This window comes from Mesorhizobium tianshanense (genome assembly GCF_007830515.1).
Classification (GTDB): Bacteria; Pseudomonadota; Alphaproteobacteria; order Rhizobiales; family Rhizobiaceae; genus Mesorhizobium; species Mesorhizobium tianshanense.
This window is the reverse complement of record NZ_VLKT01000049.1, coordinates 1-54,128: the sequence shown is the minus strand read 5'-3', so window position 1 is coordinate 54,128 and position 54,128 is coordinate 1. Positions and strand designations below refer to the sequence as shown.

Sequence of the window (54,128 nt, the reverse complement as noted above, 5' to 3'; positions counted from 1 at the left end):
TGTGCCCGAAATATGCACCATACCATCGCTGACCGTAAGAGTTAACGCGTCGCCTTTGACGCCTGCCTCCTCTCGCAGCCGTGTAAGAATGCTGCGCCGGATCGCATCGTCACCTGCTGCCGTATCGTCGTCGAACTTTGCCGCAACGACGACGCGCAAAAGATCGGTACGGCTGACGACGCCGACCAGGCGCTGTCCCCTCAAGACCGGTATGCGCTTGATGCCGTGCTCCTGCATCAGCACGGCAATTCGCTCGATCGGAGTTTCCTCGTCGGCTACGACGACGTCGGAAGTCATCAAATCCGCCACATTCCAGCCGTGGCCCTTCACATAGCCACGCGCCTCACCAGGCGACAACGCTGGGGCACCGAGTTCCGACCTGCGCAGGAAGTCACCTTCGCTCACAATTCCAACCACGCGGCCGCCGTCGTCGACGACCGGCATGCCGCTGATGCGATGGTCCAGCATGATCCGTGCCGCGTGTCTTACGCTGTGGTCAGGCGACACCGTAACAACCTTTGCAGTCATTACATCCTTCGCTTTCATCTGCCTTCATCCCATAAGCTCAGTTCAAGTGAGCAGGCGCCCGGACGCCAATTGATGATATCGTAGCGCAGACGCGCCCGGTCCCTTTGAGGCAAATCAATAACGGCTCCGAACCAGCCGACCCGGGGCGACTTGATCGCCCGCTCCCAGTACTTGTCTGTCGTGGTTCCGGCACGAGTGATGGCCTTCAGACTCCTGGTTTTGATTTGCGTCAATGTGGCTCTCATCTACAGGGAAGACTGTGGCGCAGAGATACGAGGGTTGAGCTGGCCAAGACGCATTTTCCCAGCCCAGATCCTTCGTGGATCTATCCTGGAGCCGGCGCGACAAATGCTCGAATATGCGATCTCCAAAGGTCATGGCGGACCCCGTCTTTAGCGCCAGAGCGCTGACCAAAACTTACACCTCGGGTGAGACGCAGGTGCTTGCCCTGCGCGCGCTAGACCTGAAAATATTCGCTGGAGAAATGGTTGTTCTGCTCGGCCCGTCGGGCAGCGGCAAGTCGACGCTGCTCAACATCATGGGCGGACTCGACCATGCCACGAGCGGTCAGCTGTTCTTCAGGGATCAGGAGCTGACCAACCTCGACGATCGGGGGTTGACCGCCTATCGACGACAGCATGTCGGCTTCGTGTTCCAGTTCTACAATCTGATCCCCAGCCTGACCGCCTATGAAAACGTTACACTGGTTACGGAGATCTCCGATCACCCGATGCGCCCGGACGAGGCGCTGGCGCTGGTTGGACTTGAGCCGAGGATGCACCACTTCCCGGCTCAGCTCTCCGGCGGCGAGCAGCAGCGCGTGGCCATTGCCCGCGCCATCGCCAAGCGTCCCGATGTGTTGCTCTGCGACGAGCCGACCGGCGCTCTCGATTCCAAGACAGGCATTCGGGTGATCGAGGCACTGCTCGGCATCAACGCGCAGCTTGGCACCACCACACTTATCATCACGCATAACGCCAGCATCCAGGACGTCGCCGACCGCGTGCTGTTCTTCGCCGACGGTCAAATCTCGAGAATTCACAAGAACGAGGCGCGCCGGGCTGCCGCCGAGCTCGTCTGGTGATCCGATGCGCACCCTGGATATCAAGCTCTTTCGTGATCTTGTGCGGCTGTGGGCCCAAGCGCTTGCGATCGCTCTCGTCATTGCCGGCGGAGTGTCCACGGTGGTTCTTGCTGTCGGCTCCTTGCGGTCTCTGGAGGAAACCCGAATTGCCTATTACGAGAGGCACCAATTCGCCGATGTCTTTGCGTTGGTCAGGCGTGCGCCGAAGACACTGCTCACTCAAATTGCGGAAATCCCCGGGATTACTGCCGTGCAAGGGCGCATTGCCAAATTGGCCCTGCTCGATATTCCTCAGTTTCGCGAGCCTGCAACGGGACAATTCATTTCGTTGCCTGAGGACGGTCAGCCCTCGCTTAATCGGCTGTACATACGGTTAGGCCGGATGCCCGAGCCTGGGCGAGGCGATGAGGTTGTCGTCACCGAGGGCTTTGCCAAGACACATGCATTCACGTTGGGATCCCACTTCGCTGCCATTCTCAACGGCCGCAAGCGCGACCTCGTCGTCGTGGGGATCGCGCTATCGCCGGAATTCATCTATGCCATAGGGCCGGGCGACCGCATGCCGGACGAGCGTCGCTTTGCCATCGTCTGGATGTCTGAAAAGGCTCTCGCCGCCGTCTACGACCTGGACGGCGCATTTTCCTCGGTCACTCTCAAGCTAATGCGGGATGCCTCGGAAGGCGAGGTCATCACGCGCCTCGACGCGTTGCTCGACCGCTACGGCGGACAGGCAGCATATGGCCGGAAGGATCAGACCTCACACGCCTTTCTGGACCACGGGCTCGACATGCTCAGGAATATGAGCCGCACGCTGCCGCCGATCTTTCTTTTGGTGGCAGCATTCCTGATCAACGTGACGCTTAGCCGGATCGTCGCGCTCGAACGCGAACAGATCGGTCTGCTGAAGGCGCTTGGCTATCGGAACGCCGCCATCGCCTGGCATTACATCAAATTCATCATCGTGATTGTCATGATCGGCGTCGTCATCGGCAGTGCGGCTGGAACGTGGCTGGGCACTTTCGTAACAGAGTTGTATGGCGACTTTTATCGGTTCCCATTCCTCGTTTTTGTCCAGAGCCCGGATGTCTACGTCGCGGCTGCGGCGCTGAGCCTTGGTGCTGCGATCGTCGGCGCGGTGCGTGCGTTGCGCGATATCGTGAGGTTGCCGCCCGCAGTTGCGATGCAGCCGCCCGCCCCGCCTCGCTTCCGCCGTCTCCTGCCCGCGTCCTTTGCTATCCGTAATGTCCTTTCACAACCGGCTGTGATGATGGTGCGCAACATCAGCGGCCATCCGATCAGGGCTATGTTTACGATAGCGGGCATGTCGCTGGCGACGGGAATCCTGATCGCCTCGCTTTTCCTCAACGGCACGATGGAGGCGTTGATCGATGTGACTTATTTCATGTCCGACCGCCAGGATGCCACTGTCAGCTTTGTCGAACGGCGCCCGCTGAACGCCGTCAATCAAATTGCGCGGCTGCCCGGTATTCTTGCGGCGGAGCCCTTTCGGGAGGTTCCCGTCCGCATACGGAATGGAAAAATCGAGCGTCGGATCATGATCAGCGGAAGACCGTGCGATGCCGACCTCAACAGGATCATCGACACTGACCTGCATCCCGTCGTGCTTCCCGAGACTGGCTTGGCGATTTCAAGCTGGCTCGCGCAGATTCTCGGGACACAGGTCGGCGATTTCGTCGAAATCGATTTGCTGGAAGGGCAGCGACGGACCGTCTCTCTTCCCGTGACCGCGTTGGTCGAGGATTATTTTGGCATTCAGGGAATGATGCATTTCGATGCCCTGGCCCGCTTGATGCGGGAAGCGCCGGCCGTCAACAGCGTGAGCGTAAGCCTCGATGCGAACGAGCGTGACCGATTTTACGACGCTATTAAGAGCATGCCGACGGTCAGTGGCGTGGCCCTGCAACGCGTATCGCTTGCGAACTTCCGTGATGCATTGGCGGTGTTGGTGACCACGATGGCAAACATTTACACTGGGCTCGCGGCCGTTATCGCCTTCGGTGTCGTCTACAACAGCGCAAGAATCTCGCTTTCCGAACGCGCGCGCGAGTTGGCCAGCCTGCGTGTCCTCGGCTTCACCCGGGGAGAAGTGTTGCGAATTCTGCTCCTCGAGCTGGCCGTGTTGACGTTGCTGGCGCAGCCGCCGGGATGGGCCATCGGCTACGGCCTCGCCTGGACATTGCAAACAAAAATGGCCGGCGAGTTGATGCGGACTCGTTTGATCGTGGATCATTCCACCTATGTACTTGCCAGCGCAATGGTGATTGCCGCGGCACTGTTCTCCGCGCTCGTCGTACGCCGGCGGATCAACCAGCTCGACCTTGTCACGGTTCTCAAGACGCGAGATTGAACCATGCGCACGATATGGATGAAGCGAACCGTGGGGGCTATGGCCTTGGGTGTTTTGGCGGCCGCTGCGGCCTGGTTCGCATGGCCACGGCCGATCGCCGTGGATCTGGCGACGGTGACGGAAGGTCCCATGGAGGTCACGATCGACGACGAGGCCAAGACGCGCGTCCGCCACGTTTATACGGTGTTCGCGCCGATCGCTGGAAAAGTCCTGCGAATTTCCCCGCCTCGCCATGTCGGGGATCAGGTTACCGTGGACGAGACGGTGGCGGTGATGCAGCCGACCGTACCGAGCTTCCACGATGCCCGCACGCACGAAGAGCTGCAGGCGGCGCTGGCGGCAACCGAAGCGGCAATGACGCTTTCGGAAGCCGAAGTTCGCCGGATCGAGGCGGCGCTCAAATTTTCGCGCACGGAGCTTCAGCGGGCGGAGGCCCTCGCCCGCACCGAGGCGATCTCGGTCAAAGTTTTGGACAAGGCGAGATTCGACGTCGAAACCAATGAAGCTGCGTTGGCAAGCGCCAAGGCGCAGGTCGAGGTACGGCGCAACGAGCGCTCAAGCGTTGCGGCCCGACTCAGCGAACCGTCGGGCGCCATCCCGCAATCGAATCCCGCCTGCTGCATCCAGCTACGCGCCCCAATGAACGGCAGCATCCTGAAGATCATTCAGGAGAGCGAAGGAGTGGTGCAAGCAGGTGCCCCGTTGATCGAGATCGGCGACCCGCGCGACCTCGAGATCGTCGCCGACCTTCTGTCGACCGACGCTGTCCGGATCAAGCCCGGCGCACCTGTCCGGATCGACGGCTGGGGCGGATCACCCATCCGTGGCCAAGTGACACGGGTGGACCCGGCGGGGTTCGTCAAGGTCTCCGCACTCGGTATCGAGGAACAAAGGGTCCGCACGATCATCGATTTCGTCAATCCTCCCGAAGCATGGCCGTCGCTCGGTCACGATTATCGTGCGATCGTGCATGTCACGATCTGGAATGCGGAAGACGTGCTGACGATGCCGGTGGCGGCCCTGTTTCGAAAGGGGGAGGACTGGGCTGTCTTCGCGGTCAAGGATGGGCGTGCGGTCACAACGATCGTAAAGGTCGGTCAGCGGAACAACCGGACGGCGGAGGTTCTGTCAGGCCTTGCCACAGGCGATCGCGTGGTGCTGCACCCGAGTGACAGGGTCACGGACGGCGTGACCGTAGCCCAGCGCGATGTACGATAACAAAAAAGCCCGGCGATCCGGGCCTTCCTTGAGGCTGTTGAACCATGCCCAGAAGACTGGGTTGAGGCAAGGTGCGGTCGGCCGGGGCTTTTCTTGGGGTTTCTGAACCTTTCATCATGGCTGCGCGCGACCAACATCGTCACGTCCGAAGCCAGATTCGCGGCAATCGTCAGATCGTCGCAAGATTCCTCGACCAGAGTGGATCAGACGGGCTCAACGGATCTGACATTGCCTTCGGTATCCACAAGGCAGCTTGTCTTCTTGCCACCGGCATCGAGCTCGACCTGATAGGTTTTGGGATCGAGCTTGCTCGATGAAACCGGTAGGATCTTTGTGCTGTCGGCGCCGCTCGCCTTGGCGGCCGCGTCGGCGCAAAGAAGCTGAAGGTCCGCCGGGGCCGTCTCGACCTGGGTCCTGGACATCTGGTCCTGAGGAGGAGGCGGCGGCGCGCTGACGCAAGCGCTCAGGACCCCCACCAAGAATCCAATTGCTGTTGCCCGGATCGAAGTTCTCACTGCACGTTTTGCCGACATTGCTTGTCCCTCTCCGAATGCAGCTCTCACACACCCTTGTAAAGTGCCGCCCCCTGCATGAGAACGATGACCTTGGCCCCAACCTTGACGCGGGATGCGAGATCGGTGATGTCGTCGTTCCTCATCCGGATACACCCTGATGACACGTCGAGCCCGATCGTCCAGGGCTCCGGCGTGCCGTGTATCCGGTAGATCGTGTCTTGGTCGCGCTCATACAGATAGAGCGCCCTGGCGCCGAGCGGATTGTCAGGCCCTCCCGGCATGCCTCCCGCATGTTTGACCGCGTTCGGATCACGAGCGACCATTTCGGCCGGAGGCGTCCAGGTCGGCCATTCCGCCATGCGGCCGACGCGCACGATGCCGGCCCATCCAAACCCTTCCCGACCCACGCCGATACCGTAGCGCATGGCCTGCTGACCCGGCTGCACAAGGTAGAGAAAATGCTGGTTGCCATCGATGATGATCGTACCGGGCACTTCCGCAGTGCGGAACTTGACCATCTGCGGGCGAAATGCTTCGGGCACTTCATTATGCGCGGCATAGTATTTGCGCGCCTTGGTACGGTCGTAGTCCACCCATTTGCGGGTTTTCGGATCGAAAACCTGTGTTCCCGCAGCCAGCGCCGCCACCGCGACAAGACCGAGCGCTACCGCGACAATTGCCGTAAGGGAGCGCCGCTGGAGAGTGGTGCGTCCCGCGATCATCAGCTTTCCGGTCATGGATTTGCCCACCCGTGCACCCGAGCGCCCTGCGCGGCGACCCATTGTTTGGCATACTCGTAAGGATCCTGACGCTCCACCTGGAGCGCATAACTCATCTTCGTGGCGTCCTCAGGCTTGAGGTCGACCTGTTCCAGGAATTCGACCACCTTCGGATATTTTTTGCGCAGTGAGGTGGCGTAGGCGACATGGAAATGTGCGGTATCCCATGACACTGGCGCGCTGGACTTCGAGACCCAGAGCGGGTCCTCGGAAGGCAGCACGATCTTCCATTTTGCCGGGTCAAAAGGCGGCTCGGTAAGCCGAACAATGTCGTGCAGTTCAAACACGTGATGCGGTGCGTAGCAGGCAAACACCATCGGATGATCCGTGGCGACCGCGGCATCGACAGCCGCCATTCCGACATCCTCCGGCGTCTCCAGCAATGTCATTGACTTGGCATAGCCATAGCTGTTGGCGCGGACACGCTCGACAGCTGTTGAGGACCAACCCTCAGCACCAATCCAAAGTTCCCCACGCCCGTCCCGGTCAGTGTCCAACGCGGCAGTTTTGCGCGGGTCGGTGAGGTCCGAAATGTCACGAATCCCAAATTTGTCGGCAGTTTCGCGGGTAGCGCATATGCCTTGCCATGCCGGCACACCGATGGGACTGATGGCTACCGTGCCGGCACCGTCGACATACTTCTTCACCAGATTGTCCAGGTTGGGCAGCCAGATTTCGGGATGAATATCCACCTCGCCCGAATCGAGGCCGGCAAAGGCAATAAGCGTCCCCATCTCGCGCACATCGGCATCGAGCCCGAACTGTTCCTTCAGGCTGACCTTGAGAATGTTTGCCGTGGCCTGGCCCGACGGCCAGTTCGGCATTGCAATGACGAGATCAGCCGCGTGGACCGGGATGCTTACCGCCAGCATCGTCAATGCCGCCAGCGACATTTTCCGCAGACACTGCTGAAATCGGTTGTGCATTTTCTTCCCCCTCGCTTCGGTGCTGAAATGAACCGGGACGGGAACAACTTGTCGCGGCAAGCACCGGGTTGTGACACCAGCGCCATCTTCTGACGGCAACTGCTGAAGGTGCGGCAGTGCATCGGCCAAAGAAAGCGCCGTCACGTGCCGCCCCTGCACGCTACCCGATGACACTCCGTCTGGGAAGATGCTCACAACGCGGTCGCCGCGCCCAACTCTCAAAATGTCCGCGGGCACACGCCCTACGAACTGTGGGGGGCCGCATTAGAACGCCTTTGTAGGGAGGTCATTCGCAAGGCCATGTACAGCCGATTTCCCGGAAACCTTAGGTTTCCGGGAAATCAAGAACTTACAAAGGGATTTGGTGCCCAGAAGAGGACTCGAACCTCCACTCCTTGCGGAACACGGACCTGAACCGTGCGCGTCTACCAATTCCGCCATCTGGGCTGGTGCGGGCTCTTTAGGCGGGCAAAGGGTGAGTGTCAACGCGCTTTTTTTGAGAGCATGATCCCGAACCGAAGGTCCTCGTCAGCGAAAAGTGGGAACCGGATTTTGCTTTCGCTGACCTGCGGTTCGGAAAAGATCATGCTCAATCAGAAACACATCCCGCTCGCCGGCTCAGCCCTCCAGCACTTCCTTGGATGCCACGGTCGAATCGGCGTTGAGCTTGTAGATGACCGGCACGCCGGTGCCGAGCTCCAGTCTGACGATCTCCTCGCCCGACTTGCCGTCCAGCGCCATGATCAGTGCGCGCAACGAGTTGCCGTGCGCCGCCACCAGCACGGTGCCGCCGCGCAGCACATGCGGCTGCATGTCGTGCATGTAGTAGGGCCAGACGCGCGCGCCGGTGTCTTTCAGACTTTCGCCGCCGGGCGGAGGCACGTCGTAGGACCGGCGCCAGATATGCACCTGCTCCTCGCCCCATTTCTTGCGCGCGTCATCCTTGTTAAGACCGGAGAGATCGCCATAGTCACGCTCGTTCAGCGCCTGGTCGCGAATGGTCTCGAGATCGCTCTGGCCGACTGCGTCGAGAATGTGCTGGCAGGTCTTTTGCGCCCTGATCAGCGACGAAGTGAAGGCGATGTCGAATTTCATGCCGCGCGCCTTCAGCTTCGCGCCCGCCTCCTTGGCCTCGGCGTGGCCTAGCTCGGTCAGGTCGACATCGCGCCAGCCGGTGAAAAGGTTCTTCAGGTTCCATTCGCTCTGGCCATGGCGCACGAGCACGAGAGTTCCCGACATTTTTGCTCCTTCAGCTTGTGGATAGGATCGCCTCAGTTCAATCCGAGCACGTCCCGCATCGAATACAGCCCCGGCTTCCTGCCGCGCGCCCAAAGTGCGGCCTTGACCGCGCCGCGGGCGAAGATCGCCCGGTCCTCGGCATGGTGGGCGAGCGTGATGCGCTCGCCGATGCCGGCAAGCACCACGGAGTGGTCGCCGACCACCGAGCCGCCGCGCAGCGTGGCGAAACCGATCGAGCCGGTTCTTCGCACGCCGGTGTGGCCGTCGCGCACCCGAACGCTGTTCCCGTCAAGATCGATGCCGCGTCCGACGGCCGCGGCTTCGCCGAGCAGCAGCGCCGTACCCGAGGGTGCGTCGACCTTGTGCCGGTGATGCATTTCCAGGATCTCGATGTCGAAATCGTCGGCGTCGAGCGCGCGCGCCGCCTGCTCCACCAGAACCGCCAGCAGATTGACGCCGAGGCTCATATTGCCCGATTTGACGATCGTCGCGTGGCGCGCCGCAGCCTGGATCTTGGCATTGTCGTCCGTCGAGCAGCCAGTGGTGCCGATGACATGGGCGATACGCGCCTGCGCGGCATAGCCGGCGAATTCGACACTTGCCGCCGGGCTCGTGAAATCGAGCACGCCGTCGGCCTTGGCGAACGCCGGCAGCGGGTCGTCGCCGATCGCCACGTCGATATTGCCGATGCCGGCAAGCTCGCCGGCGTCCTTGCCGAGATGGGGCGAACCGGCGCGCTCGACGGCGCCGGCGACGCGTGCGCCCGGTATCGTGTGGACGGCGCGGATCAGCGCCTGGCCCATGCGGCCTGCCGCACCCACCACCACCAGGCCCATTTCATTGACGGGGGGGTCGTTTGTGGCCGTACCGTTCATAAAGTTCTCCCGATCGCCTTTTTTGCGCGCCGCACCGGAGTTTGGATTGGCTTGCCGTCGGCGACAAGTCCCAGCCCCTTGTTGCCCTGCACCCGATGGAAACGGGCATAGACGCTATGCGGGTCGGCCATCAGCGAGGCATGCGTGCCTTGTTCGACCAGCCGGCCCTGTTCCAGCACGACGATGTGGTCGGCGTTGACCACGGTCGACAGCCGGTGCGCGATGACGATGGTCGTGCGCCCTTCCATCACATGGGTCAGTGTTTGCTGGACACGCGCTTCCGCCTCGTTGTCGAGCGCCGAGGTCGCCTCGTCGAGCAGCAAGATCGGCGCCTGCCGAACGATGGCGCGGGCGATCGACACGCGCTGGCGCTGGCCACCCGACAGCGTTACGCCGCCTTCACCAACAGGGGTGTCATAGCCTTGCGGCTGCTGGCGGATGAAACTGTCGGCCTCGGCCTGTTGCGCGGCCAGTTCGATCTCGGTGTCGCTGGCGCTCAGCCGCCCGTAGCGGATGTTGTCGCGAATGGTGCCTTCGAACAGATAGGGCTGCTGCGAGACATAGGCGATGGAGCTACGCAGCGACCGCTTGGTGACGTTCGAAATGTCCTGACCGTCGACCTCGATGCTGCCCGCCTCGACATCGTGGAAACGCTGCAGCAGCGCCACTAGCGTCGACTTTCCGGCGCCGGAGGCGCCGACGATGGCCGTCATCTTGCCGGCGGCGGCAACGAAGCTAAGATCCTGCAGGACCGGCGCGTCGGCGACATAGCCGAACGACACATTGTTGAAGCGCACCTCGCCCCTGGTGATCTTCGCTTCGGCCGCTCCGGGCGCGTCGCCTTGCTGCGGCTCGAGGTCGAGCAGTTCGTAGATCATGCGTGCGTTGACCAGCGCGCGTTCCATGCCGACCTGCATGCGCGCCAGCCGGCGGGCCGGATCGTAGGCGAGCAGTAGCGCGGTGATAAACGCAAAGACGGCGCCAGGCGGCTGGCCGCCGACGGTTGCCCGGTAGCCGGAATAGGCGATGACGCCGGCGACGGCGAAGCCGGCCAGAATTTCGGAGATCGGCGTCAAACGTTCCGACACGCGGGCGATGCGGTTTGCCCGCCGCTCGGCGCTGACGACAAGATCGCTGATGCGGCGCGACAGCTCGTCCTCAAGCGTAAAAGCCTTGACGATGGCGATGCCTTGGGTGGCTTCCTGCATGGCGCCGATCAGCCGCGAGTTGATCTGCACCGCTTCGCGTGTGGCGCGCCTTATTCTGCGGCTCAGATAGACGACCGTGTAGATCAGCGGCGGCCCGATCAGCAGCGACATCAAGGAAAGCACCGGATCTTGCCAGACCATGACGCCGATCAGCGCGAGCAGCGATACGGCGTCGCGTGCCACGGATGTCAGCGTCATCGAGAGCAGGTCGCGGATGCCGTTGACGTTCTCGTTGATCTGAGCAGCCAGCCGCCCCGAGCGCGTGTCGTTGAAGAAACCGACACCGAGCTTCATCAGATGAGCGAAGATGCGGCGCTGGTAACGCGCCACCAGATTGTTGCCGATCCTGGCCAGCGTCACCGCCTGACCGTAGCTGGCCAGCCCGCGCAGCATGAAGGCGCCCAGGATCGATACACAGATCAGCGCAATGAGATCGCCGCGCTGCTCGTAGAAGATCTGGTCGACGACATCCTTCATGATCCAGGCGGTGAAGGCGGTCGTGGCCGCGACCGTCACCAGGCACAGAACCGCCAGAACATAATACCAGCGGTATTCGCGGCCGTTCTCGGCGAGGATGCGGCGGATCACCGCCACGATCTCGCCGGGCCGGGCTTTCGCTTGCTGGTTGGGCGACTGGTTCAAGTCGGGATCGTTCCGTGATGTCGGTTCGGCCTCGCGGCCGGGCTAACTCGGCAATCCTCTTAGCGCTCCGGTGGCGGTTTGCCTATGGCCGAGGCCGGCAAAACTTCATGGGATCAGGCCCGCCAGCGCCGCCCCGCCGTCTGGACGCCGAACAGCGAAGGGTTTCTGGCATAGGCCGCAAGGCCGGACAGCGCCGCCAGCGGATGGGTGATCACATAGACGGGCATGGTGCGCATCAGCTCGCTGTGCGGCGCCTTGTCCTCGAACGCGGCGCGGAAATTGCCCGCTTTCAGCGCCGGCAGGATTTTCTGGGCGATGCCGCCGGTCAGGAAGACGCCACCGCGGCTCATGAACACCAATGCAAGGTCGCCGGCGGTGCGCCCGAGGCAGGTGACGAACATCGACAGCGCTTCCTCGGCCACCGGATCTGACTTCGCCAGTGCCGCGGCGGTGATCTCGGCCGGCTTGGTGAAAGGCGCCGGCTTGCCGTCCGCCTTGGCAACCGCACGGTAGGCATTGACAAGGCCGCGTCCGGACAGGATCTGTTCGCCGGAAATGCGGCCCTCGATCGTCTCGATATGCGGAAACACCTCGAAGTCGCGCGGCGTACGCGGCCCGATGTCCATGTGGCCACCCTCGCCGGGTACCGGTATCCAGTGGTTCAGCGCGTAGACCAGGCCGGCGACGCCAAGCCCGGTTCCGGGACCGAGCACCACCCGTCCCGCATTGGGCTCCGGCGCATCGCCGCCGATCTTTTCCATATGCTCTTCGCCGAGCGCCACGACGGCCAGCGCCTGGGCCTCGAAATCATTGAGCACCACGACATCGCCGAGGCCGAGGCTGGCAAACATCTTTCTTGGCTTGACGATCCAAGGGCAATTGGTGAGCGGGATCTCGTCGCTGTCGACCGGGCCGGCCACCGCCAGCACGGCAGAGTTGGGCCGGACCGATGAGCGGTCGAGCACCGCCGCCTGGATCGCCTCGTCGATGGTGTTGAAATTGGCTGTCTGGACGATCTGGGGCTCGGTTGGTTCCGAGTTCGCGTCGAGCACGACCGAGAAGCGCGCATTGGTGCCGCCAATGTCGCCGATCAGGATCGGAAACCGCAACACAGTATCGCTTACGCTTGGCATGCTCTCATCCGTTCCGGTTCCCAGTGGCGTTTCGCCGTTCTTTTCGTTGACTAGCGCATGACCTGGAAAAGGGAAATCGGTTTTCAAAATGAGGCGGTCCACGGATCAAGAGCAAGATGAGATCAGATTGGCCAAACCAGCCCGGCAGGACGATCAGATTCCGGCCTGCAGGGTGAGGGGCAGCGCAAACGCCCCCGAGCAAAGCGTCAGTTCCCAGGTCGTGGTCGTGGCAGCGGAATGCCGATCTCGGGCGTTGCCGCGAAGGCGTTGACCGAGGCCGGAAGCGCCCCCGTGCCGCTTACGGATGCGCGCGCCGGCGGCGGAGCCGCCGCGAGAACGGGTGCAGTGGTGGCGGCCGCGACCGCCACGCCGTCGCCATAATAGGTGACCACCTCAGCCGAAGCCGGATCTGGCCCGTCGAGCACCGCCTGGCATTCGGCGGGCAGGCTCGCCATCGTCATCACGTCGCGCGCTTTCGGCCTGTCCGGGTTCTTGTTGGGGCGCCATGGTTCCTCGGTGAACCACCAGTCCAGCGATTTGTCGCAGCCCTCGCCGGGCGCCGTGGCGTCCTGTCGCTTGCAGTTGGGCGAGCCGGGCTGACAGCCGATGCGGATGTGGAAGTGATAGTCGTGGCCCCAGAACGGCCTGACCTTGCGCAGCCATGCGCGGTCGCCTTTCACCGTATCGCAGAGCTTCTTCTTGATGCCGGGATTGACCAGGATACGCTCGACTTCGGGATAGCTTGCCGCCCGCCTCAGGAGCCGCATATGTGCCGGTACCCAGATCGCATCCTTCACCAAATGGGTCTTTTCGTCGACAAGCAGGGTGGCGCTCATGTTTTCGCGCTGGTTGATCGAAAGCTTGCGGTCGGGCATCGGCGTCAGCCAGATGTCGGCGTCGAGGCCGATCTGATGCGAGGCGTGGCCGGTCAGCATCGGCCCGCCGCGCGGCTGCGAAATGTCGCCAACCAGCAGGCCGGGCCAGCCGTCGGCCGCCGCGTCGCGCGACAGTTTCTCGATCAGCGCGATCATCGTCGGATGGCCCCAGCGGCGATTGCGCGAAGGCCGCATCACCTCCCATTTGGGGCCGTCTAGGGGAATGGCGACGCCACCCGCAAAGCAGCCCTTGGAATAAAAGCCGATGGATTGCGGCGCGGCCACGGCCGGCAGCGTTTTGGCGCCGAACAGGTTTTTCGCCAGTTCCTCGGCCGCTGTAGGTTGCGCCGCAAGCCCCGCCAGGGTGAGGACGAGCGCTGCTAATGGATGTCGCCCAAAAGTGCGCAGCGGTTTTGGGACAACGACATGCATAAATAGAAATTTAAAGCGCGTCGCGACGCGCTTTAGCAGCATTGCTCTGCCGGGCATTGATTGCTTCAGCGTTTTCATGAAGCAGAACCCCTCTGCGAATTTAAGTCGAATCATATCACGCCCGGCTCAAGGTTTCGATCACGACCGCTTCATCGGGCTGCGCGGCTCGCCGTCACGCCAGGTGTCGTCAGCCCACATTCGATCGAAGGCCGACCGGTAGTCGGGAAAGCGAAAACGATAGCCGGCCGCTTTGATCGCCGTATTGGCGACACGCTTGTTCTCGCCATAGAAGGACCGCGCCATGGGCGAAAGTTGGGCGGTTTCGAACGGAATCTCGGGCGGCGGCGTGACGCCCATCAGCCCTGCGGCGTAGGCGACGACATCCTGCGGCGGTGCTGGCAGATCGTCGGTGACGTTGAAGATGCCGCCGCGATTGACTCTGGCCAGATGCAAGAGCGCCCCCGCAATGTCGTCGCAATGGATGCGGTTGAATACCTGGTCCGGCTTGACCAGCCGCCGGGCGGTGCCGTTTTCCAGATTGACCAGGGCATTGCGGCCCGGCCCGTAAATCCCGGACAGCCGCAGGAGCGCTACCGGCCGGCCGATCTCCCAACCCAGTTTCAGCCAGTCCTGCTCGGCGGCGACGCGCATCGCCGAGCGCTTCGACACCGGCCGGCATTCGGAGGTCTCGTCCACCCAGCCGCCGCCATGGTCGCCATAGACGCCGACTGTGGAGAGATAGCCGATCCATTCGAGCGCCGGCATCTTCGCCGCGATTGTTCCACGCGCTGCATTCAGCACCGGGTCGCCGGCCTCGGCCGGCGCCACTGAGACGACGAGATGGGTTGTTTTCTCAAGCGCATCGCCGATTTCGGGTGTCAGCGCGTCATCGAAAAGCAGCGGCGCGATTCCGGCCTGCCGCAGCGCTTCGAATTTCTCCGGCGCGCGTGTCGTGCCAAGGATCGTGCCGGCATCCTCGTTGGCGCGGGCAAACGCCTTGCCCGAATAGCCGGCGCCGAAAATGAAGATCTGCTTCTCGCTCATGCGTGCGCCTCGATTTGCTTTGCCAGCGCCAGGCGCCATTCACGTTGCACGGCCTCGTCGCTTTCCGCTTTGACCGCGGCGGCGGCACATTTGGCAAATCCCGAAGCGGGCACAAGCCGGGATAGCGCCCATACCGCCGCCCCGCGCACCAGGGGCGAGGCATCGCTGAGCAGCGCGCGCACGGCGCTGCCGAGCGAGGAATCGCCGGAATTGCCGGCGGCGATCAGCACATTGCGGACAAAGCGGTCGCGGCCGATGCGCTTGATCGGCGACCCGCTAAAGAAGGATCGGAAAGCAGTGTCGTCTAGCGCCAAGAGATCGGCGAGGCGCGGTTCGCGCAAATCGTCGCGCGCGGCAAGCTTCACCTCGGACGCAGCCCGGGCAAACTTGTTCCACGGGCAGGCGGCGAGGCAGTCGTCGCAGCCATAGATGCGGTTGCCGATCTCTTCCCGGAACTCATGCGGGATCGGCCCCTTGTTCTCGATGGTGAGATAGGAGATGCAGCGCCGTGCATCGAGCCGGTAAGGTGCGGGAAAGGCGTCGGTCGGACAAACGTCGAGACAGGCGCGGCACGAACCGCAATGGTCGTCCTCGGGCGTATCGGGTGCAAGCTCGGCCGTCGTGAAGATAGTGCCGAGGAACAGCCAGGAGCCGTGCTCGCGGCTGACCAGATTGGTGTGCTTGCCTTGCCAGCCGAGGCCGGCGGCTTCGGCCAGCGGCTTTTCCATCACCGGGGCGGTGTCGACGAACACTTTTACGTCGCTCCCCGAGCGCGCCACGATCTTGCCGGCGATCTCTTTCAGCCGGCCTTTCATCACGTCGTGGTAATCGCGGTTCTGCGCGTAGACGGAGATCGCGCCGCGGTCGTGCTTCGCCAGGACGGCGCGCGGATCGTGGTCGGGGCCGTAATTCATGGCCAGCACGATGACGGAGCGAACCTCAGGCCAAAGTGCTGTCGGCTCGCCCCGGCGTTCGAGCGTCTCGGCGATCCAGCCCATCGAGCCGTGGAAGCCGTCGGCGACAAATTCGGCAAGCCGGGCCGGCGCCTGCGGGATGGCATCGGGCGTGGTGACGGCAACGGCATCGAAACCGGCGCGCTGCGCCTCGCGGTCGATCAGCGCGCGCAGGTTTTCCGCTCTAGAAATCGAGGTCCGCATAATGTGACACCGGCGACAGGCCGCGCACCCGGTCGGACAAAAGCGGCCGGAACGATGGCCGTGATTTCACCCGTGCATACCATTCGCGCGCGGCAGCGTGTTCGCGCCAGTCGATCTCGCCGAGATAGTCGAGCACCGACAGCGCAGCCGCAGCCGCGAGATCGGCATAGGTGACCTTGTTGCCGGCCAGCCAATGGCGTGTGCCAGCCAGCCAGTTGGTGTATTTCATGTGCTGGCGGATATTGGCGCGCGCGGCGCGGATCGCCGCCGAATCGGGCGAACCGCCGCCCGCCGTTTCCGGCATGACCGGTTTCAGCACGCGCTCGCGCACGAGGTGCCGTGTCACTTCGCTATCGGCCTTGTTGAGATACCAGTCGGTCAGCCGGCGGATTTCCGCGCGCCCCATCGGGTCCTCGGCGAATAGCCGCTTGTCGCGCTTGAGGACGCCGCGCGTCTCGTCGAGATACTCGGCGATGACCATGGCGCCGACGATCGGCACGTCCCCCTCGGCAAGCAGGATCGGCAGCGTGCCGGCCGGGTTCAGCGCCAGGAACTCCTTGCGCCGCATCCACGGCTTCTCCTCGATCAGCGCCAGCTCCTCGCCATACTCGCCGAAAGCTAGGCGCACGAACCGGCAGGAGGCGAACATCGGGTGGTGGAAAAGCGTCAGCATGGTCCCGCGATAATAGAGCGCACTGGCAAATCGCCGGCTGCGCCGGTAAGTCTTGGCCGCCCCGATTCACCGGGCCGTCAGGGTGCTGCGACCTATAGGAGGAGTTCCGCGCCATGACAAGCAAGCCGTTCTTCAAGTTCCCACTCGAACGCCGAGGTTGCCATGGAAAGCCAGACCATCGTCGAAGCGCTGCTGCTCGGCATGATCGAGGGCCTGACCGAATTCATTCCGGTCTCGTCGACCGGCCATATCCTGCTAGCCGGCCATTTTCTCGGCTTCCACTCGACCGGCAAGGCCTTCGAGATCCTGATCCAGCTCGGCGCCATACTGGCAATCCTCAGCGTCTATTTCCATCGTCTGTGGCAGATGCTGATCGATCTGCCGCGTGATCGGGGGACGCGGCATTTCGTCCTCGGCATCCTCGTCGCCTTCCTACCGGCGGCCGTCATCGGCGCGCTGGCGCATGGCTTTATCAAGACGGTGCTGTTTGAATCGCCGAGGCTGATCTGCATCATGCTGATCATCGGCGGCGTCGTGTTGTTGTGGGTGGATCGCCTCAAGCCGAAGCCGCTCTACCACGATGTCGAGCGGTTTCCGCTCAGGCTCTATCTGCAGATCGGACTGTTCCAGTGCCTTTCACTGATCCCCGGCACGTCGCGCTCCGGCTCGACGATCGTCGGCGCGCTGCTTCTGGGCGTCGACAAACGGGCGGCCGCGGAATTCTCCTTCTTCCTCGCCATGCCGACGATGGTCGGCGCCTTTGCCTTCGACCTCTTCAAGAACCGCAATGTGCTAACCAGCGCCGATCTGCCGGTCATCGCCGCCGGGTTCATCGCCGCCTTCGTCGCTGCGCTTATCGTCGTGCGCTTCCTGCTCAACTACGTCTCGCGCCACGGCTATTCGCTGTTCGGCTGGTGGCGGCTGGTCATCGGCACCGTCGGGCTGGCGGCGCTGTTCATCTGGGGGTGAGGCGGCACAGGTCTGACTGCCGGGGTTGCCGTTCAGTTTCGCCCGTAGAAAACATTCTCGACATGCACCGGCCAGCGCCACGGCAGCACCGCGACCATGTCGAAGCGCACCGACAATCTTCCATAGTAGGATTGACGCGACAGCCAGAGATCGGCGGCGCTTTCGATGCGGCGCTCCGACTCGTAGCGAACAGCCTCCATGGCTTCCATCAGCGTGCGGCGGGCCTTCACCTCGACGAACAGCACCAGGTCGCCGCGCCGCGCGATCAGGTCGATCTCGCCGAACCGCGTGCGGTGGCGGCGCGCCAGGATCCGGTAGCCTTTCACCATCAAAGCAGCAGCCGCCAGCCACTCGCTGCGGTGGCCGCGCCGGTAGGCCTGCTGGCGGCTGGCGACCGGGCGCTCAGCCATCGCCGTCTTTCCCGGTGTCGCCATCCTTCCCGGCATCCCGATTCTTCCCGCTATCCTTGAGCTCGAGCAATCGCCGGTAGAGCGCCTGCTTCTGGCCGCCGGTCATCTTGGCAGCCTCCGCCGCCGCCTTGGAGGCCGGCATCTCGTCGGCAAGCGAAAGCAGAAGCCGGTCGATATCGGCCGGCTCGTCGGCCGTTGCTTCCGACGGGCCGACGCAGATGACGATCTCGCCCTTCGGCGTATCGGTCGCCGCGTAGTGATCGGCAAGCGACTGCAAGGTGCCGGTCCGCATCTCCTCGAAAGTCTTGGTCAGTTCGCGCCCGATCGCGGCTCTGCGCGCTCCACCCAGCGCCTCGACCGTGGCGCCGAGCGTCTCGGCCAGCCGGCGCGGTGATTCGAAGAAGATCAGCGTCGCCGGCACTTGTTTCAGCGCTTCCAGACGCGTCAGCCGCTGACCGGCCTTCACCGGCAAAAACCCGGCGAACAGGAAGGCGTCGGAGGGCAAGCCCGACGCCGTCAGCGCTGCAAGCGGCGCCGACGGGCCAGGGATCGGCACGACGCGAATGCCCTGGTCGAGAGCCTCGCCGACCAATCGGTAGCCGGGATCCGAGATCAGCGGCGTGCCGGCATCCGAGATCAGCGCCACGCTCTGCCCGGCCAGCAAGGCTGCGATCAGCTTCGGCCCGGCCTCGCCGGCGTTGTGCTCGTGATAGGCTGACGTGCGGCGGCGGATGCCGTAGCGGTCGAGCAGCACGCGGCTGACACGCGTGTCCTCGCAGGCGACGATGTCGGCGGCGGCGAGCGTTTCAAGCGCCCGTAATGTGATGTCGGCGAGATTGCCGATCGGCGTTGCCACCAGGTAGAGCGCCGGCGCGAGCGGCCGGGCCGATATCTCGGTCTGGCCGATCACATAGCTGCGTTTTGCCAACTCGCCGGTCACTGGTGTCCCTCGTTAGAGCGCCGAGCGTGTATGGACGCGCGCGAGACGTTCTAACATTTTGAATGCGTTCGACCCCTGTTTGGCACGGCTCACGCCGGGTTGCAAAACCCCCAGGCCAAAGTGAGATGGCCGCCATGTCCTTGCCACAGTACGGAACGAAACCATGCCCGGCGGGTTTTATCCCTGATCTCGGGAGGAGCAGGATGGACAGCCTTAAGATACAGGACGTTTTCGAACCGTATTATGCCGGCCGCAGGCGCTTCGCCGCGCGGAAGGATAGGAGCCGGCCTGCAGAGACCGAGGTCAGCTTGGCGAAAAAGCCGCCAAAGCGTCGTCCATCAAAGGCGACCAATCTGGAAATCGAACCCCTCGACCGACACCGGCAGCACGATGGAGCACTGACCAGACGATGCCCAATCGCTTCGACATTTTCATCACCCGCCTTGAAACGAAAAGCGCCCGCAATGGCGCACCATCATACCCTACAAGCGATCAGCACCGCGCCCGCCGCGCCAAGGGCGATGCCAAGCCGGCTCGCTCCGGTGGGGTGATCGCCGAGAAAGACCACGCCAAGCGCCGTCACAAGCACGATGCTTAGACGCCGCTCTCAACCCAAATATCTCAAGACGCGCGTCTCAAGCAGCCGGATCAAGGCTGGGTCCATGAATTCATAATCGTCCGGAATGTCGAGGCAGATCACGCGAGCCTTCTTCAGGCTTGTCTTGAATTTCTGCTGCAGCTTGGCGCGGTGCGCCTTCTCCATCACGAAGATGATGTCAGCCCAGGCTACGAGTTCATGCGTCAGTGGATTGTCGGCATCATGGTTGGTGCCGGCCGATGCGACTTCGATGTCCCTGCGGCCGGAAAATACTTGCTCGGCCGTAGGGCTCCGCAAGCGGTTCTGGCTACAGACGAAGAGGACGTTCTTCACCGGCTACCGCGCCAGGTCGGCCACCACCGCATCAAGCACGATCATGCCGGCCGGCGTGGCGCGCAGGCGGGCATTGCCGATCGGCGCCACCAGCCCCTCGCCCTGCAGCACCGACAGCCGTGCCGTCGACAGGCCGCGCCCGGAAAACGCTTCGTAGCGCGAAAGATCGATGCCCTCGGCCAATCTCAGCCCCATCAAGAGGAACTCGTCGGCCTCTTCCGAGCGCGTCAGGGTCTCGCCGCCGGTGATGCCATGGCCCTTGGCCTCGACCAGATTGGCCCAGGTTTCCGGCATTTTCTCCGCGATCGTCACCACGCGGCGGCCGTTTTCGACGAAACGGCCATGCGCGCCGGGACCGACGCCGACATATTCGCCATAACGCCAATAGGTGAGGTTGTGCCGGCTTTCCGCTCCTGATCTGGCGTGGTTGGAAATCTCGTAGGCCGGAAGCCCATGGGCGGCGGTGATCTCCTGCGTCAGCGCGTAGAGATCGGCGGCATGGTCGTTGTCGGGAATGGCGAATTTCTTGGCCGCATGCAGCGCGTGGAATGGCGTGCCTTCCTCGATGGTCAGCTGGTAGAGCGACAGATGATCGGCGGCGTGGCCAATCGCCTGTTCGAGCTCGGCCTGCCAGGCTTCAGGGGTCTGGCCGGGCCGCGCGTAGATCAGGTCGAAGGATAGCCGCGGAAAGATCTCGCGCGCCAGACCAATCGCATGCAGCGCTTCATCGACATTGTGCAGCCGGCCGAGGAAGCGCAGGTCTTTGTCGTTCAGCGCCTGCACGCCGAGCGACACGCGGTTGACACCCGCTGCCCGGTAGCCGTGAAAGCGCTCGGCCTCGACCGAGGAGGGGTTGGCTTCCAGCGTCACCTCGATGCCATCAGGCACCGTCCAGTTCTTCGCCACCGCGTCCAGCACCGTCGCCACGGTTTGCGGTTTCATCAGCGACGGTGTGCCGCCGCCGAGAAAAATGCTGGTCACCTCGCGCGGCCCGGTGCGGTCGCGCATTGTCGCAAGCTCGGTCTCGAAGGCGCGTGCAAAACGCTCCTGGTCGACCGGCTGGTGACGGACATGGCTGTTGAAGTCGCAATAGGGGCACTTGGCCGCGCAGAACGGCCAGTGGATGTAGACGCCGAAGCCGGGGCTGCGGTCGAGCAGCATGGTCATGCCGAGCCCGATTGTGCCAAATCCACTCTGGCCTGCGCGAATTTCTGGAAGGCGCGGGCGCGGTGCGACAATGCCGTCGGCTGGCCGGGCTTCCAGCCGTGTTTTTCCTCTGCGGTCATCTCGCCGAAGGTCTTTTGGAAACCGTCCGGCACGAACACCGGGTCGTAGCCGAAGCCGAGTTCGCCGCGCGGCGGCCACACCAGCGTGCCCTCGACCTCGCCGCGAAAATATTCGGCCGCGCCGTCGGGAAAGGCCAGGCAGATGACGGCGACGAAGCGGCCCTTGCGCTGGGCAGGCGCGACCGCTCCGATTTCCTGCAATGCCACTTCCGCTCGCCGCATCGCCATGCCGAAGTCACGCGAACCGTCCGGCGCCTCGGCCCAATTGGCGGTGTAGACGCCGGGCGCTCCGCCCAGCACATCGACACACAGGCCGGAATCGTCCGACAATGCCGGCAGGCCTGTCGCCTTGGCGGCAGCAAAAGCCTTGATATAGGCGTTCTCCTCGAAGGTGGTGCCGGTCTCGTCCGGCTCCGGCAGGCCGTATTCCTTGGCCGACTTCGCTTCAATGCCGAATGGCGCCATCAGATCGGCGAATTCGCGCAATTTGCCGGCATTGTGGCTGGCGACGACAATTCTGTGCCCATCAAGCGAATGCATCAGATGCCCCAGATTCTTGGCTCGGCGAATTCGATCGAATTGCCGGAGGGGTCGCGAATATAGATCGAGTGGCCGCCCTGCGGCCATTCGAACTCGCTTTCGATGGCGATTTTCTTCTGCTCAAGATGCGCTCTCCAGCGTACGATCTCGTCCGCGCTCGCCGCAAAGCAGAGATGGCCATCGCCGACAGTGCCATGCGTCGGCACTTTCAGCCTGGCGTCGGGCGCCGGCGGCACCTTGGTCGCCTCGGCGTTGAAGATGAGCAGCACGCCGTTCCCGCAACGGAAGAAAAGATGCCTGCCGTCGGCCTTGCCCAGCAGATCGAGCCCAAGCACGTCGGAATAGAAGTCCTGCGCGGCATCGAGGTCGGTCACGTAGAGAGCTGATTCGAGGATGGCTGAAGGGGTCATGACAGAATCGAAGGTTAACCTACAGCCATCTGCTGCAGGCTGACCAGTCGTTGGATGCCCTTCTTGGCCAATTCCATCAGCGCCGTGAACTGCTCTTCCGAGAAAGGCTCGCCCTCGGCCGTGCCTTGGATCTCGACGATGCCGCCCTTGCCGGTCATGACGAAATTGGCGTCGGTGCCGGCCGAGGAATCCTCGAGATAGTCGAGGTCGATGACCGGCTGGCCGTCATGGATGCCGCAGGAAATCGCCGCAACATGATCCTTCAGCACCTTGGCGACGCTGGCCATCTGCCGGGCTTCCATCCAGCGCAGGCAGTCGTAAAGCGCCACCCAGCCGCCGGTGATCGAGGCGGTGCGCGTGCCACCATCGGCCTGGATCACGTCGCAGTCGACGGTGATCTGCTGCTCGCCGAGCGCCTGCAGATCGACCACGGCGCGCAGGGAACGGCCGATGAGCCGCTGGATTTCCAGCGTGCGGCCGCCTTGCTTGCCGGCCGAAGCTTCGCGGCGCATGCGCTCGCCGGTCGAGCGCGGCAGCATGCCGTATTCCGCCGTCACCCAGCCCTTGCCGGAATTGCGCATCCAGCCTGGCACCTTTTCCTCCAGGCTCGCCGTGCACAGCACATGCGTGTCGCCGAACTTCACCAGGCACGAACCTTCCGCGTGCTTGGAGACGCCACGCTCGAAGGAGATGGCGCGCATTTCGTCGAATTGGCGTTTGGAAGGGCGCATTCAGGCTTCTTTCTTGTCATTTTTCGGAATCGTGGCCGGCTTGTAGCCGCATGGGGCGCATGGCGCAAAGGAAAATGGCCGGTTGCGCGGGCGCGGCCGAAGTCTATATCCTTGGGCCGGAGGTTTTTGGCCCGCATGACCAAAGCAGTCGATCCCGGTTCGCAGTCGCCCGTGCTCCAGTCGCCCGCACTTCAATCGCTTGACATGCGTTCGCGCGACATCTTTCGACGCATCGTCGATTCTTATCTGAAGGACGGCGAGCCGGTCGGCTCACGCAGCCTGTCGCGGATCCTGCCGTCGTCGCTGTCGCCGGCTACCATCCGCAACGTGATGAGCGATCTCGAGCATCTCGGCCTGATCTATGCGCCGCATATCTCGGCCGGCCGGCTGCCGACCCAGGCCGGCCTGCGCTTCTTCGTCGATGCCTTCATGGAGCTTGGCGACCTCTCCGACGAGGAGCGCCGCATCATCGAGGCGCAGGTGCGCGCGTCCGGCTCGGGCGCAACGCTGGAACACATGCTCACCGAGGCCAGCCAGATGCTGTCCGGCATGTCGCGCGGCGCTGGCCTCGTGCTCGCCGCCAAGAACGAGGTGGCGCTCAAGCACATCGAATTCATCCAACTCGAGCCGACCAAGGCGCTGGCCGTGCTGGTGTCGCAGAACGGCGACGTCGAAAATCGCGTCGTCGACCTGCCCGCCGGCATCACTATCTCGCAATTGCACGAAGCCTCGAACTTCCTCAATGCCCACATCCGCGGCCGCACGCTGGCCGAGGCGCGGATCGAGATCGCCCGCATCAAGGAAGAGACCAGGGCCGCCCTCGACACGCTGTCGCAGGATCTGGTCGAGAAGGGCCTTGCGGTCTGGGCCGGCGCTGAGAGCGGCCTGCCGGCGCGTCTCATCGTGCGCGGCCGCGCCAATCTGCTGGAAAACGTCACCGCCCAGGCCGACATCGAACTGTTACGGCATTTGTTCGAGGATCTGGAGACGCAGGACGGGCTGATCCAGCTTCTCGACCTTGCCGAGGAAGGGTCCGGCGTGCGCATCTTCATCGGCTCGGAAAACAAGCTGTTTTCGCTGTCGGGCTCGTCGCTGGTCGTGGCGCCTTATCGCGACAAGGACGCCCGCGTCATCGGCGCGCTCGGCGTCATCGGCCCGACCCGGCTGAACTACGCTCGCATCGTGCCGATGGTCGACTATACCGCGCAGCTTATTTCCCGCATGCTGCGGTAACGACATGCACAAGAACAAGGAACTAAAGCCCGTCGCAGCTTCCCTTCGAACGCGAAGCGCTTAGGGCGGACCTCAAGGAGAAAAAAATGGCGCTGGAATCATTCAAAGCCCAGATCAGCCTGTTGCTCGAGCAGATGATCAACCAGCCCGAGGATCAGCATGAAGTGCAGGAACAGCTGCGCGAAAAGCTGAGGGAAATGCGCGCCATGGGCTTGCCGCTGCCGGCCGATCTCGTTGAACTGGAAAAGCGCCTCGACGACGATTTTTACGCGGCCGGGAACTGAGCTTCGAAACGGAGCCGAGATCCCTTCAAATCTGCGGTGGCCAAGGACGGCGAGCTGATCCTCACCGAGGACGGCAACGGCACATCTGGCGCGTTCCCTACGGCGGCAGCCCGTGCTGACCGGCGGGTTCGCCCGGCCGGCCCGGCCCTGGTGCAATCGAATCCGGCCTCAGGGGGTACACGCCTGCCCGCCCCCGTGCGACAAGGCGCAGTCTTAAAAAGTTGATTCCGATTTTCGGGGTCGTGCGCTGAAGCCGAAACCATGACCCTCACCGGATTCCTCGCCTATAGCGCGGCCCTCGCCATCGCCGCGGCGATCCCTGGCCCAGGGCTCACCGCGCTCATTGCGCGTGCGCTTGGATCCGGCTTTCGCTCGGCGCTCGCCATGTCCTTCGGGCTGATGCTCGGCGATCTCACCTATCTCACAGCCGTGGTGCTCGGCCTCGCCTTCGTCGCGCAGACCTTCGGCATGGCCTTTCTGGCAATCAAATGGCTGGGTGTCGCTTATCTCGCCTTCCTAGGCTGGCGTTTCTGGACCAGCGGCATCACGCCCGAAACGGTCGAGGCGAAGAAGGGCAAGGGCGGGCTGGTGTCGAGCTTTGTTGCCGGCCTCGTCGTTACGCTCGGCAATCCGAAGACGATGATCTTCTATCTCGCCATCACGCCGACCATCGTAGATCTGAAGACCATCACGGTCGCCGACTACGGCATCCTCGTCGCGCTGACGCTGTTCGTGCTCCTGGTGGTTCTGGTGCCTTATCTGGCGCTGGCGGCCAAGGCGCGCGGGCTCCTGAAGTCGCCGCGCGCGCTGAGGGCGCTAAACCGCACCGCCGCCGGTTTCATGGTCGGAGCGGCAGCTGCGATCGCCGTCCGGCAATAGGCATTTCACGGCCAAGCCATTCCGAAAACAGGCTACTGCCTGAAATGCTTTTCCGGGGCGAAGCTGTTTTCAGCATGCGCCCCACTCGGATATTTTCAACCGACAGACTATCTTGCGCGGCGGACGGCCCTATCTTATGCCGCCTGACTTTGCCTGACGGACTCTGCCCTATCTGACTCTGGCCTATCTGACCTCTGGGGAGCGAAACCAATGAACAAGCCCACCACCGCGCACACGCCCGGCCGCGGCCGAATCTACAATTCGATCACCGAGACGATCGGTGACACGCCGCTGGTGCGGCTCGACAAGTTCGCCGGGGAAAAAGGCGTCGTTGCCAATCTGCTGGCCAAGCTCGAATTCTTCAACCCGATTGCCTCGGTCAAGGATCGCATCGGCGTCTCCATGATCGAGGCGCTGGAGGCATCGGGCAGGATTGCACCCGGCAGGACCACGCTGATCGAGCCGACCTCGGGCAATACCGGCATCGCGCTCGCTTTCGCCGCCGCCGCCAAGGGCTACAAATTGATCCTGACCATGCCGGAAACCATGTCGGTCGAACGCAGGAAAATGCTGGCGCTGCTCGGCGCCGAGCTGGTGCTGACCGAAGGGCCGAAAGGCATGAAGGGCGCCATCGCCAAGGCCGACGAGCTGGCGGCGACGCTGCCCGACGCCGTCATTCCGCAGCAGTTCGAGAATCCGGCCAACCCGGAAATCCACCGCCGCACCACGGCTGAGGAAATCTGGAACGACACCCATGGCGAAGTCGACATCTTCGTCGCCGGCATCGGCACCGGTGGCACCATCACCGGCGTCGGCCAGGTGCTGAAGCAGCGCAAGCCCTCCGTGCATGTCGTCGCCGTCGAGCCGGAAGCCTCGCCGGTGCTGTCGGGCGGTCAGCCCGGTCCGCACAAGATCCAGGGCATTGGCGCCGGCTTCGCGCCAAAAATCCTCGACACGACGATCTATGACGAGATCGTCAAGGTCTCCAACGAGGATTCGGTCGCCAATGCGCGGCTCGTCGCCCGCCTCGAAGGCGTGCCGGTAGGCATCTCGTCGGGCGCTGCCCTGCAGGCGGCGATCGTCGTCGGCTCGCGGCCGGAGAACAAGGGCAAGAACCTCGTGGTGATCATCCCGTCCTTCGCCGAGCGCTATCTGTCGACGATCTTGTTCGAAGGGCTGGGGGCTTAGGTTCTCGACACTTCGTCATCCCAGGGTCTGCGCTCCGCTTCGTTCCTGCTCCGCCCTGGGAGCACGAAGGCGGCTAGCCTTCAGCCAATCTCGAAGGTTTGCGCGAGTCCCCCTATGGCGCGACAGGCTCCAGCTTGTGCATCGAGGACCTGGATGGCAGCGCTGGACTGCTGAAAAAACACCTGTGGCGGGCCGCCGCTTGCTTGAGCAAAGCGGCGCTTCCGGTTCAGATCGTCACCGGCCTTGCACTGGCTGGCGGAGGATCTGATGTACAAGCTCTATACCCGTGCCAACACCGGCGGCTTTGTCGTCGAGGCGGCGCTCGCATTGGCTGGCGTGCCTTTCGACCAGATCGACGTTCCGAAGTCGGCCTCGCCTGATCAGGCCTTTCTCGACATCAGCCCGTTGAACCAGGTCCCGGTCCTGATCTTGCCGGACGGAAGCTCGATGACCGAATCGGCAGCGATCTGCATCCTGCTTGCCGAGCGCCACCCGGAGGCGGGTCTGGCCCCGACGGCGAGCTCATCCGCCCGCGCCGACTTCCTGCGCTGGATGACCTTCATGTCGTCGGTCATCTATCCGGCCGACCTGCGGTTCTACTACGCCCATCGCTACACGGCCGACCCCAGCGGCATGGACGCGGTGAAGGAGGCTGCGGTTGCCGAAATGGATCGCGGCTTTGCCATTCTCGATGCCGCCCTAGAAGGCCGGGACTGGCTGGTCGGCGACCGGCTCTCGCTGGCCGACGTCTACCTCGTCATGCTGGTGGCCTGGCATCCCGAGATTGAAAAGGTCCCCAGCGCCTGGCCAAACATCGAACGCCTGTGGGCCGGATTGCGGGAGCATCAGGTGATGAGGAAACTGAACGCCTCCCACGATATGTGGCCGGCCTGAACCGATCGCCTGTCTCAGGCTTTCTCCGCGCGGCCGAGCCCCGCCCGTCGTTCCTGAAGGAACCGGCGCACGGCCGGATCGCGTTCAAGGCCGATCGCTCGATCATAGGCTGCGGCCGCTTCCGGAGTCTTACCGAGTCTGGCCAGAAGACCGGCGCGCGCTGCCCAATAGGGCTGGTAGTCGGCAAGCCGCTTGTCGCCGCCAAGCTCATCAAGTGCGCTCAATCCCGCCGCGGCGCTGTCGGCCTCGGCAATGGCGACCGCGCGGTTGATCGACACCACCGGCGAGCCGGCAATCACCGATAGTGCATCGTAAAGATGTTTGATCGCGATCCAGTCGGTCCGTCCGGTCAGCCGCCGCGCCGTGTGGGCGGATTGCAGGGCCGCTTCGAGCTGGTAGCGGGCGACAACGCCCTTGGCCGCGGCGCGCCTCAGCAATGTCTCCGCTTCGTCGATCATGGCGCCGTCCCACAACACAAGCTCCTGCTCGGCCAATGGCACATAGTCTCCGACGGCATTGCGCCGCGCCGCCCGCCGCGCCTCGGCAAACAGCATCAGGGCCAACAGGCCAAGCGCTTCGGGCTCGTCCGGCATCAGCGAGGCCACGAGCCGGCCGAGCCAGATGCCTTCGGTCGCGAGGTTGCGGCTCCGGGTTTCGGTGCCGGCCGGGTCGGACCAGCCTTCGGCAAAGGCGGCGTAGATCGCTTCCAGCACCGCATCCAACCGCTCGCCGAGCTCGGCTCTTTCAGGCACGCGGAACGGAATGCCGGTCTCGCGGATACGGGCCTTGGCGCGTACCAGGCGCTGGCCCATCGTTGCCGGTGACACCAGGAAGGCCGAGGCAATCGTCGCCGCGTCGAAGCCTAAAATGGTCTGCAGGATCAGCGGCGCGCGCACGCCCGCCTCGATTGCCGGATGGGCGCAGGCAAACATCAGCCTGAGCCGCTCGTCGGGCAGGTCTTCGTCGGTCATGCGTGCCTCCATCTCCTCGGCGATCAGCCTCAGATGGTCGCGGCTGGCCTCGCTTGTCAGCCGCCGCCGGATCGCGTCGACCCGGCGCCTGCGCGCCACCGCCAGCAGCCAGGCTTCCGGCTTCCCGGGCACGCCGGTTTGCGGCCAGCGCTCCAGCGCCGCCGCAAACGCATCGGCCAGCGCGTCCTCGGCGCCGGCCACGTCACGCATGCGTGCGGCAAGATAGGCGACTAGTTTGCCGTAACTCTGGCGGGCGGTCGCCTCCGCCGCCGCCCGCGCTGTGTCGGACTCTTGCCCGGTCACATGGTCAATTCCCAGATCGGCCGAACCTCGACCGTGCCGGTGCTGGCACCCGGGCAGCGCGCTGCCCAGGCAATCGCCGCGTCGACGTCCTCCGCCTCGATCATGTAGAAACCGGCAAGCTGTTCCTTGGTGTCGGCATAAGGGCCGTCGAGCACGTTGGTCTTGCCATCGGTTATCCGCACCGAGGTGGCGGATTGCGTCGGCTTCAACCGATCGCCGGCGAGCCAGGCGCCGGATTTCTTCAACGCTTCCGTGTAGCTGACATAGGCGCTCGACATCTGGGTCACCGCATCCGCTGGCGCCGCGGCCATCCCAGCTTCGTTTCCGTAGATCAAAAGCATGTATCGCATGATCTTCTCCCATATCTCGAAGGCTGCATCGTTGCGAGCCGGACGTATGTCGTGCGGCCTCGTTCGATTTCGACAGGCGTTGGAAAAATCTTTCGTCCGCGGTGGCGTCTTGTGCAAGCGGGCATATGTTTCGCGCCCACTCAACCGTTGGTCTAATCAGGGCAATTGCGGGTTGGCATTTCCCGCCCGCTGTCTAAACTCGCCTCGGGTCGTGCTGAAGGGACAGTGCGGCGGCAAATATTCAGGGAGGAAATCATGATGCTCAATTTCAGGACGAAGTTTGTTGCCGCCGGCGCGCTGGCGCTGTCGCTTGGCCTTGGCGCGGTGTCGGCCAAGGCGCAGGAGTTCATCAACGTGCTGACCGGCGGTACCTCCGGCGTCTACTATCCGCTCGGTGTCGCGCTGTCGGAAATCTACGGCAAGGGCATCGAAGGCGCCCGCACCCAGGTGCAGGCGACGAAAGCATCGGTCGAGAACCTCAACCTGTTGCAGCAGGGCAAGGGCGAGATCGCCTTCGCGCTCGGCGATGCCGTCAAACTGGCCGCCGAGGGCAACACCGAAGCCGGCTACCCGGGCAAGCTCGACAAGCTGCGCGGCATTGCCGCCATCTATCCCAACTACATCCAGATCGTCGCCAGCAAGGAGTCCGGCATCAAGACGCTCGCCGACCTCAAGGGCAAGAGCCTGTCGGTCGGCGCGCCGGCCTCCGGCACCGAGCTCAACGCCCGCGCCATCTTCGCCGCCGCCGGGCTGAAATACGAGGATCTGGGACGGGTCGAATATCTGCCCTTCGCCGAATCGGTCGAGCTCATCAAAAACCGCCAGCTCGACGCCACGCTGCAATCGGCTGGCCTCGGCGTGGCCTCGATACGCGACCTCGCCACGTCGGTGCCGATCAACGTCGTTGCCGTCCCGGCGGAGGACGTTGCCAAGATCGGCTTGCCCTATCTTTCGGTGGCCATTCCCAAGGGCACCTATGAAGGCCAGACCGAGGATGTCGCGACAGCCGCCGTCGGCAATTTCCTTATCACCCACGCCGATGTCTCCGACGAGACCGCCTATCAGATGACCAAGCTGCTGTTCGATAACCTCGACCAGATCGCCTCCGCTCACGCCGCCGCCAAGGCGATCGACCTAGCCAAGGCGCTCGACGGCATGCCGGTGCCGCTGCATCCAGGCGCCGAGAGGTATTACAAGGAGAAGGGGCTCATCAAGTAAGCCGTCCCCCTCCCCCTTGAGGGGAGGGTGCCGAGCGAAGCGAGGCGGGTGAGGTCGGTTCAGGCCGCGCACTGCCGCAACGACCCCACCTGTCCATCCGCCTTCGGCGGCTGTCCACCCTCCCCTCAAGGGGGAGGGGAACCGCCCGCCAGGAACCCGCCAATGACCGACGCCCATCGCGAAACCCCGACCGTTCTTTCCCCCACCGCCGAAGCTCCCGTCGAAGGCCTGCCGCCCGGTTTTGGCGAAGGGCTCGCCGGCAAGGCCGCCTTTCTCATCGCCGTCGCCTTCTCCATCTTCCAGCTCTACATCGCCGCCTATGGCAGCCTTCCGAGCCAGGTGGTGCGCGCCATGCATGTCGGTTTCCTGCTGCTGCTCGGCTTTGGGCTGATCGCCAATCTGCGCGCCAAAAACGCACCAGCGAAAGCAGCGTTCTGGGCGCTCGGCGTGCTCGGTTTTGCCACCGGCGTGTACAATTGGGTGTTCTATGCCGATCTCATCCGGCGCTCCGGCTTCCTCACCACGCCGGACCTGATCGTCGGCGCGGTGCTGATCGTGCTGGTTTTCGAGGCCGCGCGCCGGCTGATGGGGCTGCCGCTTGCCTTCCTCGCCTTCGTCTTCCTCGCCTACGCATTCGCCGGCAATCATCTGCCGCCGCCTTTCATTCATCGCGGCTATGATTTCGCCCAGCTCGTCGACACCTATGCCTTTGGCACCGAAGGCATATACGGCACGCCGGTCTACGTCTCGGCCGCCTACATCTTTATCTTCGTCGTCTTCGCCGCCTTTCTCGAACGCGCCGGCATGATCGCGCTGTTTAACGATTTCGCGCTTGGCCTGGTCGGCTCGTGGCGCGGCGGCCCGGCCCAGGTCTGCGTTCTGTCCTCGGGACTGATGGGCACCATTTCCGGCTCTGGCGTCGCCAACGTGGTGGCCAGCGGCCAGTTCACCATCCCGCTGATGAAGCGCTTCGGCTTCCGTTCGGCCTTCGCCGGCGCCGTCGAGGCAACCTCTTCGATGGGCGGCCAGATCATGCCGCCGGTGATGGGCGCGGTCGCCTTCATCATGGCCGAGACGCTGAACATTCCCTATGCCGAGGTGGTCAAGGCAGCGATCATCCCGGCGCTGCTCTATTTCGGCGCCTGTTTCTGGCAGGTCTACCTGGAAGCCGGCAAGGCCGGCCTGCAGGGCATGGCCAAGGCGGACCTGCCCAATCCATGGGACGCGGTGAGAAGACATTGGCCGCTGGTGCTGCCGCTGGCCGCGCTCATCTATCTGCTGTTTGCCGGCTACACGCCGATCTTCGCCGGTACCATGGGCCTGGCGCTGACCATTGTGCTCATCCTCGGCACGCCGCTGGCGGCGTTGATCGGGCCGCTTGCCTTCCGCATCGTCTTCTGGCTGGCGCTGGGGCTTGCCGCCGCCTCTTTTATGCGGTTCGGCGTCAACATCCTCAGCCTTGTGATCGCCGGGCTCGTTGTCGCCTGCCTCGCCTTCAAGGGTGGGCGCGAGACGCTGCAGATATGCATAGATTCGCTCGCCGAAGGCGCCAGGAACGCGCTGCCAGTCGGCATCGCCTGCGCCATCGTCGGCATCGTCATCGGCACTTTGACGCTCACCGGCATCGCCTCCACCTTCATCGGCTGGATCATTTCCATCGGCGAGAACAATCTGTTCCTGTCGCTGGTGCTGACCATGCTCACATGCCTGGTGCTCGGCATGGGCATACCGACGATCCCCAACTACATCATCACCTCGTCGCTGGCCGGGCCGGCACTGCTGTCGCTCGGCGTGCCGCTGGTGGTCAGCCATATGTTCGTTTTCTATTTCGGTATCATGGCCGACCTCACCCCCCCGGTGGCGCTGGCCGCGTTCGCCGCCGCGCCCATGGCCAGGGAGAGCGGCCTCAAGATCGGCATCCAGGCCACCAAGCTTGCCGTCGCCGGCTTCGTCGTGCCGTTCATGGCGGTCTATACCCCGGCACTGATGTTGCAGGACCCCGGTCCGATTGCCGCCCAGTTCGGCTATCCCGTCGAGGTCGCCTATGTCGTCGCCAAGGCGTGCATGGCCATAGTCCTGTGGGGGGCGGCCGCCGTCGGCTTCCTCGCCCGGCGCATGGCGTTGTGGGAACGTTTCGTCGCCTTCGCTGCCGGCGCGCTGCTGGTTGCCGCGCTGCCTGTCACCGACGAGGCCGGCTGGGCGCTTTCTCTTGCCTGGATCGGCTGGCACTGCTGGCGCGCGCGGCAGACGTCCGCCACCGGGACCGCATGAGCCTCTGTATCCTGGCCGCCGGCAAGACGGTGACGCTCACTGTGGCCTCCTTCACGCTCGCCTGGACGCATTCGGTGGAAAAGACGCATTGGCAGGAAGACTGGAAGGTGCTGCCTTCCGGTTTGCAAATCGTCGAGGCTCGGATCAAGGGCTCGGGCGCCGGCATGGAGCCGCCCGAGGGCGCCGTGCTGCGGGACGGCTGGTGGGCCTACACGCCCGCGATCAAACCTCAGCCGCGCCTCGTGCTCGCCGCATCTGGCGCGACCGGTGGAGGCTGGACGCTCTGCACGGTTGAAGACTGTCGCGAACTGGCCCAGGCGGCAGGCGGCACGATCGTACTGGAGCCGTGCGGGCCGGAAGGTTTCAGCCAGCCGCGGTAGCGGACGATTGTGCCGGCCTCATGCTGGTCCGGCGTCTAGCCAATCAGCCGCGCTTTCAATTCGGCGGAAGGGATCTCGCAGCTGTCCTTCCTGCCGAACAAGGCGTAGCGGTTCTTTGCAATGCGATCGTAGAGCCAGTCGCGAACAGGTCTTGGCAAGAGCAGCAGCGATCTCGCTGCCCGCCACGGCCAGCCCAGTTCGGCCATGACGGCAACGAAACTGTCCAGGTGGGTGAAGGCGGCGCCGTCGATGAGGACCAGATTGGACTCGTAGCTGTCCGTCCGCAGCCCGGATCTTCGAAACAGCGCTTCGCCGAGCGGCGACTGCGCCGTGGCGAAGCGGAAGCGCCCTTCACGGTCGAGCCTCACCACCATGCGCACGAAGCCCGAGCATAGCACGCAGACGCCGTCGAACACGATCAACGGATGGCTTGCTTCGAAGGATTCTGGAGGATGGATGAGGGTAGCCACGCGAGTCCCGGCTGCTAGGTCTCAAAAGACACTAAGCCGGTTGGCGGCGAGATCAAAGCCTTGGCGTTGTCGCACGCCGCCGGTCGGCCAGTGCAGGGCGCTCCGCACGGTAGGTGGTTGCGCGATGATTTGTGGCCGGCCTGCAGATTCGGCTGTCGTGACGGCTTTCCATGATCGTTATCAGTGTGCGCTGATACCAAGCGTGTTGCCGCGGCGTGCGCAAGCGGGGCCGGGGCCGCGCATGTAATAGCGCTCCGGCCGATAGGTCGGCGCGACGAATTCACGGATGGCGGCGGCATAGCCGGCGATGTGATTCCAGAAGTTCATTTTACCTGTCCCTGTCCCGATTTCGGATGTCCCTTCCGAATTGCGGGGATCATAGCGTCGAGGCGTGAATAGTCGGTGAACACGATGTTAATATCTGGTCGAAAATGCCTTGGTTCGTGGCCGGAATGCGGCTGATTCGGGGTCTTTCCATGCAGTTCGCCGACATTTCGGTCGATGTGACTTTTGCATCACATATGTTTCGTTTGGATGTCGCTCCGGCGCGCTTCTGTTTCAGCCTTGGTCGGTGTTGCGAAATTTCCATACTTGCCCGGGGAAAGTCAGGAACCCCTCCCGGCACAAGCACGTTGACCGCACGAGCCGGGATCAATCCGGCCCAAGCAGGCAGGCGGCTTCCGCGGGAACCGCCGCCGCAAACCCCGACACAGCAAGAACAATGGAAAGGCAAAGCCATGGGTTTCTTTTCGAAAGACATCAGGACGCTGGACGACCTCTTCGTCCACACGCTGCGCGATATCTATTACGCCGAAAAGCAGATCGAGAGGGCGCTGCCGAAGATGATCGACAAGGCGACCAATCCGCAATTGAAGGCCGGCCTGGAGAAGCACCTCGACCAGACCAAGGGCCATATCGAGCGCGTCGAGAAAGTGTTCGAACTGCATGGCGTCAGAGCCAAGACGGTCAACTGTCCGGCTATCGACGGCATTCTCGAAGAGGCCGATGAAGTCAGCGGCGACATCGACGACAAGGACGTTCTCGACGCTGCCCTGATTGCATCCGCGCAAGCAGTCGAGCACTATGAGATAACCCGTTACGGCACGTTGATCGCCTGGGCAAAGCAGCTTGGCCGCAGCGACTGCGCCAATGTCTTGGCTAACAACATCAAGGAAGAGCAGGCGACCGACCGCAAGCTTACCGAGATCGCGGAAGCCAAGGTCAACCTTCAGGCCGCCGAATAGGACTCTCTCGATCAAGGCAACGCCGAACAAAACCCGCTTTGCCTCGCTTTGCGGCGCCCGGAACTGAAACCGTTCAAGTGCGCCGGCGCCGCGGAGTCTTCGACGCCATATCAAATCGGCATAGGATCGCGTGCGATGGCCAGTCTCGAACAATATCACGCCAAGCGCGATTTCAAGAAGACCGGCGAGCCGGTTGGCAAGGTCTCTCGTGGCAAGAAGGTCTATGTCGGCGGCACCTTCGTCATCCACAAGCATGCCGCAACAAGGCTGCACTACGACCTTCGCCTCGAGCATGGCGGCGTTCTGTGGAGCTGGGCGGTGACGCGAGGCCCGAGCTTAGACCCGCACGAGAAGCGGCTTGCCGTCCATGTCGAGGACCATCCGATCGACTATGCGCCCTTCGAAGGCATCATTCCCAAGGGCGAATATGGCGGCGGCTCGGTTATCGTCTGGGACGAGGGCACATGGACACCGGAGACCGATCCAGCCCAGGCGATGAAGAAAGGCCATATCAGCTTCGAGCTCAACGGCCACAAATTGCACGGCCTTTGGCATCTGGTCCGGCTGAAGCCGCGTCCCCGCGAAAAGCGCGACAACTGGCTGCTGATCAAGTCCGACGATGCCGCCGCGCGGCCGGGCGAGGACATTCTGCGGGAGGCGCCGGAATCGGTGAAGTCCGGCCTGACGATCGAGGAGGTCGGCGAAGGCAAGACCGCAGACGGCAAGAAGGCGAGGGTCTGGCATTCAAACAAACCGGCCACCAGCAAGAAGGCCAGGGCGGCGAAACGGCTCGGATTTATCGAACCGTGTCTCGCCACGCTGCAAAGGGATGCCCCTCCCGGCGAGGAATGGCTGCATGAGGTCAAGTTCGACGGCTATCGCATGCAGGCGCAGCTTGCCGGCGCCGAGGTGCGGCTTTTGACCCGCACCGGCCTCGACTGGACGGACAAATTCGGCGGCGAGATTGTTGCAGAACTCGGGCGTCTGAAATGCACCGATGCCATCATCGACGGCGAGATCGTCGTGCTGGCGGACAGCGGCGTCTCGTCCTTCGCGCTGCTGCAGGCGGACCTGTCCGCGGGTCGCACGGACCGTTTTCTCTATTACGTCTTCGACCTGATGCGTCTCGACGGCGAAGACCTGCGCACAGAACCGCTGGTCGAGCGCAAGCAGGCTTTGCAAGACTTGCTCGGCAAACAGCCAGACAACCCGGCAGTCCGCTTCAGCGACCATTTTGCCGAGCCCGGCAAGGTCATGCTGGAGCACGCCTGCCGCATGGGGCTGGAAGGCATCGTCTCCAAGCGCGCCGACGCGCCCTATCGCAGCGGCCGCGGCCTGTCCTGGGTGAAGTCGAAATGCACGCTGCGCCAGGAATTCGTCATCGGCGGCTATCTGCCGTCGGAGAAGACCGGGCGTGGATTGCGTTCCTTGCTGGTCGGCTACCATGAGGGCGGCAAGCTGCATTATGCCGGCCGTGTCGGCACCGGTTTTTCGATGAAGACCGCCGCTGACCTGAAGAAAAAACTCGACGCGCTGAGGACGAAGACCTCGCCCTTCGACACGGCGGTGCCGAAAGGCAAGGGGCTGGCCTGGGTCAGGCCCGAACTTGTCGGCGAAGTGGAGTTCCGCAGCTGGACGTCGGACCGTATAATACGCCACGCCTCGTTCCAGGGATTGCGCGAGGACAAACCGGCGGAGGAAGTCGTGCAGGAAAAGCCGAAGGCACCCGCAGGCAAGGCCGACACCAAGGCAAAGCCTGCCGGGGGCAAGGGCGAGAAATTCACCTCTGCCAAATCCACGGGGGCGGCAAAAACCGTCGTAAAGCTTTCTCACCCCGACAAGCTTCTGTGGCCGCAGGAGAAGGTCTCGAAGCAGGGTCTGCTCGATCACTACGCCTTGGTCTGGCCACGCATGAAGCAGTTCGTCGTCAACCGGCCGCTCAGCCTTGTGCGTGCGCCGGACGGCATCGGCGGCCAGCGCTTCTTCCAGAAGCATGCGTCTGCCGGCATGCACGAAAAAATTGCCATGATGAAAGATCCGACGGACGGCGAGGAGATTTTGTTTGTTCGCGATTTCGACGGCATCGCTGCGTTGGTGCAACTCGGTGTGGTCGAGATCCACATCTGGGGCTGCACCATCGATGAACTGGAGAAGCCCGACCAGATCATCTTCGATCTCGATCCGGATGAGGGTGTCGACGTGAAAACGGTGCGCGCGGCGGCGCTCGACATCCGTACCCAGCTCGATGAGTTGTCCCTGCCGAATTTCGTCAAGACGTCGGGAGGCAAGGGCTATCATGTCGTCGTGCCGCTGAAACCGTCGGCGGATTGGGATGAGGTGAAGGACTTCGCCCATGATTTCGCCCGGGCGCTGGAACAGGCCGCACCTGATCGCTACACGGCGACACTGTCGAAGAAGGCGCGCACCGGAAAAATTTTCGTCGACTATCTGCGCAACGCCCGCGGCTCGACCACGGTCGCGCCCTACTCGTCGCGCGCCAAGAAGGGCGCCACCGTGTCGATGCCGGTGACCTGGGCGGAAATCGAGGCCGGGCTGGCGCCGAACGCCTTTCCGATCGGCGACAAGGCAACGCTGAAGCGGTTGGCGGAAGCCGACCCCTGGTCGGATTTTTTCAAGCAGGGCAAGCCGCTCAAGCGCGGCTGACCATCAGGCCAGAAACACCTTCTCGAACGCCTGCTTGCCCAACGGCGAAAAGACCACCGCGCGGCTGTCTTTCTCGCGCCGCGCCCATTTCTCCAGAAGGATCTTGTCGAGAATGGCGGCGCCCAGCGTGCCGGCCAGATGCGAGCGCCGCACGCTCCAGTCGAGGCAGGCCCGGCACACCGGTCGCCGCGCCTTACTCTCGACATCGATGCCGAGCGCAGCGAAATGCGAGGCGGCTGACTGCCCAAGCCTGATATCGTTGTCGTCGCGTATGAGGACTTTTTTGTCGACAAGGCGATCCAGCATCGCCACCGCCTGTTCTCCGGCGAGGTGGTCATAGCAGACCCGCGCCACGCGCATGGCCGCGTCGCGCGGACCTGGCCGCACACGCTGCGGCCCGACCGAAGCCGCGACGCCGGTGATGGCCTCGATCATACCAGCCACCTGCGGCCCGGCGAGCCCGTAGTAGCGATGCCGCCCCTGGCTTGCCAACGTCAGCAGCCCGCCCTCCATCAGTTTCGACAGATGCGAGCTGGCGGTCGGCAGCGACACGCCGGCCTCAAGCGCCAGTTCGCTCGCCGTCAGTGCCGTGCCGCCCATCAGCGCGGTCAGCATGTTTGCCCGCGCCGGATCGCCGACCAGGCTGGCGATGCGGGCTATGTCGGGTCCTTCGCGCATAGTTCGTCCTTCATCGAAGTATTCTTGTCAGATAATCACTATTCTGAGGTCAGATCAAGGAGACGACGATGACCGCAAGAACCGCTCCCAACGCCGTATCCGCCAGCCGGTTCGGCCGCCTACCGTTCCCGTTCGTGACATTGCGCCGGTTGCGGCTGCGGCTCCTGGCGCGGTGGTACGACCGCCATCTGCAGCGCCTCGACCTCGCCGAGATTGACGAGCACCTTTTGGGCGATCTTGGCCTGACGCCAGAAGACGTTCGCCGCGAATGCGCGAAATCCTTCTGGCAAGCATGATCACCGGAGAAATTGCCTAGCACATCGACCCTCGGAACGTTTTGATGCTGCTCGAACTGTCGCCGCAAGAAAGCATCCAACTGGAGACGAAAATGACCATCACCTGCTTTATCCGCTACGAGATCGATCCGTTCGGCAAGGCGGCGTTCGAGGAATATGCCCACAACTGGGGCCAGGCCATTCCGCGCTGCGGTGCTGATCTGATCGGCTATTTTGCGCCGCATGAAGGCTCGGCCACGACGGCCTATGCCGCCTACAACATCGACAGCCTTGCGGCCTACGAAGCCTATCGTATCAGGCTCGCCGCCGATCCGGCCGGCAAGGCGAATTACGAATTCGCGCGGCGTGAGAAATTCATCCTCAAGGAGGATCGCATGTTCCTGAAGCTAGCCTCGGGGCCGCACGCACCGCTGGTGCTGCCATGATTGCCGTCATCTTCGAAGTCGAGCCGGCGGCAGGTAAGCGCGATGCCTATCTCGGCATCGCAGCCGACCTGCGCCCGCTGCTCGATGGCATAGACGGATTTCTGTCGATCGAACGCTTCCAGAGCCTTGTCGACGAAAACCGCATCCTGTCACTGTCATTCTGGCGCGACGAGGAAGCGGTGAAAGCCTGGCGCAACACCGAGGAACATAGGCAGGCTCAGAAGGCCGGCCGTGGCGGTATCTTTGCCGGCTATCGTCTGCGCATCGCCCATGTCGTGCGCGACTATGGTCTGACCGAACGCGCCGAGGCGCCTGCGGATAGCCGGGTGGTTAATGGGTAGGGATTGCTACGCATTCCCGATCAGTACCCCCGCCGCAAACACCAGTGCGCCGCCCAGCACCACCTGGAAGGCGGCGCGCCAGAATGGCGTCTGCATGTAGCGGTTCTGCACGAAGGCGATTGCCCACAATTCGAAGAACACCACCACAGCCGCGATAATCGTCGCCGTCCAGAAATACGGGATGAGGTAAGGCAGTGCATGGCCGAGGCCGCCCAGCGCCGTCATGACGCCTGTGGTGATGCCACGTTTCACCGGTGAGCCGCGGCCCGACAGCTTGCCGTCGTCGGAGGCGACCTCGGTGAAGCCCATCGAGATGCCGGCGCCGATCGAGGCGGCAAGCCCGACTAGGAAGGTCTGGAACGTGTCGTGCGTGGCAAAGGCGGCGGCAAAGATCGGCGCCAGCGTCGACACCGATCCGTCCATCAGCCCGGCCAGTCCCGGCTGCACATAGGTCAGGATGAACTGGCGCTGCTCGGCCGCGGCCTCCTCGTCCTTCACCGCGCCCGGCACATGCTTTTGTTCCAGCCGCTGCGCCAGCGTCTCGTGGCCCTGTTCGGCCACCGCCAGATCGTCGAGCAGCTTTCGCGTCGAGGCATCGCTGGTGCGTTTCGCCGCCTCGACGTAGAACAGGTAGGCCTGCCGCTCCATCGCCTCGGCCTGTTGGCGCACATGCTCGATGCCGAGCGGCCTGACCAGCCAGTCGGGTTTGCGCTCGTAGTAGCCTTTCACATGCTCGCGCCGGATCAGCGGAATGCGCTCGCCGAAGCGTTTGCGGTGAAGCTCGATCAGCGAGTCGCGATGGCCGTCCTCCTCCTCCGCCATCTCCTCGAACACCTTGGCCGATTGCGGAAAGCTTTCCGCCAGCCCGTCGGCATAGGCACGATAGATGCGCCCGTCATCTTCCTCGGATGAGATGGCGAGCGCCAGGATCTCTTGCTCCGAGAGCGATTCGAAGGGACGGCGGCCGAAACCGAAAACACGGGAAAGCATGAGAAAATGACCCTAGTTTAGAATAGTTCTAAACTAGGGTTTGGCGTGCCATTGGTCAATCGCGCCCGTCGCCCGGACGTTTAAATTTATTGGCTCCGGGATTTTTCCTCCTGCCTCTTCATTATTAGCGAATGTTCACCTATATAGCTGAACCTAAGTCAAGAGAAAGGAATCCGTAGATGCCGGCAAAACAGCCCACCCACGCATTTGACCCGAAGCCTGTTCTCGACCTCATCGCCAGCATCGAGGCCGATCTGCAGCGCCTCAAAGGCCTGGTCGAGCAGCAGGTCGAAAAATTCGATCCGGCCAATCCGCACAACAAGGGCCCCGACGGCAAGCTGACCGAGGAGGGGGTCGAATGCTGCTATCGCATGTTCGACGAGGGCAAATCGCGCTATTCGGTAGCCCAACAGATGAAGATTTCCTTCGCCGCCGCCACCCATCGCTTCAACACCTGGCGCAAAATGGGCGGCGCCAAACGGCAACGGACGCTTTTGGGGTGAGGAGCGGTCGGCCGCGGTCTGATCAATCGACAACGATTTGTCGATTGAAGCGACGAACGCCCGAAGCCATGGCGAAGGGTCCGGGGCGGTCGATGACAGGCGCACCGCCCCTCTTCCTACCAACGGGAATTTGTTACGGTCACATTTTTTCATTGGTGCGCCGCCTCCCTTTCCGGGCATCATGAACGCAACATGCCTTGCCACGGGACCACTTCATGACCGCCACCACGCCTCCCGGCATCGCCGACATCCGCGGTGCTGCGGAGCGGTTGTCCGGCCTGATCGTCGAAACGCCGCTGATTGAATCGCCTGAGCTGAACAAGCGCTTCGACGCCAGGATCCTGTTCAAGCCGGAAACGCTGCAGCGCACCGGCTCGTTCAAGTTCCGCGGCGCCTACAACAAGCTGTCTTCGCTGAGCGACGAGGAGCGCAGCCGTGGCGTCGTCGCCTTCTCGTCGGGCAACCATGCGCAAGGCGTCGCCGCATCGGCGGCGATGTTAGGCGTCAAGGCGATCATCGCCATGCCGTCCGACGCACCGGCGATGAAGGTCGGCAATGTCAGGAAAATGGGAGCGGAAGTGGTTCCGTTCGACCGTTTCCGCGATGACCGCATGACGGTCGTTCGCCCTTACATCGAAAGGGGCATGGTTCTGGTCCCGCCTTTCGACGATCCGGCCATCATCGCCGGCCAGGGCACGATCGGCCTCGAACTGATGGTGCAGGCGAAAGCGCTCGGGGTGAGGCTCGATGCGGTCGTCATTCCCTGCGGCGGCGGCGGCTTAAGCAGCGGCATTTCCATTGCGGTGAAGGATGCCTCGCCGGATACGGCCGTCTGGGCGGTGGAACCCGAGCATTTCGACGACACCTGTCGTTCCCTGGCCAGAGGTGTCCGGGTTTCGATCGAACCCGGCCACACTTCGATCTGCGACGCGCTCCTCACCGCCGAGCCGGGCGCGATCACTTTCGAGATCAACCGCAAGAACCTCGCCGGCGGCATTGCCGTTTCCGACAGGGCCGCGGCACAGGCGATGCGCGACGCCATGGCCCATCTCAAGCTGGTGGTCGAACCCGGCGGCAGCGTCGCGCTGGCGGCGCTGTCATCAGGCGAGATCGAACTATCAGGCAAATGCGTCGCCGTGGTGCTGTCCGGCGGCAATGTCGATTTCAACACCTATGCCGAGATCATGGCGGCGGCTTAGGTGGCGACCAGTTCCGGATCACGCGTCGATGCAACGTGCTAAAGCGCGCCTTGCGCATCCAGTCGAACCGGTCTCAGAGGCTGACATGGAATGAAACTGTTCTTCAGCCGCAATCCCAATCCTCGCCTCGCGGTCGCGGCGGCACGTTATCTCAACGCGAAGGTCGAGTTTGAATTCGCCTCCCCCTTCGCTCCGGGGCAGGCTGAGCGATTTCGCCCGCTAAATCCCAATCTTTCATTGCCCATACTTGTAGGCTCGGGAAAGAGCCTCTGGGAGGCCGACGCCATAGCCTGCCGGCTTGCACGCGACGCGCATTCGGACTTCTGGCGCACCGGTGACGACGAACCCGAAATGATCCGATGGCTCAGTTGGGGGAAGGAGAACTTCGCAAGAGCTTGCGACGTCGTGCATTTCGAACGCGGCACCAAACAGCGGTATGGGCTCGGCCCGATTGATCAGGACCGGGTTGAGGAGGGGCTGAGAGACTTCCGCACCGCCGCAGCAACACTTGAGGCCGAGCTTTCCGGTCGGGAATGGCTGGTCGAAAATTCGGTTTCCTATGCCGACTTTCGAATGGCGACGTTTCTGCCCTTCAACGATGTCGCCGGATTGCCGCTCGCTGATTATCCTTCCGTCAGCCGCTGGTATCGTCGGCTTGAAGAAATCGATACTTGGCGCGATCCCTTCAAAGGATTGGCTGCGCCTGAATTGCCGCCGGTCCCGGGTCAGGCCAACCCCGCGTAAGCTGATTGAGTTTGTTCCTAATCCAACGTCCGGCGGAAGCGCACCAGCGCCGTGCCGGCGAACAGCGCCACGAACAACATCAGCCAGCCGACCTCAGCCGCTATTGCATTGAAATCAGCGCCTTTCAGCATCACCGCACGGGTGATGCGCAGGAAGTGTGTCAGCGGGAAGATTTCGCCCAGCACCTGTGCCCAGCCCGGCATGCCGCGATAGGGAAACATGAAGCCGGACAGCAGCAACGATGGCAGGAAGAAGAAAAACGTAAGCTGCATCGCCTGCATTTGCGAACGCGCCATTGTCGAGATCGTATAGCCGAGTAGCACCAGCGAAAGCACGAAGACAAGCACCGTCGAAAGAAGAAGCGTCAGGGAGCCCACGAACGGAATGCTGAACAACAGCTTGGCCGCCACCAGCACCACCGCGACCTGCACCGCACCAACGACAAGGAAAGGCAGCACCTTGCCCAGCATGATTTCGGCCGGGCTGGACGGCATCGCCAAAAGGTTCTCCATCGTGCCGCGTTCGGTTTCACGGGTAAGCGCCATTGCTGTCATCATCACCATGGTCATCTGCAGGATGACGCCGAGCAGGCCGGGCACGATGTTGTACTGCGAGATGCCTTCCGGATTGTAACGCTGGTGCACCACCACCTGCAGCTGCTCTTTGGCGGTTTCAGCGGCGGTCGCTTGCATGCCCTGGGCACGCAGCAGTGCCTGGCTCGCCACCTTGCTCAGTGTCGAAACGGCGCCGCTCGCCGCCGATGGATCGGTTGCATCGGCCTCGATCAGGATTTGCGGGCTGTCGCCGCGCTCGACCCGTCGGGCGAAGTCGGCGGGGATGGTGACGACGAAAGAGACGGCGCCCTTGGCCATCAGGGCTTCGGCCTCGGCGGCGCTCTGCGTCACATGGTCGAAGCGGTAGTAGCCCGTCATCTGCAGGGCTGAGACCATGGCGCGCGTATACTGGTCGTTGCTCATCGCCACGAGCGCTGTCGGCAGGCTCTTGGGATCGTTGTTGATGGCGAAGCCGAACAGCACCAGCTGCATCAGCGGCACGCCCAGCATCATGGCGAAGGTTATGCGATCGCGCCGCATCTGGATGAACTCCTTGATCAGCAGCGCGCCGAGCCTGGCAAAGGAAAAGACGCTGTTTATCCCATTTTTCATCCCATGTTGTCCTTCGAGCCGGACATAAACTGGATGAAGACATCCTCTAGGCTGGTCTCGCCTGGCGTTACGGTCACGCTCTTGTGCTCTTTCTCGACATCGGCAAGTGCTGCTTCCAATTTCTTTTTGTCGGAACCGACGACATGCAGCGTCGCACCGAACGGTGCCACCTGGTCGACGCCGGGACGGCCGCTGAGTGTGACGGCAACCTGATCGAGCTGAGGGCCCTGCAGGACGAAGGTCGTCAGCCCGGCATTCCGCACCACCTCGTCGACCGTGCCGGTGGCCAGCAGCTTGCCATAGGAGATGTAGCTGATGCGGTGGCAACGCTCGGCTTCGTCCATATAATGGGTGGAGACCAGCACGGTCAGACCGCCGCTGGCCAGCCGATGGATCTCATCCCAGAATTCGCGCCGCGCCTTCGGGTCGACGCCCGCCGTCGGCTCGTCGAGCAGCAGCAGTTTCGGCTGGTGCATGATGCAGGCGGCAAGCGCCAGCCGCTGCTTCCAGCCGCCGGACAGCGTGCCGGCCAACTGGTCCTTGCGCGAGGTGAGTCCGAGCTCCTCCAGTGTCCTGCCGACATATTCGCCGAGCGGCTTCAACTGGTAGAGCCGTGCCACGAATTCGAGATTCTCGGCGATGGTCAGATCCTCGTAGAACGAGAATTTCTGGGTCATGTAGCCGACTTCGCGCTTGATGCTCAAACTGTCGGTGCGGATGTTGAAACCGAGCACCGTGCCTTCGCCCTCATCCGGCGTCAGCAGGCCGCACATGATGCGGATGGTCGTCGTCTTGCCCGAGCCATTTGGGCCGAGGAAGCCGACGATCTCGCCTTCGGCCACCGTCATCGTCACATGGTCGACGACGGTCTTGTTGCCGAAGCGCTTGACCAGGCCATGGACGTCGATGACGTTCATTTTTCGATATCCGCCAGATCGACGTCGACGATCTGCCCCGGTTGCAGCGGACCCGCGTCGCCCTCTGGCCGTGCCTCCACCAGGTAGACCAGCTTCTGCCGGGTCTCGAGCGAGTAGATCACCGGCGGCGTGAATTCCGGGTCCGGCGACACGTAGCTGACCCGTGCCTTCACGTCAGGTCCGCAGCCGTCACAACGGACATTAAGCAGCGCTCCGACCTTTATCGACGAGAACGCATTTTCCGGAACATAGACGCTGAGCTTCATGGCACCGTCCGGCAGCATCGAAATGACCGGCGCGGTCGGGCCGGCGGTGTCGCCCGGATTGCGGATCACGTCGTTGACGCGGCCGGGCGCCGGCGCCGCCAGCACGCGTTTCGATAGCCGCCATCGCGCTTGCTCCAGCGCTGATTGCGCTTGATTGACCTGATTCTCGGCAGCCTTGATCGTCTCCGGCCGCGCCGGCAGGCCGCCGACAGCGAGATTGGCCTCCGCCTGGCCGACCTGCGCGTTGGCTGTTTCCAGCGTGGCGGAGGCCGTATCGTAATCGGCCTGCGTGCCGGTGCCGCGTTTGAACAGGTCGCTGGCGCGGTTGTATCTGCGCTTGGCATCGGCGGCTTGCGCCTTGGCCATGTCGACCTGCGCCTTGAGCACCTCGATCTCTTCCGGCCGCTTGCCGACCTGCAGATCGGCGAGTTGCGCCTGCGCCTGAGCAAGGGCCCCCTCGGCTTGCGCGACAGCTATTCTTGCGTCGGCGCTTTCCAGCGTCACCACCGGTGTGCCTGGTTCGACGCGGTCGCCGCGCTTGACCGCGACCGTCTCGACCTGCGCCACTTCTATCGGCGCAAGCAGCACATAATCGCCCTCGACATAGCCGACGGCGAGCGGCGCCGCCGGTGCGCAGGCGCTGAAAAGCAGGGCGGCGAGCGGCAGGGAGCAAAGAAAACTCATGACCTACGATCCTTCCGGGCGACCAATATGGCCCCAAGGTTATCCGTTACCGCCGCGGCAATCTTGATAGCCTCGGCGTCGCCGATCCCGCGCCAGCCCATGCGGCGCATCACCGCCTCGCGGCCGATGCGGAAATAGATGACCTGACCGATCAGCGTGAACACGGTGAGCCGGGTAGCCTCGCTTTCGGCGGCCTCGCCCGTCGCCTGCTCCCAGATCAGGCATAGCCGGCGATGCGTCGGCTCGAACACGCCGTCATAGATGCGGTCGAGTGCCGCCGTTGGATGCGAAAGCTCGCGCAGGACGAATTGCACGATCTCGCCGGCCTCCGGCCTTGCCACGACAAACATCACCATCCGCTCCAGCGCGGTGAAGAGTTGTGCCCGCGCCGCTTCGGGGTCGCTTGGCGCCTGCAGATTGCCGATCGCCTGGCCGGCAATGGTCTGGATGGTGTCGACGATATAGTCGGCTGCAGCCGCGCGAAGCCCTTCCTTGCCGCCGAAATGATAGGCGATCGAGCCGATATTGGCCTTGGCCTCAGCCGCGATCTCGCGCGTCGAGGTGCCGTCGAAACCCTGCCGTCCGAACAGCTTCAGTGCCGCGCGGACAAGTGCCGCGCGCGTCATGTCAGCGGGAGATGCCTCGCGACGCGGAATTTTGGCGTTTGTTAATTTGCTCATGGCGAGTCATTTAATCAATCGAATGATTAAAGTCAACCCTAGCCTATCTCCACCTTGCCATCTCCAGCCGCACGCGCTTTAGTGCGAAGCCATGGTCAAGGAAATCGAGCGCAAGTTCCTGGTCTCCGGCAGTGAGTGGCGTGATCTGGTCGAGGCGGACATCCGCATTCGCCAGTTCTATCTCGCCGCCGCACCCGGCCGCTCGGTGCGCGTGCGCATCAGCGATGGTGCCTTGGCCAAGCTGACGCTCAAATTCGGCAGCGGACCCCGCGAACGCGACGAATTCGAATATCCGATCCCTCTGGCGGAGGCGGAAGAGATGCTGGCTTTCGCGATCGGACATGTCATCGAGAAGACACGCCACCATGTTAGGCATCGCGGCTATCTCTATGAAGTCGACGTCTTCGGCGGGATGCTTAGCGGTCTGGTGGTCGCCGAGCTCGAGACGCCTAAGGACGTGCCGGACGAAATGCTGCCAGATTGGCTCGGCCGCGAAGTCACCGGCGAGCAGAGATTCTATAACGCGTCGCTGGCCCTCGGGGGGATTCCGGAGATCGCCGCATGAGCTATCGCATCGATCCGCGCCTGCCGTTGACCGGCGAAGTCAGGCGCATCCTCGCCGAGGAGATCGGCAAGGCGCTCGTCCATCTGGACGCGGCGCGCGACAGGCCAGAACAGGGACTGCACAAATGCCGCAAGCGCCTGAAGAACGTCCGCGCCCTGCTGCGCCTGGTCCGTTCCGGAGACGAAACATTCTGCGTGACCGAAAACCAGTGTTACCGGCAGGTGGCGGCCCTGCTTGCCGGTCCGCGCGAGGCGACCGCGCTGGTTGAAACCATCGACCGGCTGGCGGCAAGCTTTCCCGAACAGAGCGCGGGCGGCGGTCTCGATGTCGTGCGCGAGACGCTCGTCGCGCGCCAGCACGAATTGCATGGCGGCGTCGGCCTCGACGCTGCGATAAACGCCGCGATCGCCGCTTGCGAGGAGGGCATCAACCGGATTGATATGCTGGCCTTGCCCGACCAGCCCGAGCAAGCCGCTGATGTGCTTGCCGAAGGCGCCCGCATCACTCTGCGTCGCGCCAGAAAGGCGCTGGACAAGGCCGGCTCCCGCGGCGAGGCCGACGATTTCCACGATCTGCGCAAGGCGGCAAAGACCCACGGCATGCACCTGTCGCTGCTCGGAAGGCTGTGGCCGACGCCGATCAAGGCCCGGCGCAAGGCGGTTGACGAACTCGGCGAAAAGCTGGGCGAACTGCATGATGTGTTCGTCATGCGTGCACTTCTCGATGCCGACGACCGGCCGCTCGGCTCTCCTCAAGAAACGCGGCTCCTGGGCAAGCTTTTGAAGCGTTCGGAGAAAAGCCTGAAAAAGACCTGTCTCGCCGCAGCCGCCGATCTGTTCGGTGACAGCCCCAAGCGCTCGACAAGGAAACTTGCGCGCAAGGCACGCGACGATCTGGCCGCCGCGCCGCGCGAAGACGCCAGCGCGCCCGGCGCCGCAGGCTGACGCGGTCCTCCGGCTCGAGATCATGGTCTAGGCCGCCGGCCTGTGGTAATCGCCGTCTGGCATGATCGAGACCGGTGACACGCTTCTGGACCGACTTGGCCGCTGGCTTGCCGGCCGGCTGCAGGAGGAATCGTCCGGCTACGAGCCTTACACGCCGTCCGATGCCGAAACGCTGCGCCGAACGCTTGAGCCCGGCGACATCCTGCTCATCGAGGGCAACCAGAAGATCTCGGCGGCGATCAAATACCTGACCCAGTCGACCTGGTCGCATGCGGCCTTCTATGTCGGCGATGCCTTGCCCGAACCGGCGGACGGATCGGAACGACGGCGCCTGATCGAGGTCACGCTTGGCGAGGGCTGCATCGCTGTGCCGCTGTCGCGCTACCGCACCTACAACACGCGCATCTGCCGGGCGAGCGGCCTGGCGCCGGAAGATCGCGACAAGGTCGTTGCCTTCATGATCGGCAAGCTTGGTCTCAGATACGACCTCAAGAACATCTTCGACATGCTGCGTTATTTCTTGCCGACGCCGCCGGTACCGGTGCGCTGGCGCCGCCGCATGCTGGCTTTCGGCTCCGGCGATCCGACACGGGCCATCTGTTCCTCGCTGATCGCCGAGGCCTTTGGCCAGATCCGCTATCCCATCCTGCCCGAGATCACCCAGGCGCCCGGCCGCGCCTCGGCCCAGTCGAACTATTCGCGCAAGGAAATCCTGCACATCCGCCACCACTCGCTCTACACGCCGCGCGATTTCGACCTGTCGCCCTACTTCCGCATCGTCAAGCCGACGCTGGAATACGGGTTCGACTACCGGCAGATGATTTGGGGCGACAAGGCTGCCGGTGCGGAGACCAAGGTCATCGAATAGTAGCTCGTCTATGCTAGCAGCGGGGGTCGTCCCTTCGCGGCGGCAGCGGACCGGTCATTCGCTTGCGCGCCGGCATCGCGTGGATGCGGCCCGATCGGCATGATCACTGGGAACGGCGTTGCACCAAAAGCAAAAGTCCATTTGTAACCGACCAGCCCGTCTTCGGGCGTCGTGTGCTGGTCGTGATGGGCAAGCAGCTTGGCGCGGTCCGCCAGTTCCTCCGCCTCGCGCCTCACCATTTCCGCCGTCTCTGGCCGCATCCGCCTGGAGAAGCTGACGAACGTCGCCTCACGCTCCAGATGCGTGATCGCCCAGCCGACGAAATTCTTGTTGGTCATCTCGAAAAGCGGCCTGAGCGGCCCTTCGAAATTCCACTGGATGGGCGTCTCGACCAGTAGCCGGGCCGACAGGCCACGGCCGAGCGCGACCAGGCCCAGCTCCTTCAGGTCACGCAGATAGAGGAACATCGAAGCCTCGCTCAACCCTTGTGAGCGCATGATACCTTCGGGCGTGAATTTTTCGGAAAGCATGACGAAGATGAAGAGCAGCGCCGGCCGACCGGCGAGCTTGCGTTCGATCTCCGGCGCGATGTGATTGACGGGGCCGGGCCCCCTGTTCATCGAGCCGAGCACGTTTTCCAACTCGACGCCGGCAGCGGTGCAGATCTCCATCAGCCGATCGAGTTTGCAGTTGCGTTCGTGAAAGATACGCTTCACGGTCGGCTCGGAAACGCCCATGCGCTCGGCGAGCGCGCGATAGGTGACGCCCTTCGCCTTCAGCGTCCGCTTTAGCGCCTCGAAGATCAGACTGTTCATCGGATGCACCTCTTCTGCGCGATTTCGTATCGACGTTCGATACTAGATACAACCAGCCTTCCAGAAAAGTATCGGAAAACCTAGGTCTCCGCTGTCACCACAGGAGACCAGCCATGAAAACCCTTATTCGCTCGACACTTCTCGCCGTCATCGGCATCGCAACGATGCCTGCCGCCCATGCCGGGGAAATCTGGCGCGCCACCGGCTTCGAGCAACCGGAATCGGCGCTGTTCGACGCCGCCAACAAACGCATCATAGTTTCCAACATCGTCGGCAATCCCGGCGACGCCGACGACAACGGCTATCTGTCGGTGCTGTCGCTCGACGGCAAGATCACCAGCCGGTACTGGACCGACGGCATGGACGCACCCAAGGGCATGGCGATCTCGGGCGGCAAGCTCTACGTCGCCGACATCACGAAAATCCGCGTCGTCGATCTCGCCAGCGGCAAGCTCGTCTCGACCATCGACGTACCGAATGCCGCCTTCCTCAACGACGTGACCGCAGACGCTTCCGGCAAAGTCTATGTCACCGACATGCTGGCCGACGCGATCTACTGCATCGACGGCGACAAGCCGGAGCTGTTCGTCAGGGATGCGACACTTGCTTCGCCCAATGGCATCTTCGCCGATGGCGGCCGGTTGATCGTCGCGTCCTGGGGCAAGGGCATCAAATCAGACTTCAGCGCCGCCGAGCCGGGCGGCCTGCTCGCAGTCGATCTCGCCACGAAGGCGGTCACGCCGCTGCCCGGCGCGCAAAAATTTGCCGACCTCGACGGCGTCATCGCCATCGGCGACAGCATCTACGCCACCGCCTACATGACCGGCACGCTCTATCGCTACAAGGCCGGCGGCACGCCCGAGGCGGTTGCGCATTTCAAGCCGGGCAGCGCCGACATCGGCACCGACGGCGAAAGGATCTTCGTGCCGTTGATGAGCGAGGGCGAGGTGGCGGCGCTGACGCTCGACTGAGAAATGCCTGATCGCTAGCCTGCCCTACGGCCGGCGATCAGATCGCGGACGGATCGTTGTTCTGAGCCGAAGCTCTCCCGTCGATTCAGGCGTCGTCGCCCTGCCCGCGCCGTCGCTGTAGCGTCCGTGCGGCGAGCCAGCACAGCATTGCCCAGGCGAAGCCAGCGCACCATCCGGCCAGCACGTCGGACGGCCAATGAACGCCGAGATAGATGCGGCTGATTCCGACCAGCACTGTCGTCAGCACTGCAAGTGCCAGCACATAGATCTTCGTCGTCCGCCCAGGCAGGAAGCGCGCCGCCATGCTGCCCAGCGTGAGATAGGTCACCGCCGACAGCATGGCATGGCCGCTCGGGAAGGAGAGCGTCGCCACGTCGGCGAGATGCGAGACGAGTTCCGGGCGCGGCCGGTCGACACCGGCTTTCAGCAGGCTCGACAGAGCCTGACCACCCGCCACCGCCACGAAGATGAGAAGCGCTGTTCCCTGCCTGCGGATCAGGAGCAGATAGATGGTTACTGCCACTGTGACCAGCCCGAGCACGCTGACGCTGCCGAGACTGGTGATGTCGCGCATCGCCCCTTCCAGCCACGCCGGGCCGACTGGATTGTCGGGCTGGCCGGCTTCGCGGAAGGCGAGCAGGATTTCGGTATCGAAGGCGTGCGGCGTGGTGGCTAGCGCCGCCTCCATCAGCTCCTCGAACCCCCACAACCCGCCGGCAATGACCAGCCCGGCCAGCAACACCGGGAATTCGATCCAGTTGAGCAGCGGGTTCTTCATCGAGCCGATCGTCCCCTAGCGCCGCGCGTCCTTTTGGACCTGCAAAAAGACGCTGTAGCGCTTTGATTCCTGTGCCATGACCCAAGAAAATCGATTTCGATCTTGGGATCATGCGCAATCACAGTCTTTGCAGATAGGGACCGAGCGTGATCAGCGCCACTGACGCGACGGCGAGGACGATGCCGGTCGTCTGCAAGGCGTTGACGCGCTCGCCGAAGAAAGCCAGTGCCACCACGTTCACCGACACCAACTGGATCACCGCCGACAGGCTGAACGACACCGACATACCGAATTCGCGGATCAACCTCAGCATGACCAGATTGCCTAGCGAATAGAGCGCGAGCGTCAGCACGATCTTGCCGAGGCTGGGCGCCAGCCCCCATTGCTTCGCCGCCATCGCCGCGAGCAGGAAGATAACGGTCGAAACGACAAGCTGTACCAGTCCCCAGAAACTCACTTTTCACCCCTCCTGATGCGGCCTTTGCCGCGCCTGCCGCAAATCTTGTTTCCGAAGCGCCGGTCGCGGTCAAGCGGGGCTGATCAAGGACACGAAAACGGGGGTGGAAATTGGCCGGCACCGTCATCAAACTGTGATCTGCCGGCGATACGCGGTCAGTCAAGCAATCGCTCCAGCCATCCCAAAGAAGCCAGAGGCAAGCACCATGACCGGACATCGTTCCCCAAACGCCCATTTCCGCACCAGCCTGCTTGAGGAAAACGACGGGCCAGGAGCCAATCCCACCGACAACCGGACGATGGGCGAGATCATCGCCGCGCGTTTCTCGCGCCGTGGTTTCCTGCAGGGATCGGTCGCGGCGACCGCCATCGCCGTCACCGTCAGCCCGCTCGCACTGATCCTCGCCGACGAGGCCCGCGCCGGCGGCGGCTCGGCTTTTACTTTCGACGAGGTCGAGGCTGGCGTCGATGACAAGCACCATGTCGCCGCCGGTTACGACGCCGACGTGCTGTTGCGCTGGGGGGATCCGCTGTTTGCCGATTCGCCGGAATTCGATCCGACAAAACAGTCGGCGCAGGCCCAGGCCAGACAATTCGGCTACAACAACGACTACGTCGGCTACATCCCGCTCGAGGGCTCGGCCGAGCATGGCCTGCTGGTGGTCAACCACGAATACACCAACCCGCATCTGATGTTCCCGGGCATCGTCACCATCGTCGATGGCGAGGCAAAACAGGCGCCGCTGAGCAAGGAACAGGTCGATGTCGAGATGGCCGCGCATGGCATGACCGTTGTCGAAATCCGCAAGGTTGACGGCAAGTGGCAGGTCGTGCGCGACGGCAAGCAGAATCGCCGGATCACCTCTGCGACCGAGATGGTTTTGACCGGCCCGGCTGCCGGCCACAATCGACTCAAGACCAATGCCGATCCGACCGGCACGAAGGTGCTGGGTACCGTCAACAACTGTGCTGGTGGAATGACGCCTTGGGGAACGGTCATGTCGGGCGAGGAAAACTTCCACGGCTATTTCGCTGGTGAGCTTCCAGCCGATCATCCGGAAGCGGCAAGTTACAAGCGATACGGCATTCCTGACGGCGCCTATGAATGGGCGAATTTCTACGAGCGCTTTGACGTCTCCAAGGAGCCGAACGAGCCGAACCGTTTCGGCTGGATGGTCGAGATTGATCCGACCGACCCCAACTCCGTCCCGAAAAAGCGCACCGCGCTTGGCCGCCTCAAGCATGAAGGCGCCGAGTCGGCCGTCGCCAAGGATGGCCGTGTGGTGCTCTACCAAGGTGACGACGAGCGTTTCGACTATGTCTACAAATTCGTCACGGCCGGCAAGTTCAACGCCGAGGACCGCGCCGCCAATATGGATCTTCTCGACGACGGCACGCTCTACGTCGCCAATTTCGCCGAGGACGGTACGCTTGAATGGCTGCCACTGGTTCACGGTCAGGGTCCGTTGACCGCCGAAAACGGCTTTGCCAGCCAGGCCGACGTGCTGATCGGGACAAGGCTTGCCGCCGACCGTCTCGGCGCCACCAAGATGGACCGCCCCGAGGACATCCAGCCCAACCCGACGACCGGCAAGGTCTATGTCATGCTGACCAACAATACCAAGCGCAAGGCGGACCAGATCGACGCCGCCAATCCGCGCGCCGAAAACGCCTTCGGCCACATCATCGAGATCGCCGAGGACGGTGGCGATTTCACTGCCACGAAGGGCAAGTGGGAAATCCTGTTGAAATGCGGCGATCCCTCGGTGGCCGAAGTCGGCGCCTCCTTCTCGACCGCGACCACCGCCAATGGCTGGTTCGGCATGCCGGACAATTGCGCCGTCGATGCGGCAGGCCGGCTCTGGGTGTCGACCGACGGCCAGGGTCCGAAGGCGACCGACCGCACCGACGGCCTGTGGGCGGTCGACACCGAGGGCGAGGCGCGGGCGACATCAAAGCTGTTCTTCCGCGTGCCGATCGGTGCTGAACTGTGTGGCCCGATATTCACGACGGACGACCAGACCGCTTTCGTCGCGGTCCAGCATCCGGCCGATGGCGGCGAAGACTGGGAGCCGTTCGGCCGCCCCTCTTACTATGAGGACCTGTCGACCCGCTGGCCCGACTTCAAGCCCGACATGCCGGTGCGGCCATCGGTCGTCGCCATCACCAAACAGGGCGGTGGCAAGATCGCGGTCTGACGCGCGGCGCGGCTTTTGCTTGCACCTCAAGGAAGGATTTCGGCAATACGAAATCCCTCCTTTCCCCTTGCGCGGGCGCATCCACCTTAATGCGCCTGATCATTTAGCCTGAATATCTCAAAGTGAGGGGGTGCATCGGCCCCGAGAATCTGAGAAACTGCTTTTGCAACAAAGAGTTATCAGATCCAAGGACGGGGTCCGATGCAAACACACTGTATCTCTGACCAGCTCGAATTTGAAGGCTTCGACGCCCACAAAGTTGTCGCCGGTTTCGACGGTGGGGCGATCACCTCGGATGCCGGCGCCTTGCTGCTTCGCCACGCCGACGGGGCTATCGGCCTTTTCGACCGGGTGGCCGCTTGCTTCATCGACCACCGCGATC

At 63.2% G+C, this 54,128-nt stretch carries 60 protein-coding genes and 1 tRNA gene (1 of these 61 running past the window's edge); 27 read left to right on the top strand and 34 right to left on the bottom strand.

From position 1 onward, the window contains the following. Both IQ26_RS29965 and IQ26_RS29960 read right to left on the bottom strand, forming a co-directional pair. Positions 1-546, bottom strand: partial view of a CBS domain-containing protein gene (locus IQ26_RS29965; protein WP_145721941.1) — the 5' portion only. 99 nt of this gene lie to the left of the window's left edge; the window shows 546 of its 645 coding nt (coding positions 1-546); its start codon is at positions 544-546; its stop codon lies beyond the left edge, outside the window. Then, positions 543-761 (bottom strand): hypothetical protein, encoded by a 219-nt coding sequence (locus tag IQ26_RS29960; RefSeq protein WP_145721940.1) that lies wholly within the window; start codon positions 759-761, stop codon positions 543-545. The genes IQ26_RS29965 and IQ26_RS29960 overlap by 4 nt, the downstream gene beginning before the upstream one ends. Positions 762-904: 143 nt before the next feature. On the opposite strand from IQ26_RS29960, the gene IQ26_RS29955 reads away from it, so the two are divergent. From IQ26_RS29955 to IQ26_RS29945, 3 genes are read left to right on the top strand one after another with little or no spacing between them, the layout of a single operon-like run. Then, entirely contained in the window at positions 905-1,612 is a 708-nt protein-coding gene (locus IQ26_RS29955) for an ABC transporter ATP-binding protein (RefSeq protein WP_145721939.1), read from the top strand. A gap of 4 nt (positions 1,613-1,616) precedes the next feature. Next, a complete protein-coding gene (locus IQ26_RS29950; RefSeq protein ID WP_145721938.1) occupies positions 1,617-3,980 on the top strand; it encodes an ABC transporter permease in 2,364 nt (787 codons plus the stop codon). 3 nt (positions 3,981-3,983) lie between these two features. Next, positions 3,984-5,198 (top strand): efflux RND transporter periplasmic adaptor subunit, encoded by a 1,215-nt coding sequence (locus tag IQ26_RS29945; protein WP_145721937.1) that lies wholly within the window; start codon positions 3,984-3,986, stop codon positions 5,196-5,198. Between the two features lie 203 nt (positions 5,199-5,401). Here the strand turns inward: IQ26_RS29945 and IQ26_RS29940 are convergent, their stop codons facing one another. The 12 genes from IQ26_RS29940 to IQ26_RS29885 form a co-directional block, all read right to left on the bottom strand. After that, complete coding sequence (locus IQ26_RS29940) at positions 5,402-5,620, bottom strand: hypothetical protein (RefSeq protein ID WP_322791126.1); 219 nt, start codon at positions 5,618-5,620, stop codon at positions 5,402-5,404. A 137-nt stretch (positions 5,621-5,757) separates the two neighbouring features. Further along, complete coding sequence (locus tag IQ26_RS29935) at positions 5,758-6,435, bottom strand: L,D-transpeptidase (protein WP_208760243.1); 678 nt, start codon at positions 6,433-6,435, stop codon at positions 5,758-5,760. 11 nt (positions 6,436-6,446) lie between these two features. Next, the gene (locus IQ26_RS29930; RefSeq protein ID WP_145721945.1) at positions 6,447-7,418 is read right to left on the bottom strand and encodes an ABC transporter substrate-binding protein; all 972 of its coding nucleotides are present in this window, start codon (positions 7,416-7,418) and stop codon (positions 6,447-6,449) included. A gap of 362 nt (positions 7,419-7,780) precedes the next feature. Further along, positions 7,781-7,865, bottom strand: a tRNA-Leu gene (locus tag IQ26_RS29925). 171 nt (positions 7,866-8,036) lie between these two features. After that, positions 8,037-8,657 carry a 2,3-bisphosphoglycerate-dependent phosphoglycerate mutase gene (locus IQ26_RS29920; protein WP_145721934.1) on the bottom strand — a complete coding sequence of 207 codons (621 nt, stop codon included), beginning with the start codon at positions 8,655-8,657 and terminating at the stop codon, positions 8,037-8,039. Positions 8,658-8,689: 32 nt separating this feature from the next. After that, positions 8,690-9,532: a 4-hydroxy-tetrahydrodipicolinate reductase gene (gene dapB, locus IQ26_RS29915; protein WP_145721933.1), complete on the bottom strand. Its 843-nt coding sequence runs from the start codon at positions 9,530-9,532 to the stop codon at positions 8,690-8,692. Beyond that, positions 9,529-11,382, bottom strand: a complete 1,854-nt coding sequence (locus IQ26_RS29910) for an ABC transporter ATP-binding protein (protein WP_145721932.1) — start codon at positions 11,380-11,382, stop codon at positions 9,529-9,531. Before IQ26_RS29910 ends, dapB begins: the two co-directional genes overlap by 4 nt. A gap of 113 nt (positions 11,383-11,495) precedes the next feature. After that, on the bottom strand, positions 11,496-12,515 hold the full coding sequence (locus tag IQ26_RS29905; RefSeq protein ID WP_145721931.1) for a glucokinase: 1,020 nt from the start codon (positions 12,513-12,515) through the stop codon (positions 11,496-11,498). 206 nt (positions 12,516-12,721) lie between these two features. Further along, a complete protein-coding gene (mepA, locus tag IQ26_RS29900; RefSeq protein ID WP_145721944.1) occupies positions 12,722-13,822 on the bottom strand; it encodes a penicillin-insensitive murein endopeptidase in 1,101 nt (366 codons plus the stop codon). A gap of 138 nt (positions 13,823-13,960) precedes the next feature. Further along, positions 13,961-14,866: an SDR family oxidoreductase gene (locus IQ26_RS29895; protein ID WP_145721930.1), complete on the bottom strand. Its 906-nt coding sequence runs from the start codon at positions 14,864-14,866 to the stop codon at positions 13,961-13,963. Beyond that, positions 14,863-16,023, bottom strand: a complete 1,161-nt coding sequence (queG, locus tag IQ26_RS29890; protein WP_145721929.1) for a tRNA epoxyqueuosine(34) reductase QueG — start codon at positions 16,021-16,023, stop codon at positions 14,863-14,865. Before queG ends, IQ26_RS29895 begins: the two co-directional genes overlap by 4 nt. Further along, positions 16,004-16,696: a glutathione S-transferase family protein gene (locus IQ26_RS29885; protein WP_126036306.1), complete on the bottom strand. Its 693-nt coding sequence runs from the start codon at positions 16,694-16,696 to the stop codon at positions 16,004-16,006. Before IQ26_RS29885 ends, queG begins: the two co-directional genes overlap by 20 nt. 162 nt (positions 16,697-16,858) lie before the next feature. Between IQ26_RS29885 and IQ26_RS29880 the strand changes: the two genes are divergently transcribed. Next, a complete protein-coding gene (locus tag IQ26_RS29880) occupies positions 16,859-17,665 on the top strand; it encodes an undecaprenyl-diphosphate phosphatase (protein WP_145721928.1) in 807 nt (268 codons plus the stop codon). Between the two features lie 32 nt (positions 17,666-17,697). Here the strand turns inward: IQ26_RS29880 and IQ26_RS29875 are convergent, their stop codons facing one another. Both IQ26_RS29875 and rsmI read right to left on the bottom strand, forming a co-directional pair. Then, positions 17,698-18,075, bottom strand: a complete 378-nt coding sequence (locus IQ26_RS29875; RefSeq protein ID WP_145721927.1) for a YraN family protein — start codon at positions 18,073-18,075, stop codon at positions 17,698-17,700. After that, a complete protein-coding gene (gene rsmI / locus IQ26_RS29870) occupies positions 18,068-19,015 on the bottom strand; it encodes a 16S rRNA (cytidine(1402)-2'-O)-methyltransferase (protein ID WP_145721926.1) in 948 nt (315 codons plus the stop codon). Before rsmI ends, IQ26_RS29875 begins: the two co-directional genes overlap by 8 nt. 409 nt (positions 19,016-19,424) lie before the next feature. Between rsmI and IQ26_RS29865 the strand changes: the two genes are divergently transcribed. After that, positions 19,425-19,613, top strand: coding sequence for a hypothetical protein (locus IQ26_RS29865; RefSeq protein ID WP_145721925.1), 189 nt, complete (start codon positions 19,425-19,427; stop codon positions 19,611-19,613). 9 nt (positions 19,614-19,622) lie between these two features. Here IQ26_RS29865 and IQ26_RS29860 read toward each other — a convergent pair whose 3' ends face one another. Genes IQ26_RS29860 through rph form a run of 5 tightly spaced genes read right to left on the bottom strand, consistent with a single transcriptional unit; the run spans position 19,623 to position 22,913 of the window. Continuing rightward, positions 19,623-19,946 (bottom strand): low molecular weight protein tyrosine phosphatase family protein, encoded by a 324-nt coding sequence (locus IQ26_RS29860; RefSeq protein ID WP_145721924.1) that lies wholly within the window; start codon positions 19,944-19,946, stop codon positions 19,623-19,625. A gap of 3 nt (positions 19,947-19,949) precedes the next feature. Continuing rightward, positions 19,950-21,113: a radical SAM family heme chaperone HemW gene (hemW, locus tag IQ26_RS29855; RefSeq protein ID WP_145721923.1), complete on the bottom strand. Its 1,164-nt coding sequence runs from the start codon at positions 21,111-21,113 to the stop codon at positions 19,950-19,952. Then, on the bottom strand, positions 21,110-21,772 hold the full coding sequence (rdgB, locus tag IQ26_RS29850) for an RdgB/HAM1 family non-canonical purine NTP pyrophosphatase (protein WP_145721922.1): 663 nt from the start codon (positions 21,770-21,772) through the stop codon (positions 21,110-21,112). The genes hemW and rdgB overlap by 4 nt, the downstream gene beginning before the upstream one ends. Next, complete coding sequence (locus tag IQ26_RS29845; RefSeq protein ID WP_145721921.1) at positions 21,772-22,182, bottom strand: VOC family protein; 411 nt, start codon at positions 22,180-22,182, stop codon at positions 21,772-21,774. Before IQ26_RS29845 ends, rdgB begins: the two co-directional genes overlap by 1 nt. A 14-nt stretch (positions 22,183-22,196) precedes the next feature. Continuing rightward, positions 22,197-22,913 carry a ribonuclease PH gene (rph, locus tag IQ26_RS29840; RefSeq protein ID WP_145721920.1) on the bottom strand — a complete coding sequence of 239 codons (717 nt, stop codon included), beginning with the start codon at positions 22,911-22,913 and terminating at the stop codon, positions 22,197-22,199. Between the two features lie 135 nt (positions 22,914-23,048). Between rph and hrcA the strand changes: the two genes are divergently transcribed. The 5 genes from hrcA (at position 23,049) to IQ26_RS29815 (ending at position 27,391) form a co-directional block, all read left to right on the top strand. Then, positions 23,049-24,146 carry a heat-inducible transcriptional repressor HrcA gene (gene hrcA, locus IQ26_RS29835; RefSeq protein WP_145721919.1) on the top strand — a complete coding sequence of 366 codons (1,098 nt, stop codon included), beginning with the start codon at positions 23,049-23,051 and terminating at the stop codon, positions 24,144-24,146. Between the two features lie 86 nt (positions 24,147-24,232). Then, positions 24,233-24,430: a hypothetical protein gene (locus IQ26_RS29830; protein ID WP_126036330.1), complete on the top strand. Its 198-nt coding sequence runs from the start codon at positions 24,233-24,235 to the stop codon at positions 24,428-24,430. Positions 24,431-24,691: 261 nt separating this feature from the next. Further along, positions 24,692-25,309, top strand: a complete 618-nt coding sequence (locus IQ26_RS29825) for a LysE family translocator (protein WP_145721918.1) — start codon at positions 24,692-24,694, stop codon at positions 25,307-25,309. A 210-nt stretch (positions 25,310-25,519) separates the two neighbouring features. Further along, on the top strand, positions 25,520-26,497 hold the full coding sequence (cysK, locus tag IQ26_RS29820; protein ID WP_145721917.1) for a cysteine synthase A: 978 nt from the start codon (positions 25,520-25,522) through the stop codon (positions 26,495-26,497). A gap of 267 nt (positions 26,498-26,764) precedes the next feature. Next, entirely contained in the window at positions 26,765-27,391 is a 627-nt protein-coding gene (locus IQ26_RS29815) for a glutathione S-transferase family protein (RefSeq protein ID WP_145721916.1), read from the top strand. A 14-nt stretch (positions 27,392-27,405) separates the two neighbouring features. On the opposite strand, the gene IQ26_RS29810 is transcribed toward IQ26_RS29815, so the two are convergent. Together IQ26_RS29810 and IQ26_RS29805 are read right to left on the bottom strand one after the other, a co-directional pair. Beyond that, positions 27,406-28,665: an RNA polymerase sigma factor gene (locus IQ26_RS29810; protein WP_145721915.1), complete on the bottom strand. Its 1,260-nt coding sequence runs from the start codon at positions 28,663-28,665 to the stop codon at positions 27,406-27,408. After that, positions 28,662-29,015: a YciI family protein gene (locus tag IQ26_RS29805; RefSeq protein WP_145721914.1), complete on the bottom strand. Its 354-nt coding sequence runs from the start codon at positions 29,013-29,015 to the stop codon at positions 28,662-28,664. The genes IQ26_RS29810 and IQ26_RS29805 overlap by 4 nt, the downstream gene beginning before the upstream one ends. Before the next feature lie 258 nt (positions 29,016-29,273). Between IQ26_RS29805 and IQ26_RS29800 the strand changes: the two genes are divergently transcribed. The 3 genes from IQ26_RS29800 to IQ26_RS29790 all read left to right on the top strand — a co-directional run bounded on the left by IQ26_RS29800 (position 29,274) and on the right by IQ26_RS29790 (position 32,884). Beyond that, positions 29,274-30,233: a TAXI family TRAP transporter solute-binding subunit gene (locus IQ26_RS29800; protein WP_145721943.1), complete on the top strand. Its 960-nt coding sequence runs from the start codon at positions 29,274-29,276 to the stop codon at positions 30,231-30,233. A gap of 162 nt (positions 30,234-30,395) precedes the next feature. Beyond that, positions 30,396-32,504, top strand: coding sequence for a TRAP transporter permease (locus tag IQ26_RS29795; protein WP_145721913.1), 2,109 nt, complete (start codon positions 30,396-30,398; stop codon positions 32,502-32,504). Continuing rightward, positions 32,501-32,884: a DUF1850 domain-containing protein gene (locus tag IQ26_RS29790; protein ID WP_145721912.1), complete on the top strand. Its 384-nt coding sequence runs from the start codon at positions 32,501-32,503 to the stop codon at positions 32,882-32,884. The genes IQ26_RS29795 and IQ26_RS29790 overlap by 4 nt, the downstream gene beginning before the upstream one ends. A gap of 35 nt (positions 32,885-32,919) precedes the next feature. Here IQ26_RS29790 and IQ26_RS29785 read toward each other — a convergent pair whose 3' ends face one another. Both IQ26_RS29785 and IQ26_RS39820 read right to left on the bottom strand, forming a co-directional pair. Beyond that, positions 32,920-33,354, bottom strand: a complete 435-nt coding sequence (locus IQ26_RS29785; RefSeq protein ID WP_145721911.1) for a thiol-disulfide oxidoreductase DCC family protein — start codon at positions 33,352-33,354, stop codon at positions 32,920-32,922. Between the two features lie 180 nt (positions 33,355-33,534). Then, positions 33,535-33,681 carry a hypothetical protein gene (locus IQ26_RS39820; protein ID WP_145721910.1) on the bottom strand — a complete coding sequence of 49 codons (147 nt, stop codon included), beginning with the start codon at positions 33,679-33,681 and terminating at the stop codon, positions 33,535-33,537. A 410-nt stretch (positions 33,682-34,091) separates the two neighbouring features. Between IQ26_RS39820 and IQ26_RS29775 the strand changes: the two genes are divergently transcribed. Both IQ26_RS29775 and ligD read left to right on the top strand, forming a co-directional pair. Then, positions 34,092-34,598: a YciE/YciF ferroxidase family protein gene (locus IQ26_RS29775; protein WP_145721909.1), complete on the top strand. Its 507-nt coding sequence runs from the start codon at positions 34,092-34,094 to the stop codon at positions 34,596-34,598. A gap of 135 nt (positions 34,599-34,733) precedes the next feature. After that, positions 34,734-37,262, top strand: coding sequence for a DNA ligase D (gene ligD, locus IQ26_RS29770; protein WP_145721908.1), 2,529 nt, complete (start codon positions 34,734-34,736; stop codon positions 37,260-37,262). Between the two features lie 3 nt (positions 37,263-37,265). On the opposite strand, the gene IQ26_RS29765 is transcribed toward ligD, so the two are convergent. Next, the gene (locus IQ26_RS29765; protein ID WP_145721907.1) at positions 37,266-37,940 is read right to left on the bottom strand and encodes an ArsR/SmtB family transcription factor; all 675 of its coding nucleotides are present in this window, start codon (positions 37,938-37,940) and stop codon (positions 37,266-37,268) included. A 68-nt stretch (positions 37,941-38,008) separates the two neighbouring features. On the opposite strand from IQ26_RS29765, the gene IQ26_RS29760 reads away from it, so the two are divergent. The 3 genes from IQ26_RS29760 (at position 38,009) to IQ26_RS29750 (ending at position 39,002) form a co-directional block, all read left to right on the top strand. Continuing rightward, positions 38,009-38,236 (top strand): DUF1127 domain-containing protein, encoded by a 228-nt coding sequence (locus tag IQ26_RS29760; protein ID WP_145721906.1) that lies wholly within the window; start codon positions 38,009-38,011, stop codon positions 38,234-38,236. A 92-nt stretch (positions 38,237-38,328) separates the two neighbouring features. Next, positions 38,329-38,661, top strand: a complete 333-nt coding sequence (locus tag IQ26_RS29755; RefSeq protein WP_145721905.1) for an NIPSNAP family protein — start codon at positions 38,329-38,331, stop codon at positions 38,659-38,661. Further along, entirely contained in the window at positions 38,658-39,002 is a 345-nt protein-coding gene (locus IQ26_RS29750) for an antibiotic biosynthesis monooxygenase family protein (RefSeq protein ID WP_145721904.1), read from the top strand. Before IQ26_RS29755 ends, IQ26_RS29750 begins: the two co-directional genes overlap by 4 nt. 6 nt (positions 39,003-39,008) lie before the next feature. On the opposite strand, the gene mbfA is transcribed toward IQ26_RS29750, so the two are convergent. Then, positions 39,009-39,992, bottom strand: a complete 984-nt coding sequence (gene mbfA, locus IQ26_RS29745) for an iron exporter MbfA (RefSeq protein ID WP_145721903.1) — start codon at positions 39,990-39,992, stop codon at positions 39,009-39,011. Positions 39,993-40,171: 179 nt separating this feature from the next. Here mbfA and IQ26_RS29740 point away from each other — a divergent pair, with 179 nt between their 5' ends. The 3 genes from IQ26_RS29740 (at position 40,172) to IQ26_RS29730 (ending at position 42,438) form a co-directional block, all read left to right on the top strand. After that, positions 40,172-40,495, top strand: coding sequence for a hypothetical protein (locus tag IQ26_RS29740; protein ID WP_145721902.1), 324 nt, complete (start codon positions 40,172-40,174; stop codon positions 40,493-40,495). Between the two features lie 215 nt (positions 40,496-40,710). Beyond that, positions 40,711-41,694, top strand: coding sequence for a threonine/serine dehydratase family protein (locus IQ26_RS29735; protein WP_145721901.1), 984 nt, complete (start codon positions 40,711-40,713; stop codon positions 41,692-41,694). A 90-nt stretch (positions 41,695-41,784) separates the two neighbouring features. Further along, positions 41,785-42,438 carry a glutathione S-transferase family protein gene (locus tag IQ26_RS29730; RefSeq protein WP_145721900.1) on the top strand — a complete coding sequence of 218 codons (654 nt, stop codon included), beginning with the start codon at positions 41,785-41,787 and terminating at the stop codon, positions 42,436-42,438. Between the two features lie 17 nt (positions 42,439-42,455). Here the strand turns inward: IQ26_RS29730 and IQ26_RS29725 are convergent, their stop codons facing one another. Genes IQ26_RS29725 through IQ26_RS29710 form a run of 4 tightly spaced genes read right to left on the bottom strand, consistent with a single transcriptional unit; the run spans position 42,456 to position 46,151 of the window. Further along, a complete protein-coding gene (locus tag IQ26_RS29725) occupies positions 42,456-43,604 on the bottom strand; it encodes an ABC transporter permease (RefSeq protein ID WP_322791125.1) in 1,149 nt (382 codons plus the stop codon). Beyond that, positions 43,601-44,521 carry an ABC transporter ATP-binding protein gene (locus tag IQ26_RS29720; protein ID WP_145721899.1) on the bottom strand — a complete coding sequence of 307 codons (921 nt, stop codon included), beginning with the start codon at positions 44,519-44,521 and terminating at the stop codon, positions 43,601-43,603. The genes IQ26_RS29725 and IQ26_RS29720 overlap by 4 nt, the downstream gene beginning before the upstream one ends. Then, positions 44,518-45,471, bottom strand: coding sequence for an HlyD family secretion protein (locus IQ26_RS29715; RefSeq protein ID WP_145721898.1), 954 nt, complete (start codon positions 45,469-45,471; stop codon positions 44,518-44,520). Before IQ26_RS29715 ends, IQ26_RS29720 begins: the two co-directional genes overlap by 4 nt. Next, positions 45,468-46,151 carry a CerR family C-terminal domain-containing protein gene (locus IQ26_RS29710; protein WP_145721897.1) on the bottom strand — a complete coding sequence of 228 codons (684 nt, stop codon included), beginning with the start codon at positions 46,149-46,151 and terminating at the stop codon, positions 45,468-45,470. The genes IQ26_RS29715 and IQ26_RS29710 overlap by 4 nt, the downstream gene beginning before the upstream one ends. A gap of 91 nt (positions 46,152-46,242) precedes the next feature. On the opposite strand from IQ26_RS29710, the gene IQ26_RS29705 reads away from it, so the two are divergent. The 3 genes from IQ26_RS29705 to IQ26_RS29695 all read left to right on the top strand — a co-directional run bounded on the left by IQ26_RS29705 (position 46,243) and on the right by IQ26_RS29695 (position 48,528). Then, complete coding sequence (locus IQ26_RS29705) at positions 46,243-46,716, top strand: CYTH domain-containing protein (RefSeq protein WP_145721896.1); 474 nt, start codon at positions 46,243-46,245, stop codon at positions 46,714-46,716. Continuing rightward, entirely contained in the window at positions 46,713-47,660 is a 948-nt protein-coding gene (locus IQ26_RS29700) for a CHAD domain-containing protein (RefSeq protein ID WP_145721895.1), read from the top strand. The genes IQ26_RS29705 and IQ26_RS29700 overlap by 4 nt, the downstream gene beginning before the upstream one ends. 61 nt (positions 47,661-47,721) lie before the next feature. Then, positions 47,722-48,528 carry a C40 family peptidase gene (locus tag IQ26_RS29695; protein WP_145721894.1) on the top strand — a complete coding sequence of 269 codons (807 nt, stop codon included), beginning with the start codon at positions 47,722-47,724 and terminating at the stop codon, positions 48,526-48,528. 8 nt (positions 48,529-48,536) lie between these two features. Here IQ26_RS29695 and IQ26_RS29690 read toward each other — a convergent pair whose 3' ends face one another. Then, positions 48,537-49,343 carry a helix-turn-helix domain-containing protein gene (locus tag IQ26_RS29690; RefSeq protein ID WP_240547298.1) on the bottom strand — a complete coding sequence of 269 codons (807 nt, stop codon included), beginning with the start codon at positions 49,341-49,343 and terminating at the stop codon, positions 48,537-48,539. Between the two features lie 113 nt (positions 49,344-49,456). Here IQ26_RS29690 and IQ26_RS29685 point away from each other — a divergent pair, with 113 nt between their 5' ends. Next, positions 49,457-50,314 carry an SMP-30/gluconolactonase/LRE family protein gene (locus tag IQ26_RS29685; RefSeq protein ID WP_145721892.1) on the top strand — a complete coding sequence of 286 codons (858 nt, stop codon included), beginning with the start codon at positions 49,457-49,459 and terminating at the stop codon, positions 50,312-50,314. 85 nt (positions 50,315-50,399) lie between these two features. Here IQ26_RS29685 and IQ26_RS29680 read toward each other — a convergent pair whose 3' ends face one another. Next, positions 50,400-51,092, bottom strand: a complete 693-nt coding sequence (locus IQ26_RS29680) for a phosphatase PAP2 family protein (protein WP_145721891.1) — start codon at positions 51,090-51,092, stop codon at positions 50,400-50,402. A gap of 118 nt (positions 51,093-51,210) precedes the next feature. Continuing rightward, positions 51,211-51,549 (bottom strand): hypothetical protein, encoded by a 339-nt coding sequence (locus tag IQ26_RS29675; RefSeq protein WP_145721890.1) that lies wholly within the window; start codon positions 51,547-51,549, stop codon positions 51,211-51,213. A 205-nt stretch (positions 51,550-51,754) separates the two neighbouring features. Between IQ26_RS29675 and IQ26_RS29670 the strand changes: the two genes are divergently transcribed. Together IQ26_RS29670 and IQ26_RS29665 are read left to right on the top strand one after the other, a co-directional pair. Beyond that, on the top strand, positions 51,755-53,746 hold the full coding sequence (locus IQ26_RS29670; RefSeq protein ID WP_145721889.1) for a PhoX family protein: 1,992 nt from the start codon (positions 51,755-51,757) through the stop codon (positions 53,744-53,746). Positions 53,747-53,947: 201 nt separating this feature from the next. Then, the coding region (locus IQ26_RS29665; RefSeq protein WP_208760242.1) for a transposase at positions 53,948-54,128 on the top strand (181 nt) is incomplete at its 3' end.

What these genes read in the sequence shown, in the direction of transcription:
- IQ26_RS29955 (WP_145721939.1), top strand. Translation starts at nt 905, where the DNA reads ATGGCGGACCCCGTCTTTAGCGCCAGAGCGCTGACCAAAACTTACACC.
- IQ26_RS29950 (WP_145721938.1), top strand. Translation starts at nt 1,617, where the DNA reads ATGCGCACCCTGGATATCAAGCTCTTTCGTGATCTTGTGCGGCTGTGG.
- IQ26_RS29945 (WP_145721937.1), top strand. Translation starts at nt 3,984, where the DNA reads ATGCGCACGATATGGATGAAGCGAACCGTGGGGGCTATGGCCTTGGGT.
- IQ26_RS29940 (WP_322791126.1), bottom strand. Translation starts at nt 5,620, where the DNA reads ATGTCCAGGACCCAGGTCGAGACGGCCCCGGCGGACCTTCAGCTTCTT.
- IQ26_RS29935 (WP_208760243.1), bottom strand. Translation starts at nt 6,435, where the DNA reads ATGATCGCGGGACGCACCACTCTCCAGCGGCGCTCCCTTACGGCAATT.
- IQ26_RS29930 (WP_145721945.1), bottom strand. Translation starts at nt 7,418, where the DNA reads ATGCACAACCGATTTCAGCAGTGTCTGCGGAAAATGTCGCTGGCGGCA.
- IQ26_RS29920 (WP_145721934.1), bottom strand. Translation starts at nt 8,657, where the DNA reads ATGTCGGGAACTCTCGTGCTCGTGCGCCATGGCCAGAGCGAATGGAAC.
- dapB (WP_145721933.1), bottom strand. Translation starts at nt 9,532, where the DNA reads ATGAACGGTACGGCCACAAACGACCCCCCCGTCAATGAAATGGGCCTG.
- IQ26_RS29905 (WP_145721931.1), bottom strand. Translation starts at nt 12,515, where the DNA reads ATGCCAAGCGTAAGCGATACTGTGTTGCGGTTTCCGATCCTGATCGGC.
- mepA (WP_145721944.1), bottom strand. Translation starts at nt 13,822, where the DNA reads ATGCATGTCGTTGTCCCAAAACCGCTGCGCACTTTTGGGCGACATCCA.
- IQ26_RS29895 (WP_145721930.1), bottom strand. Translation starts at nt 14,866, where the DNA reads ATGAGCGAGAAGCAGATCTTCATTTTCGGCGCCGGCTATTCGGGCAAG.
- queG (WP_145721929.1), bottom strand. Translation starts at nt 16,023, where the DNA reads ATGCGGACCTCGATTTCTAGAGCGGAAAACCTGCGCGCGCTGATCGAC.
- IQ26_RS29885 (WP_126036306.1), bottom strand. Translation starts at nt 16,696, where the DNA reads ATGCTGACGCTTTTCCACCACCCGATGTTCGCCTCCTGCCGGTTCGTG.
- IQ26_RS29880 (WP_145721928.1), top strand. Translation starts at nt 16,859, where the DNA reads ATGGAAAGCCAGACCATCGTCGAAGCGCTGCTGCTCGGCATGATCGAG.
- IQ26_RS29875 (WP_145721927.1), bottom strand. Translation starts at nt 18,075, where the DNA reads ATGGCTGAGCGCCCGGTCGCCAGCCGCCAGCAGGCCTACCGGCGCGGC.
- IQ26_RS29865 (WP_145721925.1), top strand. Translation starts at nt 19,425, where the DNA reads ATGCCCAATCGCTTCGACATTTTCATCACCCGCCTTGAAACGAAAAGC.
- hemW (WP_145721923.1), bottom strand. Translation starts at nt 21,113, where the DNA reads ATGACCATGCTGCTCGACCGCAGCCCCGGCTTCGGCGTCTACATCCAC.
- rdgB (WP_145721922.1), bottom strand. Translation starts at nt 21,772, where the DNA reads ATGCATTCGCTTGATGGGCACAGAATTGTCGTCGCCAGCCACAATGCC.
- IQ26_RS29845 (WP_145721921.1), bottom strand. Translation starts at nt 22,182, where the DNA reads ATGACCCCTTCAGCCATCCTCGAATCAGCTCTCTACGTGACCGACCTC.
- rph (WP_145721920.1), bottom strand. Translation starts at nt 22,913, where the DNA reads ATGCGCCCTTCCAAACGCCAATTCGACGAAATGCGCGCCATCTCCTTC.
- hrcA (WP_145721919.1), top strand. Translation starts at nt 23,049, where the DNA reads ATGACCAAAGCAGTCGATCCCGGTTCGCAGTCGCCCGTGCTCCAGTCG.
- IQ26_RS29830 (WP_126036330.1), top strand. Translation starts at nt 24,233, where the DNA reads ATGGCGCTGGAATCATTCAAAGCCCAGATCAGCCTGTTGCTCGAGCAG.
- IQ26_RS29825 (WP_145721918.1), top strand. Translation starts at nt 24,692, where the DNA reads ATGACCCTCACCGGATTCCTCGCCTATAGCGCGGCCCTCGCCATCGCC.
- cysK (WP_145721917.1), top strand. Translation starts at nt 25,520, where the DNA reads ATGAACAAGCCCACCACCGCGCACACGCCCGGCCGCGGCCGAATCTAC.
- IQ26_RS29815 (WP_145721916.1), top strand. Translation starts at nt 26,765, where the DNA reads ATGTACAAGCTCTATACCCGTGCCAACACCGGCGGCTTTGTCGTCGAG.
- IQ26_RS29805 (WP_145721914.1), bottom strand. Translation starts at nt 29,015, where the DNA reads ATGCGATACATGCTTTTGATCTACGGAAACGAAGCTGGGATGGCCGCG.
- IQ26_RS29800 (WP_145721943.1), top strand. Translation starts at nt 29,274, where the DNA reads ATGCTCAATTTCAGGACGAAGTTTGTTGCCGCCGGCGCGCTGGCGCTG.
- IQ26_RS29795 (WP_145721913.1), top strand. Translation starts at nt 30,396, where the DNA reads ATGACCGACGCCCATCGCGAAACCCCGACCGTTCTTTCCCCCACCGCC.
- IQ26_RS29790 (WP_145721912.1), top strand. Translation starts at nt 32,501, where the DNA reads ATGAGCCTCTGTATCCTGGCCGCCGGCAAGACGGTGACGCTCACTGTG.
- IQ26_RS39820 (WP_145721910.1), bottom strand. Translation starts at nt 33,681, where the DNA reads ATGAACTTCTGGAATCACATCGCCGGCTATGCCGCCGCCATCCGTGAA.
- IQ26_RS29775 (WP_145721909.1), top strand. Translation starts at nt 34,092, where the DNA reads ATGGGTTTCTTTTCGAAAGACATCAGGACGCTGGACGACCTCTTCGTC.
- ligD (WP_145721908.1), top strand. Translation starts at nt 34,734, where the DNA reads ATGGCCAGTCTCGAACAATATCACGCCAAGCGCGATTTCAAGAAGACC.
- IQ26_RS29765 (WP_145721907.1), bottom strand. Translation starts at nt 37,940, where the DNA reads ATGCGCGAAGGACCCGACATAGCCCGCATCGCCAGCCTGGTCGGCGAT.
- IQ26_RS29760 (WP_145721906.1), top strand. Translation starts at nt 38,009, where the DNA reads ATGACCGCAAGAACCGCTCCCAACGCCGTATCCGCCAGCCGGTTCGGC.
- IQ26_RS29755 (WP_145721905.1), top strand. Translation starts at nt 38,329, where the DNA reads ATGACCATCACCTGCTTTATCCGCTACGAGATCGATCCGTTCGGCAAG.
- IQ26_RS29750 (WP_145721904.1), top strand. Translation starts at nt 38,658, where the DNA reads ATGATTGCCGTCATCTTCGAAGTCGAGCCGGCGGCAGGTAAGCGCGAT.
- mbfA (WP_145721903.1), bottom strand. Translation starts at nt 39,992, where the DNA reads ATGCTTTCCCGTGTTTTCGGTTTCGGCCGCCGTCCCTTCGAATCGCTC.
- IQ26_RS29740 (WP_145721902.1), top strand. Translation starts at nt 40,172, where the DNA reads ATGCCGGCAAAACAGCCCACCCACGCATTTGACCCGAAGCCTGTTCTC.
- IQ26_RS29735 (WP_145721901.1), top strand. Translation starts at nt 40,711, where the DNA reads ATGACCGCCACCACGCCTCCCGGCATCGCCGACATCCGCGGTGCTGCG.
- IQ26_RS29730 (WP_145721900.1), top strand. Translation starts at nt 41,785, where the DNA reads ATGAAACTGTTCTTCAGCCGCAATCCCAATCCTCGCCTCGCGGTCGCG.
- IQ26_RS29725 (WP_322791125.1), bottom strand. Translation starts at nt 43,604, where the DNA reads ATGAAAAATGGGATAAACAGCGTCTTTTCCTTTGCCAGGCTCGGCGCG.
- IQ26_RS29720 (WP_145721899.1), bottom strand. Translation starts at nt 44,521, where the DNA reads ATGAACGTCATCGACGTCCATGGCCTGGTCAAGCGCTTCGGCAACAAG.
- IQ26_RS29715 (WP_145721898.1), bottom strand. Translation starts at nt 45,471, where the DNA reads ATGAGTTTTCTTTGCTCCCTGCCGCTCGCCGCCCTGCTTTTCAGCGCC.
- IQ26_RS29710 (WP_145721897.1), bottom strand. Translation starts at nt 46,151, where the DNA reads ATGAGCAAATTAACAAACGCCAAAATTCCGCGTCGCGAGGCATCTCCC.
- IQ26_RS29705 (WP_145721896.1), top strand. Translation starts at nt 46,243, where the DNA reads ATGGTCAAGGAAATCGAGCGCAAGTTCCTGGTCTCCGGCAGTGAGTGG.
- IQ26_RS29700 (WP_145721895.1), top strand. Translation starts at nt 46,713, where the DNA reads ATGAGCTATCGCATCGATCCGCGCCTGCCGTTGACCGGCGAAGTCAGG.
- IQ26_RS29695 (WP_145721894.1), top strand. Translation starts at nt 47,722, where the DNA reads ATGATCGAGACCGGTGACACGCTTCTGGACCGACTTGGCCGCTGGCTT.
- IQ26_RS29690 (WP_240547298.1), bottom strand. Translation starts at nt 49,343, where the DNA reads ATGAACAGTCTGATCTTCGAGGCGCTAAAGCGGACGCTGAAGGCGAAG.
- IQ26_RS29685 (WP_145721892.1), top strand. Translation starts at nt 49,457, where the DNA reads ATGAAAACCCTTATTCGCTCGACACTTCTCGCCGTCATCGGCATCGCA.
- IQ26_RS29680 (WP_145721891.1), bottom strand. Translation starts at nt 51,092, where the DNA reads ATGAAGAACCCGCTGCTCAACTGGATCGAATTCCCGGTGTTGCTGGCC.
- IQ26_RS29670 (WP_145721889.1), top strand. Translation starts at nt 51,755, where the DNA reads ATGACCGGACATCGTTCCCCAAACGCCCATTTCCGCACCAGCCTGCTT.